The organism is Pseudochelatococcus sp. B33 (assembly GCF_053570585.1).
The window spans coordinates 1-57,671 of the sequence record NZ_JBSEFH010000002.1 but is presented as its reverse complement, the minus strand read 5'-3'; the positions used below and the strand labels follow the sequence as shown (position 1 = coordinate 57,671).

The window sequence follows — 57,671 nt, the reverse complement described above, 5'->3', positions numbered from 1 at the left end:
AAGACGAACTCGGCCGGCTACGGCAAGTACCGCGGCGGCTGCGGGTTCGAGAGCCTGCGCATGGTCTGGAACGCCAAGGACTGGACCATGTTCTTCATGGGCAACGGCCACATCACCTCCGACTGGGGGCTGATGGGCGGGTATCCGTCGGCCTCCGGCTACCGCTTCGCCGCGCACAAGACGAACATCAAGAGCCTCATCGACGAAGGCAAGCCGCTGCCGCTCGGCGGCGATACCGACCCGGAAAATCCGGAATGGGACGGCCTGCTGCCCGCGGCCGGGATCAAGCGCGACAAGCAGGCCATCACCACCGAGGAGATGTTCGCCGACTACGACCTCTACCTCAACTACCTGCGCGGCGGCCCCGGCTTCGGCGATCCGCTCGACCGCGAGACGCGGCGCATCCAGGAAGACCTCGACGGCGGCTACCTGCTGCCCCGCTTCGCCGAGCGCGTCTACGGCGTGGTGTTGACGGACGAGAACGGCCGCAAGGTCATCGACGAGGCGGCGACGGAAACCCGGCGCCAGGCAATCCGCAAGGAGCGCATCGCCAAGTCCGAGCCGGTGTCCGACTGGCTCGCCCGCGAGCGCGAGAAGATCGTCGCCAAGCAGGCCGAGGTGCAGGTGCAGCAGATGTTCGCGGCCTCCTTCAAGCTGAGCCCCCGGTTCCTCGGCGACTTCAAGTCGTTCTGGAAGCTGCCGGAGGACTGGGACCTGCGCGAGGAAGACCTCGACATCCCGAGCTACGGCGCGAACTACTCGATGGACGTCTCCGAACTGCCGGACGTGACCACGGTCAGGTTCGTCGACGAATGAGGCATCCGGGGCGGCGCGCGTCGCCGCCCCACCCCCGCACAAATCCCAGAAAACCCGGAGGAAACGACATGGCTTCCTACACCCGCACCAAGATCGCGGACCTGATCGACGGCACCATCGACCACGACACCCTGCACCAGATGCTCGCGACGCCCAAGGACCCCGACCGCTTCGTCACCTACATCGACATCCTGCAGGAGCGCGTGACGTGGGATGACCGCATCCTGCTGCCGCTCGGACCCAAGCTCTACATCGTCCAGCGCCGGGACACGAGGCAATGGGTGGTGCGCTGCGAATGCGGCCACGATTTCTGCGACGCGAGCGAGAACTGGAAGCTGCACGCGCGCGTGCGCGTGCGCGACACCCAGGCGGACCTCGAGGAAATCTATCCCAGGCTCATGGCCCCCACCGCCTCTTGGCAGGTGCTGCGCGAATATTACTGCCCGGACTGCGGCACGCTGCTCGACGTGGAGGCGCCGACGCCGTGGTACCCCGTCATCCACGATTTCGAGCCCGACATCGAAACCTTCTACCGCGACTGGCTGAACCTGCCGGTGCCCGAGCGCGCACCCGCCCCCGCATAACGGCGCCGCGCTCCCTCCCGTGCCCGACCGGGGAAGACGTCCGTGACGGTCTTCCCCGTTTTCGGGCCGCCTCATGCGCCCATTGACGCGCCGTCGGCGCCATCTCATACAGAGAGCCGGAACTGCCGGATTCAGCGCAGAACCGGAAGGGGTTGGGCGAGGTGAGGGCTTTGTCTTCCGATGTCACCGGAATCGTCGGATTTGTCTTCCTGCTGCTGATCTCCTGCGGCCAGATATTCTGCGGCCAGATATTCTGCGGCGAAGCCGCCGCGCAGGACGCGGCGACGCCGGACGGCCCGGCACGCACCGAGGCCGGCCAGCCGGCGCAAATGCAGCCGGCACAGGTGCGCCAGTTGCTCGACCTGCTCGCCGACCCCGCCGTACAGCAATGGCTGCAGCAGACGCGGGAACCGCCTGCCCCGGCGGCGGTCGATCTGCGCCACAGCACATCCGCGAGCCTCGCCCAGCGCATCATCCGCGCCCGCACGCACGTTCGGGATGTCATCGCCACATTGCCGCATCTGCCGGCCCGGATCGGCGAGGCCGGCGAGCGGCTGGTCCGCACCATCCGCGGCGACGGCACGACGTATGCGGGCGGGCTCGCCCTGGCGGCGTTCGCCCTCGGCGCGGCGGGGGCGTTCACGACGCGCCGATGGGGACGCGCAGCGACGCGCGAATGGCAGCAGGCCCATCCGGAGCCGCTCGGCAGGCTGCAGCGGCTCGGCCTGCGGCTGCTGATCGCCGCCCTGCCGGCCCTCGGTTTTCTGGCGGGCGTTCTGATCGCGCTCCTGCTGTTCGAATGGCCGCCGGTGCTGAAGAGCATCGCGGTCGCCTATGCGCTCGCGGTCATCGCCATTCTGCTCGCCCATTACGGGCTGCGGGTGCTTCTCGTCAATCCGGCGCCGGCCCGGCAGCCGGACAGCGACCCGGTGGAGGTGGCGGAGACGCAGGCCGAAGCGGAGGCATCCGGGCCGGACGCCGCCCCTTCCGCCGCCGACGCTCCCGCCGCCCCGCCGACCGAGCCGGCGAAAGCCGCCTTCTGGCACCGCCGGCTTGTTCTGTTCATCGGCTATTTCGCCCTCGCCGCCGCGACCATCGAAGCCCTGCGGGTGCTCGAAGCACCGCCGGTGTCAGTGCAGGCCTGCGCCTATCTGCTCGGCCTCGGCCAACTGGCGATCGGCCTCGTGTCCGTCTGGCAGCGTCCGGCCGGCGAGGTGGCGGGACGCAAGCATCTTGGAACCCGCGCGGTCAACATCCTCCTGACGGTGCTGGGCGTCGTTCTGTGGTGGCTGTGGGCGGCCGGGCTCACCGGGCTGTTCTGGCTGCTGGCGTTCGCCGTCACGCTGCCGGTCCTGGTCAGGGCTCTCGACTGGCGCGTCAGGCGTCTCCTGCGTCCGTCGAGCGGCGTCCATGCCGGCCACGCCAGCATGATCGAGGTCTGCATCACCCGCGGCGCGCGGCTGGCGCTGGTGATCGGCGCGGCATACTGGCTGTCCGAGGTTTGGGGCATCGACCTCATCGCCCTCACCAACGACGCCACCCCTCTGAAACGGCTGATGCGCGGCATTCTGAACGCGGTCATCACGCTCTTCTTCGCCGATTTCCTGTGGCAGCTCATCAAGGCCCTGATCGACGCGCGGCTGGCGCAGGCCGGTCCGCCCGGCGCGCATGGCGAGGAGGCACCGGCCACCTCCGGCTTCGGCCACGGCGACGATCCGGCGCGGCAGGCACGCCTGCGCACGCTGCTGCCGATCTTCCGCAATATCCTGCTGGTGGTGATCGCGGTGATCGCCATCATGATGGCGCTCTCGGGGCTCGGCGTCGAGATCGGGCCGCTGATCGCGGGCGCGGGCGTGGTGGGGGTTGCCGTGGGGTTCGGCTCCCAGACCCTGGTCCGGGACGTGATCAGCGGCATCTTCTACCTGCTCGACGACGCCTTCAGGGTCGGCGAATACATCCAGAGCGGCAATTACAAGGGAAGGGTCGAGTCGTTCTCGCTGCGCTCCGTCAAGCTGCGCCACCACCGTGGCCCGGTCTATACGGTGCCCTTCGGCCAGCTCGGCGCGGTGCAGAACATGAGCCGCGACTGGGTGATGGACAAGTTCACGTTCAACGTCGCCTACGACACCGATCTGGAGAAGGCGCGCAAGATCATCAAGACCATCGGCCAGCAGCTCGCGGAGGACCCCGCGCACGCGGCCAACATCCTGGAGCCGCTCAAGATGCAGGGCGTCGAGCAGTTCGGCGAATACGGCATCCAGATCAAGTGCAAGATGATGACGCGGCCGGGCGAGCAGTTCGTGCTCCGCCGCACGGCGCTGCGGCAGATCAAGCAGGCGTTCGACGAGGCCGGCATCAGCTTCGCCCTGCCGCGGGTCCATGTCGCGGGCAACGGCGACGCCGCGGCGGCGGCCAACCAGATCCGCGACAACATTGCCAGCGCGCGCGAGCAGGCGGGCTGAGGCGGCTCCTTCAGAGCGCTTTCCGGTCAAATGGAATCATTTGACCGACCGGAATTCGCTCAAAGCTAAAGAATCGCAGAGCATTTGCCGATCCAGTCAGATCGGCAAATGCTCTAGCGAGCCGCCGTGTCGGGCGCCACCGCCCGGTCCGTCAGCACGATGGGGAAGCCGCGCGAGCAGTGCTCCACCCTGCCCTCGATGCCGTAGGCGCGGCGCAGCAGCCCGGCGTCCATCACCGCGTCCGGCGCGCCCGCCGCCAGCACCCCGCCGCCGCCGAGCACCACGAGCTGGTCGCAGAAGCGCAGCGCCAGGTTGATGTCGTGGATCGCCATCAGGCAGATGGCGTTGTCCCCGCGGGTGATGGCGCGCACGGTCTCCAGCACGTTGAGCTGCCAGCGCAGGTCGAGCGCGCTCGTGGGCTCGTCGAGCAGCAGCAGCGGCGGCTTCCTCACCAGCACCTGGGCGAGCCCCACCATCTGCCGCTGGCCGCCCGACATCTCCGACAGCCGGCGCAGGGCAAGCGGACGCAGGTCGAGCGCCGTGAACACCGCATCGACCATCCGTTCGGCATCGAGCGACGACAGGTCGCCGCGCACGGCACGGAAGGCGCTCGTCACCGCCTCATAGGCCACGAGCGAGGTCGGCTGCGGCAGGGCCTGCGACAGATAGCCCACGAGCCGCACCCGGCGCGTCAGCGGCAGACGCGCGAGATCGGTATCCCCGAGCAGGATGCGCCCGCTCGCCGCCCGCAAGCCGGCGATGGCCTTGAGCAGCGTCGACTTGCCCACCGCGTTCGAGCCCACCACCGCGACGAGCGAACCGGCCGGCAGGGGGCCGATGTCGAGATGGTCGAGGACCGGCTTGCGGCCATAGCCGACGCTGACGTCCTCGAGGGTGAGCGCGCCGCTCATGCGCGCCTCCGCTGGCTGAGGATCAACCCCATGAACAGGGGAATGCCGACGAGCGACGTGACGATGCCGACCGGCAGGATGAGGCCGGGCACGATCAGCTTGCTCGCGATGGACGCGAGCGACAGCACCAGGGCGCCCGCGAGCGCGGCTCCCGGCAGATAGAACCGGTGATCCTCGCCGAGCGCGAGGCGCGCGATGTGCGGGCCGACGAGACCGATGAAGCCGATGGTGCCGACGAAACACACCGCCACCGCGGCGAGCAGGCTCACGCGCAGCATGACGACGAGCCGCAGCCTCTCCACCGGGATGCCGAAACTGCGCGCATGGTCCTCGCCGCCGCGCAGCGCCGTCATGGCCCACACCTGCGTCATCGACAGCGGCAGGCACAGGGCGAGCACCGCGGCGACGATGGCGATCTTGTCCCAGGTGGCGCGCGTCAGGCTGCCCATGTTCCAGAACACCACCTGCTGCAGCGCGTCGGTATCGGCGATGAACTGGATCAGCGCGGTGAGCGCGTTGAGCACGAACACCATGGCGATGCCGAACAGCACCACCGTGTCGACGGTGGCACCGTAAAGCCGCGACAGGGCCTGGATGAGCATGGTCGAGCCGACGGCGAAGACGAAGGCGCCGAGCGCCACCCCGTAGTTCTGGTCGAGCCAGGCAGGCAGGACGTTGAACACGATGACGACCGAGGCGCCCAGCATCGCCGCCGCCGAGACGCCGAGCGTGAACGGGCTCGCGAGCGCGTTGTTGAGCACGGTCTGCATCTCCGCCCCGGCAAGCCCGAGCGCCGCGCCGACGAGCACCGCCATCACCGCATAGGGCAGGCGCACGTCCCACAGGATCACCGCCTGCGAACGGGTAAGGGTGGAGGAATCCACAAGGCCGCGCAGGATGTCGGCGGCGGCGAGATTCGACGTGCCGGTGGCGACGTCCGCCAGGAACGAGAACCCGAGCGCCACGGCAAGACCCACGAGGAGCGCCACCCTCGCCGCGACGAAGCGGCGGTATTGCCGCGCCAGCCCCTCCGCCGCTCCGCCCGGATCGGCGGAGGGGCTGCGATTCCCTGATTTGAGCGAATTCTCGTCGATCGAACGATTCCGTTCGACCGGAAAGCGCTCTGGCCCGACAGCGGAGGTGTCCTCCACCGGCCGGGCAAGGGCGGCCTCATCGCGAGACACGGTCATCGACGCTTTCAATTCATCTCAAATGGAAACGGAGGGGCACGGTGATCGGTATGCGGTTGCCGGGAACCGAATCCGGAATCCGCGGGAACGGCGACGCACGCCTTATCCACGCATGCGCGTCCTCGTCAAGCAGCGGAAAACCGGTGCCGCTCAGGAGCCTGAACGACAGCACGTTGCCGTTGCGGTCGATCTCGAACCTCACGCGCGCCACGCCCTCCTCGCCACGCTGCCGCGCCGCCGGCGGATAGCGCTTGTGGCGGTTTATGTGCGCCATCAGGCTGCTGCGCCACGACGCCGGCGCCGCCGACAGGTTCGCGGCACCGCCGGAAGACGGGGCGGCCGAGCGGGGACCGGGCTGGCCGCGGGAACTCTGCGGCGCCGTGGTGCGCTGGGCCGGCGGACGCTCGACATTGCGTCGCGGCTGGGCCCTGGGCTTCTCCTGCTTCACGGGCCTGGGCCTCGCTTCCGCCTTCGGCTTGGGTTCCGGCTTGGGCTTCTCCGCGATCACGGGACGCGGCGGCGGAGGCGGCGGCAGCGTCACCGCCGGATCGGGCACCGGCGGCGTCTCGACGATCTCGGGCTCGATCGGCTCCGGCTCGGGCTCCGGCGGCAGCGGCTCCGGAATCGGCTCGGGCTCCGGAACCGGTTCCGGCACGACTTCGGGTTCCGGTTCCGGTTCCGGCTGGACGTCCTCGACGGGCGGCGCCTCCTCCATCTCGGGCAGATCCTCCATGGGCGGGGCTTCCTCGGCCTGCGGGCCGGGGTCGGCGTCCTCGGAGGCGATGTCCGGCGCACCGGCGGGCATGAGGTCGATCATCATCACCGGCGCCGGTTCCCCGGCAGGCGGCTCGGCCGTCTTCCAGGCATTGACCAGCGCCACCAGACCGCCATGGACCGCCACCACCAGAACGGCGGCCAGCACCCAGCGCAGCAAGGCGTTCGGATCTGGCCCGTCGTCATGGTGAAAGGTAACAATACTCATCCCGCCGCCACTCATATCAGCGCGGATACATCTGCCCGCGCAACGATGGTCCGCCCACACAATCGCGTGTGTCGCGCGTATGCCGCGCATCGGTTTCCGATCAAGGTCGGGCCAACAAGTAAACGGCGCGGGTCCAAGAATCAAGGAAAATTGACAAGTGATTTCAGCGCGTTAGAAGTTTAGAAGCGTGAAAGACTGCCGAAAAAGCGCCCTGTTCAAAGTCGGTTACAGAGCCAGCATTCTTCCGGCCACCGCATTTGCCGCGTCCGTCATGGTTGGATTGGCGGCGAATTCGCATTACAAGCGCGTGATCTCGCCGAACATGCTGCTTCCTCGGCCCGTCGATCGCTTGGCAGGCCGCGGCGCGGCTCGCCGCTTCCGGCGAGGGCCGAACGCACCAGGGACATGACGATGGCTTCATCCACTGCCGCATCCGCCGATGCCTTCCCCGTATTCGAGGGCGGCCGCATCGGCGTGCTGCTGCTCAATCTGGGCACGCCCGAGGCCACCGATTACTGGTCCATGCGCCGGTATCTGAAGGAGTTCCTGTCCGACCGGCGGGTGATCGAAACCTCGCGGCTGATCTGGTGGCCGGTGCTCAACCTGATCGTGCTCACCAAGCGGCCCGGCCCCAAGGGGCGCGACTACGACAGCATCTGGAACAGGGAGCGCGACGAGTCGCCGCTCAAGACGATCACCCGCGCCCAGGCAGAGAAACTCGGCCGGATCATCGACGCGACCGCGCCCGAGGCGGGCGCGCAGATCACCATAGACTGGGCCATGCGCTACGGCCTGCCCAGCATCAAGGACCGCCTGCAGGCGCTTCTCGACACGGGCTGCGACCGCATCCTGCTGGTGCCGCTCTATCCGCAATACGCGGCCGCGACCTCGGCCACCGCCTGCGACAAGGCGTTCGAGGCGCTGATGACGATGCGCTGGCAGCCGACGGTGCGGGTGAGCCCGCCCTATTACGACGACCCGGTCTACGTCGGCGCGCTGGCGGCGAATCTGCGCCGGGCGCTGGCGGGGCTCGACTTCGAGCCCGAGAGGATCCTCGCCTCGTTCCACGGCGTGCCCAAGAGCTACATCCTGAAAGGCGACCCCTACCGCAGCCAGTGCGAGCGCACGCACGCGCTGCTGTGCGAGGCCCTCGGGCTGTCGCCGGAACGGCTCATGCTCACGTTCCAGTCGCGCTTCGGCAACGAGGAATGGCTGACGCCCTATACCGACGAGACCGTCAGGGGACTTGCGGAAAGCGGCGTGAAGCGGCTTGCCGTCATCACCCCCGGGTTTTCGGCGGATTGCCTCGAGACATTGGAGGAAATCGCGGTGGAGAACCGCGACATCTTCCTGAAGCACGGCGGCGAACGGTTCGCGGCGATCCCCTGCCTCAACGATTCCCCCGAGGGCATGCAAGTCATCGCCCATATCGTGCGCCGCGAGCTTCGCGGCTGGATCGACATCTGAGCGTGGTGCGAGATTCGAGTGTTGTGCGAGATCCGAGACGGATGATTGCGGCGAAGCCTGAGCCGGGATACATATGCCGCCTTTGCAGGAGAAACACCCGATCATGCCGGCAGCCCGTCAAGCGCCTTTCGACGCCCTCTCCTCGGCGCTCGCGACCATCGACATCGAGCGCCGCGGCCTCGATGAGCTCACCCAGGCGCTGTCGAACGGGCTCGGCAACCCCTTCCGGGACGCGATCGCGCGCATCCGCGCCGCCTCGGGCCGCGTGATCGTCACCGGCATGGGCAAGTCCGGCCATGTCGCCCGCAAGATCGCCGCGACACTGTCCTCCACGGGCACGCCCGCCTATTTCGTCCATCCCTCCGAGGCGAGCCACGGCGATCTCGGCCAGATCCAGACCGACGACATCGTGCTCGCCCTGTCGTGGTCCGGCGACACGGCGGAGCTGTCTGCGATCCTCACCTATGCCAAGCGGTTCGACATCGCCGTCATCGCCATCACCTCCAACGGCGAATCGGAACTCGGCCGCGCCGCCGATGTCGGCCTGATCCTGCCCAAGGTGCAGGAAGCCTGCCCCAACGGCCTCGCGCCCACCACCTCCACCACCATGCAGCTCGTGATCGGCGATGCGCTCGCCATCGCGCTCATCGAGGCGCGCGGGTTCTCGGCCCAGGATTTCAAGGTGTTCCATCCCGGCGGCAGGCTCGGCGCGCAGCTGCGCTTCGTGCGCGATGTGATGCACACCGGCGACCGGCTGCCGCTCGTGGGCACGGGCGCGCCCATGGCGCAGGCGCTGGTCGAGATGAGCGCCAAGGGCTTCGGCTGCGTGGTGGTCGTCAACCCCGACGGAACGCTCGCCGGCATCGTCACCGACGGCGACCTGCGCCGCCACATGGCGAACGACCTGCCGGCGCGGCGCGTCGACGAGGTGATGACCCGCGCCCCCAAGGTGATCGCCCCCGACACGCTGGCGGGCGAGGCGCTGCAGATCATCGAGCGCACCAAGGTGGGCGCGCTGATCGTGGCGGACGAGGACGGCCACCCCCTCGGCATCGTCCACATCCTCGATCTCGTGCGCACGGGCACGGTGTAGGCTTCCGTCAGTCGCTGAGGCGGCGCTTGCGGCCCTTGCGCAGATCCTGACGGAAGAACTGGTTGATCTGCGAGAAGGGCACCGCGTCCCGCAGGGTGGAGAAGCTGCCCTGGCCCGCGACCTCGTCAGCGGCCCGGATGAAGCCGCTCCAGGCGGCGCGGCACATCCCCGAGCCGCTGCTGAGCCACCGCACGCCCAGATCGGCATAGTTCTTGACGCTCAGACCGCATTCCGGCTCCACCACGATGCTCACCGGACGCGGCGCCACGGCCTTGACCAGGGCAATGATCGCCTCCGGATCGATGACGCCCGGCGCGTGCACGGCCTCCGCCCCCGCCGCGACGTAGGCGGTAAGCCGGTCAATGATGCCCGACAGCGACTCCTCGTGATTGTTGGTCAGCCGCTCGACGCCGGCGATCAGCGTCACGCCGGCGGCGCTGGCGTCGATGGCGGCGCGCGCCGCCCTGATGCGCTCGACCGCAAGCTCCAGCGGATAGAACGGCCGCTGGTGATCCGGCGTCGTGTCCTCGATCATGATGCCGGCGACGCCCGTATCGATGCACAGGATGACGTTGCGCGCGACGTCCTCCGGCTCATGGGCATAGCCGGATTCGAAATCGGCGATCACCGGCAGGTCGGTGGCCTCCACGATCTCGCGGATATGCTTGAGCATGACCTCGCGCGGCACGGCCCAGTCCGTATCGGGAAAACCGTCGGCGAAGGCGATGCCGGCACTCGTCGTGGACAGCGCCTTGAAGCCGAGATGCTCCAGATAGCGCGCGCTGCCGACATTCCACGGATTGGGCAGGACATAGGTGCCGGACGATTCGTTCAGCTTGCGGAAGGCCCGACGACGTTCATGGATGGTGGTCACCACATGCCTCCATAAGCCAGAACCTGCGAAACCGGAACCTGCAGCCACCAGCGGGCGGCCACTCTTTTTCGACCCTTCATCCCAGCGCATCGATATTCTGCTGTGATCATCCTCACCTGTCCAAAGTCTCCCTCCTGCCAGCATGCGCGCTCCCGGAGGGGTTGCCCCATAACCTCACCGTTCCCAACCCTCGGGCCGGAAAAAACGAAGGGAGCGCAGCCTCATCGGCCCGCTCCCCGCTATGCAACCGTCGCCAGATACCGCAAGCGGCGCTCCGCACGGGCGCACGCCGCGCCCCACGCACAACGGCGCCAGGCACAGGCGCGGCAACCGCCGCCGGGCAGGTCGGATACTGGCGTCATCGGCGTCTTTCCGGGCGCTTGCATGCGCTCGTTATGGCGTTTCCATCCCTGACACAATCCCCGGAACGGGCTCCGAAATCAACAGGTAGAGAGTTGCGCACAACGCTGTTCACGGTTGCGCCGAGGGGAAACCCCGAGGGGGGATATGCCCCCCGGGAACGGCTCACGCGAAAGCCGCGAGAACGCGCGAACGCGCGAACGGTCAGGCGGCGTCCCGCTTGGCGGCGAGAGCGGCCGCGTCGATATGGGCGACGAGTTCCGGCGCCAGCGACAGCGCCTCGGCAAGCTCCGCCAGAAAGGCCTGCTCGTTCTCGGTGTCGGGCTCGATGGCGAGGCGCGCCGCCGCATAGATCTCCACGGCGAGCGCCTCGCTGGTCGCGGCGGACGCGAGCTGGGTGATCGAGGCCGGATTGGCGAACTCGCGATCGAGGAACTTCGCCGCCTCCGCCTGGAACCCGACCTTGGTCAGATTGCCGATGATCCGCCCGCGCTCCTCGGTGTCGATCTGCCCGTCGGACGCAGCGGCGGCGATGGTGGCGCGCAGGAGCACCAGAGCCGTATCCTGCGAGGCGGCTTCCGCGCCGAAGGCGGAGGCCGCGGGCGGCGGCGTGATCGGTTCGGCGGCCGCTGCCGGAGGCTGGTCGTTCTGCCAGGCCTGATAGGCCTTGTAAGCCAGCCCGCCGATGAGGGCGATGCCGCCCAGACTCGCGGCCGACGAGGTGATGGACCTGCCCGAGGCGCGCGAGCCGAGCAGCAGGCCCGCCAGCCCGCCCGCCACGGCGCTGGCGATATTGCGCCCCTGCGGCGTGTTCAGGTACTCGCGCGCCTGCGCGACGAGATCGGCGCCGGCCTCGGTGACCGAGCCCGGCTGGCCGTCCTGCTTGCCGGTCAGCTGTCCGACCACGCTGCCGAGCAGATCACCGACGCCATCGAAAGCGCCGGCCGAGGAAGCGTCTTCCGGGAGCGTGCCGGCCGAACCGGAAGGAGCGCGCGCGGAGGGTCCCGCTGCCGCCGAACCGATGAGCGCATCAAGTAGCTTCTTTGCATCAAGCATGAACAGCTCCTGTGGTTAATGACGTATTAACCTAAGAGGAGCGCGTCCATTTCACCAGTAATTTATTTTTCTGGACAGAACTATCTTGTCCACCGGACTTGCATGTCGTCACAATAATGTAAATCCGGGCCGGATAAGCTATTGTCCGACTTTCATATTTTGTCGGCTTCCCCAGTATCGTCGGTGAGCTGCAGGCGTTGCAGGCGCGCGTATATGCCGCCGTGCGCCACGAGCTCGTCGTGGGTGCCGCGCTCGACGATCCGCCCCCTGTCCATCACCAGAATGAGGTCCGCGCGGCGCACCGTCGACAGCCGGTGGGCGATGACCAGCGTCGTGCGCCCGGCCGAGAGGCGCGCCAGCGCATCCTGCACGAGGCGCTCGGCCTCGGCGTCGAGGGCGCTCGTCGCCTCGTCGAGCATCAGGACGGGAGCATCCTTCAGGATGGCGCGGGCCAGCGACACGCGCTGGCGCTCGCCGCCGGACAGGCGCGAGCCGGCCGTGCCCACACGCGTGTCGTAGCCTTCGGGCAAGGCGGCGATGAAGTCATGCGCGGCGGCGGCGCGCGCCGCCGCCGCGATTTCCTCCTGCGTCGCGCCGGGCTTGCCGAAGCCGATATTGGCGCGGATGGTATCGTCGAAAAGCACGACCTCCTGGGAAACCACGGCGATGTGGGCGCGCAGGCTGGCGAGCGTGACGTCGCGCACGTCCTGCCCGTCGATCAGCACCGCGCCCTCGGACACGTCGTAGAGACGCGGCACCAGCGCCATGAGGCTCGATTTGCCGGAGCCCGAGCGGCCGACGAGCGCCGTCATCCTGCCGGCCGGCAGGTCGATCGTGATACCGTCGAGAGCCGTCACGTCGTCGCGGTAGCCGAACCGCACGTCACGGAACGCGATGCTGCCGGGACCGGGCTTAAGAGGATGCGCGCCCGCGCGATCGACGATGGTCGGCGGCACGTCGAGGATGTCGTAGTAGCGGCGCAGCGCCGCCATGGCTTCTTGCACGATGGCGTTGAGATTGCCGATGGAGCGTACGGGCTGGGCGGCCATCAGGAGGGCGGTGATGAAGCCCGTGAACTCGCCGACCGTGCTGCGTCCCTCCACGATGCGCCAGCCGATCAGCACCAGCACAAGGGCCACGGCCACGCCGCTGCCGATCTCCAGCAGGGGGTCGAGCCGCCCGCGCGCGTTGGCGGCCTTGATCTTGAGGTCGCGCACCGTCGCGAACGCCCGTGCCGCGCGGCCCTTGAGGTAGCCTTCCAGCCCGAAGACCTTGGCGACCTTCGCGCCGGCCAGACTCTCCGACACCAGATTGGCCATGGCGCCGATCTCCTCCTGCGTCGAGGTGGCGACGCGGCGCAGTTTCCGGCCGAGCCGCGCCACCGGCTGGGTGACGAACGGGGCGACAAGCCCGGCGACGAGGGTCAGCGTCGGGTCGATCCAGAGCATGGCGGCGACGAGCGCCACCACGGTCGCGCCATCGCGCAGCAGCACCGTGAAAATCCGCGTCAGCGCCTCCTTGATATAGGCGAAATCCGTGGTGAAGCGCTGGGTGAGCGTCGCCGGGCTCTCTCGGCCGAGCTGCGCCAGGTCGGCGTCGATCAGGTGCGTGTAGAGCGCGGTCTGCATGTCGGCCTCGATGCGCGCGATCACCCGGTTGGTCAGCACGGTCTGGCCGAGAAGCGCGAAACCCTTGATGCTGGTGATGAGGATGACGAAGATCGGCGCCAGCATGACGGCGCTGGCGTCGCGCGCCGTGAACGCGTCGTAGGCTTCCTTGATCAGGATGGGATAGAGCGCGGTCGCGGCGGCGATGACCCCGATCAGGGCCAGCACCAGGCCGAGCGCCGCGCGGTGGGGGCGCGCCCACTCCCGCCACAGCCGGCGGATGGTCGGCACGGTATCGCCGCGCCTGAACGCCGGCGGCATCAGCCGCGCCAACAGCGGGTCGCGAACCGGCCGCATGCCGGATGAGCCATCCGGAGACGATTCGGGGCTTTCGGGGGACTTGTTCATCATCGCTCCGGCTTCACAGGCAATGCCACGCGGAAGCGAAGGGCCGCGGCGGCATTTCATTCGTCGACTTACTATCAGCTCTGCCCATCGTCCCGCCGCAGCGCCCAGACCTGGGCAACCTTGATTTCCGCATCTTCGAGTTCCCGCGTCACCGGCACCCTGTAGGTGGCGAGCGAGGTCAGCTTTTCACGCGGCAGATAGGCGCGGCCGGGGTCGCCGATGAGCACCAGCGCGCCGCGATCGTGCAGCCGCCCAAGCCACGCCATGACGTCAGCCGCAAGATCGCGCTCATAGCAGATATCGCCGGCCAGCACGACCTCCCACCCTTCATCGGCACCGAGGAGGTTGGCCTGCCGGGGTGTGACCATCACTTCATTAGCCGACGCATTGATGCCGATGGCCTCGATCGCGAACGGATCGATATCGACCGCCTCGACCTCTTCGGCTCCGGCTTTCGCGGCGGCGATGGCGACGAGGCCGGAGCCGGAGGCGAAATCGAGCACGCGCCTGCCCGCCACGGTCCGGGGATGATCGAGCAGATAGCGCGCCAGCGCCTGCCCGCCGGCCCACGCGAAGGCCCAGAACGGCGGCGGCAGGCCGATCTGCCCCAGCTCCTCCTCGGTCTTGCGCCATAGCGCCGTTGCCTCGTCGGCGACGTAAAGCGCGATTTCCGGCGCGTGCGGCGTCGCAATGAGCCGTGTGTGTTCCCGGATGAACGCCGCGCGGTCCGCGATCATGGCCGCCTCCCGTCGCCCCGGCCCTTGTCGAGCAGGCCGGTATAAAGCGCCTTGACCGTTTCCATGACATGGCGCTCGGTAAACCCCCCGATCACGCGCGCTCGCGCCGCCTCCCCCATTCGCTGCACGGCGCCGCGATCTTTCGCCAGCGAAATAAAGGCCTGCGCCAGCGCGTCGCCATCGCCCGGCGGCACGATGATTCCCTCGATGCCGTTGCGCACAAGGCGGCGGCATCCCGGCACGTCGGTCGTCACGATGGCGCGCCCGCTCGCGCCGGCTTCCAGCAGCGTGCGCGGCAGCCCCTCCCCTCCGCGCGACGGCAGACAGGCAACCTCATGGCTGCGCCAGACCGCCGCGACGTCCCGCGTCGGCCCGTGCCATGTCACGCCGGGCAGCGCATCCCACTGGCGCAGCGTCTCCTCCGGCACGGCGCGGGGGTTGGAAGGGTCCGGCGCGCCATAGAGCGACAGGCTGACCGCGGCACCGGCCGCCCTGGCGCGCGACAACGCCTCGACCGCGATATCGATCCCCTTGGACCAGAGCATGCGCGCGACCACGGCGATCCGCAAATCCCCGGCGGTCTCCACGGGAACGGCCGGAAACTGCGCGGGGTCGACTCCCGCGCCGCCCGCCAGCGCCACCCGGCTCCGGTCGCGCGGATCGAGCCCCAGCGCGACGGCGTCGTCCTCGTTCTCGAACAGATAGCGGGTGCGGGGCCCATCGAGAAAAATCCGCCGGAAGCCGCGCACGAACCACCGCGCCGTCCGTCCCACGTGGTCCTGCCGCGCCCCCAGAAAGCCTAGCCCGGTGAGTGCATACACGGCCGCCGCGCCGCGCGGCGCCGCAAAGCCGCCAAGGACGATCGAGCGCAGCGCGATGCAATGCACGATATCAGCACGTTCCTCACGCAATACCCCTCGCAGGGCGACCAACGCGCGAAACACCGCGAGCGGGTTGAGGCTGCGCCTTTCCGCGTCGAACGCGACGACGCGCGCACCGACCGCCTCGATGGCGGCCCGGTGATCGCGCACGCGCGCCACCACGGTCACCCGAAAGCCGAGCTCCCGCGCCGCCCGCGCCATGGGCAGAAAATGGGAGACGAAGAACCAGTCCTCCGTTACCAGAAAAACGATATGAGGCGGCAGATTCATCTCATTCCCGTTTCATGAGGCGGTCGACCAGAAGCCCGGACCAGAAGCCGGCGCGAAAGCGCGACTTTAATTTAACCGGCTCATAAACGGTCTCCACCCACGTCGGGAAATCGAGCCCCTTGGCCTCCCCCTCCTCCCGGTAGAGATCGAAAAACGCATCGAGAATGCCGGTCTTGGCGAAGCGGAAATGCCCGTAACGCAGCGACAGCTGCGCTGCGGCCTCATCGACGGATGCCCCCTCCTGGAGAACGAGATAGAGCGCCGACATGAATCCCGCCCGGTCGGCGCCGGACTTGCAATGCACGAGGACCGGATACTCGAGAGATTGAAAAAATTCTTTAGCCGACGCAATTGTTTCCTTTGCCGGCGCCTCGCGCGAGCGCACGACGAACTCCGTCAACACCAATCCGTGCGTGGCGCAGGCGTCCCGCTCCAGCGGCCAGGAGCCGTACTCCCGCCCTCCCCGCAGATTGACGATGGTGCGCACGCCGCTTTCGGCGATACGCCCGATATCCGCGGGGGACGGCTGGGCAGCACGCCAGAACTTGTCGCTGACCCGGTGCCGATTGAGATAGACGACCCGGAATATGCCGTGGTCGACGAACAGCATGTTCAGATACGCCCTGATCCGGTCCCAAGGACCGGTGATGGGCGCGTCCCAGCGCTTGATCCGCGCCATACGCCGGGCGAACCGGGCTTCAGGCTTCAGGAAACGGTTGAACACGTTGCTCCGGCATCCACGGTGGCACCCTCCGCTGCCAGAAGGGACTGCGGTAGCCTTGCCCGTCCGGCGCCGGCGGGCGCACAATTCCAAACACACTTCAGACGGACGCATGACCTGAACACGTGATTTGACCGCATGCATCCGATCGGCTCGTGGTCAACGGCATAGCAGGCCGGGCGCCGGTTCACAACTCGCATGAAATTTTATTCATGGACGGGTTGTTACCGGCTTTGCATCTTGTCGGGCGATGCGCGGCATTCTAGACTTCTCTCCATGAACGAGGTCGTTATCAGCATCCGTGCCGCGCGACCGTCAGACGCCTCGGCGCTGGCGGCGGTGCACGATGCGTCCTGGCGGGAAGCCTATCGCGGCATCGTCCCCGGCGTGGCGCTGGAGAGGATGATCGCCTATCGCGGTCCGCGCTGGTGGCGGCGCACGGCGGGACACACGCGCAGCCTGATCGTGCTCGATCTCGGCAATCGCATTGCGGGTTACGCCAGTTTCGGCCCAAGCCGCAGCATATCTCTTCCGCAACAGGGCGAGATCGACGAGCTTTATCTCGATCCGGTCTTCCAGGGGCTCGGGCTCGGCACACAGCTTTTCGCCACCGCCCGGCGCGAGCTCGCCGCCAGCGGCTGCAAGGGGCTACTGACATGGGCGCTGCAGGACAACGAAAGGGCCTGCCAGTTCTATGAACGGCTCGGCGGTCGCACGGCGGCGTTGGAGACGATACGCATAGGCGGAAAACCCCTCGCACGCGTGGCCTACGTCTTTCCCTGACCCTCACCGCGCGTCTCCGGCGGTCGGCATTCCATCCGCCCCCTTCTCCCAAAAGCCAACTTTACTTTCTGCATTCATGCTGTAGAAAGACGCGCCGTCGATTGTCAGAATTGTGCCGTCACAGTGCCCGCCCGGGCCTGTGCCTCGCGCTCCTGCTTCGACATTTGACCACGGTCCGCCGCGTCCTGCGCAGCCCGGGTGCGCGCAATGCGGCATCCTTCCATCCAGGAGTTCACATCATGCGTCTAGAGGCCATTCCGATCGGCAAGAATCCCCCTCACGAAGTCAATGTCGTCATCGAGGTGCCGATCGGCGGCGAGCCCATCAAATACGAACTGGACAAGGCATCCGGCACGCTGTTCGTCGACCGCTTCCTCTATACGCCGATGCGCTATCCGGGCAATTACGGCTTCATCCCGCACACGCTTTCCGGCGACGGCGACCCGGCGGACGTGCTCGTCGTCAACACCCGTGCCCTTCTGCCCGGTTCGGTGATATCCGTGCGCGTGGTCGGCGTGTTGCTGATGGAAGACGAGTCCGGCCAGGACGAGAAAATCATCGCCGTGCCGTCGAGCAAGCTCACCCGCCGCTACGACCGCGTCCATAACTATGCCGACCTGCCCGAGATCACACTGGAGCAGATCGAGCATTTCTTCGCCCATTACAAGGATCTCGAAAAGAACAAATGGGTCAAGATTGTGCGCTGGGGTAACGCCGAGGAGGCGCAGAAACTGATCGAGGAAGCCGTCGAACGCGCCGCAGCCGAGAAAACGGAAGGCTAAAGCAGTTTGCGTTTGATTTGATACTCAAATTAAACGCAAACTGCGGAAAACGATAGAAATGAGAGCGGGTTGCGCAACAGACCCTGATTCAGTAACGATGCAACCCGCTCTAAGACCTCGTTTAGGATAGGTCCGTCGGGCGATTCAGCGGGAATGACAGGGTATGCACGAGCGGGAGGCCTCTTTGAAGCGGCGTTCCGCTCATTCTTCTCGGATGCTTGCTTTTCGGATGTGTGTCCGTCAGATCATTCCATTTGATCCGAAAGTGCTTTAGCCGCGAAGCCGCCGGCAAAGGCCATCGAGTTGCTCGAGCGTCTTGTACCGCAGGCGGACTTCCCCGCCGTTGGACTTGTGGGCGATCGATACCGACAGGCCGAGCACCTCCTCCAGCGCCTGCTCCAGGGCGCGGGTGTCCGGATCCTTCTCCGGTCGTGCCCGCTGCGGCTCGGATGCCGTGCCCGCCCCGGCATTTGCCTCCTGCTGGGCGATTCTCTCGACATCCCGAACCGTCAGCCCCCGTTCGATGACCTGCCGTGCCACCGCCTCGGGATTGCTGACGGCAAGCAATGCCCGCGCGTGCCCGGCGGACAGCAGACCGTCGTTGACGAGCTGCTTGATCGCCTCCGGCAGCTTCACCAGCCGCAGGGTATTGGCGACGTGGCTGCGGCTTTTACCGATCGCCTGGGCCAGATCATTCTGCGAATAGTTGAACTCGGCGATGAGCTGTTCGTAGCCGGTGGCTTCTTCGAGGGGGTTGAGATCCGTGCGCTGTACGTTCTCGATGATGGCGATCTCGAGCGCCACGCGGTCGTCAGCCTCGACGACGACGATCGGCACCTGATGAAGATTGGCCCGCTGCGCCGCGCGCCACCGCCGTTCGCCGGCGATGATTTCGTAAACATCGGCAACGCCGCGCACGGAACGAACGACGATCGGCTGTATCAGCCCGCGCTCGCGGATCGAAGCCGCAAGATCGTCCAGGGAGTCGGTATCAAAGATCTTTCGCGGATTGCGAGGGTTGGCGCGCAGAAACTCGATCGGCACGCGCTGAAGCCCCGCGGTTGACGGCCGGCCGTTATCGCCGAACTCTCCGCCGATGTCGCCGATCAGGGCCGCCAGCCCGCGCCCCAGCCGAGAACGGTTCGTATCATCTGCCATATCGCTCTCCATAATAGGCGCGCGCCTATAGCGTTTTCAGGCGAAGTGGATACCGCTTCGCGTGAGGAAAACGCGTCAAACCAAACAACCAGAGCGTTTCAGCGTTTCCGTGAAACGACGAAACGCTCTGGAAACCGCGCGGCGACCTGTGCGTCATGCCGCGCGCAGCACCCGTTCCCGCTGAATGATCTCGGAAGCAAGCTTCAGATAGGCTTGAGACCCCGCGCATTTCAGATCGTAGAGAAGCACGGGCTTGCCATGGGAGGGTGCCTCCGACACGCGAACATTGCGCGGGATGATGGTGTCGTAAACCTTGGCGCCCATGAACTGCCGCACGTCGGCGACGACCTGATTGGCCAGATTGTTGCGCGGATCAAACATCGTCAGCACGATTCCGTGAATGCCGAGACCGGGATTGAGCGAAGCGCGCACCTGATCGACCGTCTTCAGCAACTGGCTCAACCCCTCCAGCGCGAAAAACTCGCACTGCAAGGGCACCAGCACAGCATTGGCCGCCGTCAGGGCGTTGATGGTCAGCAGGTTGAGCGAAGGTGGGCAATCGATGAGGACATAAGTGAAACCGTTCGGCTGGATATCCCGGCCGAGCTTGTCGATGGCATTGCTGAGACGGCGCACGCGATCCCGGCTCGACGCAATTTCCAGTTCGACGCCGAGCAGATCGAGCGTCGACGGCGCGACCGCAAGCCCGGGCACCGACGTTTCCAGCAGTGCCTCTTCCAGCGTCGCAGTCCCGACCATGACATCGTAGGTCGAGATCTTGCGGCTCTGCCGATCGACCCCCAGACCCGTGGACGCATTGCCCTGCGGGTCGAGATCGATGATGAGCACGCGCTCGCCTATCGCGGCAAGCGCGGTGCCGAGATTGATGGCTGTCGTGGTCTTGCCCACGCCCCCCTTCTGGTTCGCCAGCGCCAGTACGCGAATGTGGCCGGCGGCATGCTTGTCGCTATTCTCCAAAAGGTTGTCCACATCAGTCATGATTGGCATCGCCCTCGTGAAACTCCCGAACGACCAGAATCCGGCTGCGCGATTCAATCTTGCTCGGGTAGGTATCCAGCGTGATTCTCCAGGATTTGGGCACTTGGGTCAATTCGATCTCCCAGTCCTGTCCTTTGGGAAACACCCCGATAGCCCCAATTCTCAACAGGTCTTTTGACATCGTCAGCAAGTCGGCGAGAGGAGCCAGCGCTCGCGCCGTCACCACCTCGATCTTCTCCGTCACCAACAACGGGATGACGTCTTCAATGCGCCTTTCGTGAACGACCGCACGGGCGCCCGTGGCCCGAATGGCGTGACGCAGAAAGGCACATTTGCGGCCGTTGCTCTCGACGAGATCGATCCGTCCATGCCCGCGCTCCGCCAGCAATATGCCCAGAACGATCCCCGGAAAGCCTGCACCCGAGCCCAGGTCCAGCCAACGCCGGGCATCTGGTGCCACATCGAACAATTGCAGTGAATCCGCCACGTGACGGGTCCAGACATCGTTCAACGTGGATGGTCCCACCAAATTCTTGACTTTTTGCCAACGGCGCAGCTCCTGGACCAGAATTGCAAGCCGATCGCATGTTTCACGTGAAACAGAATATGTCTGCGCCAGCGTCTCAAGGATCGCTTGCGGCTCCTCATTGCCGGTCGACATCACGCGGACAACATTCCGTCTCGCGAGGCCTTGTCCTGACCGGCTGCCCGCCGCCGGCCGCCGGCGTAGGCAGCAAGAATTGCCAGAGCCGCCGGAGTAATGCCCTCGATTCGAGCCGCCTGCCCGAGAGTCGCGGGCCGTACCGCGGCCAGCTTGTGCCGTAGCTCGCCGGACAGTCCCGGCATGGCGTCGAAGGCAAGATCCGTTGGCAATGTCACAGTCTCATCGCGCCGATAGGCTTCGATATCTTCCACCTGCCGGTTGAGATACACGGCGTAGGCGGCGTCCGTTTCGAGCCGCCCACGCAACCATGCCGGCATCAGCGCAATCTCGGGCCACACCGTCGCCAGCTTTTCGGTGGAGATCCCGGGATAGGAGAGCAGCTGGAACGCCGTGCGCCTCTGGCCGTCCTGATTGAGCGCAAGTCCATGCCTTGCCGCCTCGCGCGGGGTCAGGCTCCAATCGGTGAGCTGCGCGCGCCATTCCGCCAGAAGCCTCTGCCGCTGTTCATGCACGGCGGCACGACGGCCGCCCACGCAGCCCCAGGCGATGCCTTTGCCAGTCAAACGATCGTCGGCGTTATCGACCCGCAGACTGAGCCGGTATTCCGACCGCGATGTGAACATGCGGTAGGGCTCGCTGACACCATGGGTGATCAGGTCATCGATCATCACGCCGATATAACCGTCGGCACGATCGGGGCTGACGCCGTCCTGGCCACCTGCGCGCCGGGCCGCATTCAGCCCGGCAATCACGCCCTGAGCCCCGGCTTCCTCGTAGCCGGTTGTCCCGTTGATCTGACCGGCCAGAAACAGGCCCGATATCGTCCGGGTTTCAAGCGTCGCATGAAGATGGCGGGGATCGACGAAATCATACTCGATCGCATACCCGGGCCGCAGAATAGCGGCCTTTTCCAGCCCCGGCATCGAGCGGATGAAAGCCTCCTGCACGTCTTCGGGCAATGATGTAGATATGCCATTGGGGTAGACCGTGTGGTCGTCGAGACCTTCGGGCTCCAGAAAGATCTGATGGCTGTCGCGATCAGCGAACCGTACAACCTTGTCCTCGATCGACGGACAGTAGCGCGGTCCCCGGCTTTCGATCACGCCGCCATAGAGCGGCGAGCGATGAATATTATTGCGGATGATGGCATGCGTCTTCGCTGTCGTACGTGTGATGCCGCAGGCAATCTGGGGATTGGGCAGGGTTTCTGTCAGCAGCGAGAACGGCTCGGGTTGATCGTCCCCCGGCTGCATATGGAGCGAGGCCCAATCGATCGTCCGCCCATCAAGCCGCGCCGGCGTTCCCGTCTTGAGGCGTCCGAGCGTCAGACCATGCCGCAGCAATGTCGCCGACAGGTGGTCCGCCGGCGCTTCGCCGATACGACCGGCCCGGATCTGCTTGTCGCCGATGTGGATCAGCCCCCGCAGAAAGGTACCGGTCGTCAGAACGACAGTGCCCGTGGCAAGGGTTCGGCCGTCGGTCAACATGACGGCCGCGATCCGGTCGCCGTCGACAACGAGATCGGCCGCCTCCCCTTCGATGATGCTGAGATTGTCCGTATCCCGAATCGCCTGCTGGACGGCCTTGGCGTAAAGCTTGCGGTCCGCCTGCGCCCGCGGCCCCCTTACCGCAGGCCCCTTGCGCCGATTCAGCACCCGAAACTGGATACCGCCGAGATCGGCCGCCCGCGCCATGACACCATCCAGCGCGTCGATCTCACGCACGAGATGGCCCTTGCCCAGACCGCCAATGGCCGGGTTGCACGACATCGCGCCTATGGTCGCGAATTGATGGGTGACCAGCGCCACCGCCGCGCCACATCGCGCCGCCGCCGTCGCGGCTTCCGTGCCTGCATGGCCTCCACCAATGACGATGACGTCATAGTGGGCTTCGTGATGATTCATCGTTCCAGGATTCGCTTGAATTGGGGATTCGTTCTAACAGATAGCCGCTCGCTAACAGATAGCCGCTCGGCTTCATATATATGATTGCACGCGCCAAAGGAATGATTATTGGGACATGCTGCTTGAGGAACAGCACTTCTGCACCCGATCCCGCGCAATGGTTTCACGTGAAACACCAGCGCGTCCACGCATTCGGCTCCGATCATTTACCGATGCAGAAGCCCGAAAACAGCCGGTCGAGGATATCCTCGACATCCACCCCGCCGGTGATGCGCCCCAATGCGCGCAGCGCAAGTCGCATGTCCTCGGCGACGAGTTCCGGGTCCGCATCGACGGATGATGCCCGCACGGCGCGGTCCAGATGTTCGGCCGTATCCATGAACGCCCTTCGGTGTCTCTCGCGTGTGATCAGCGGCGCCTGAGGCGCGCTGGCAGCGACACGCTGCTTCACCGCTGCCAGCAAATCGTCGATCCCCTCACCGGTGACGGCTGAAATGGCGATAACGTTGTCTTCCGCCGTACGATCCGGCTCGAGATCGGACTTCGTTCGTACCGCGAGCATATCCACGCCGGCGGCCCATTCGGAATCCGATTCGAAGCTGGCTCCCGATCGATCGTCCGTCGCCCGGAGCCGCAATACCAGATCGGCCGCCGCCGCGCGCTTCCTGGCGCGCTCCACTCCTTCCCGCTCGATCGGATCGTCCGTGTCGCGCAGGCCCGCTGTATCGACGAAGACGACCGGCGTGCCCGCGAGATCGCAGCGCACCTCGATGGCATCCCGTGTCGTACCGGCAAGCGGCGAAACAATGGCGACGTCACGCCCGGCAATCCGGTTGAGCAATGTCGACTTGCCGGCATTCGGCGGCCCGACGATGGCAACCGTGAATCCATCGCGCAGTCGCTCTCCGGCCCTGCCGTCGTCGAGGGCGGCGGCGATCTCCGCACGAATGGCGGCGGCCGTGGCGACACCCTGTTCGATCAGGCCGTCCGGCACGTCTCCCTCGTCCGAGAAATCGAGCGAGGCCTCGACCAGCGCCATCGCCTCGAGCAGTCGCTCGCGCCAGTCTTCCACCGCCGCCGACAACACGCCCTCGAGCTGACGCATCGCCTGGCGGCGCTGCGCTTCGGTCTCGGCGTCAATGAGATCGGCTATTCCCTCGGCCGCCGTCAGATCGAGCTTGCCGTTGAGGAAAGCCCGTCGCGAAAACTCGCCCGCCTCGGCCAGCCGGCACAGCCCGGTATCGAGCAGTCCGCGCAGAACCGCGCTGACCACGGCCTGCCCGCCGTGCAGGTGGAGCTCGGCGACATCCTCGCCGGTGAAGCTTGCGGGCGCGGCGAAAAACAGCACGAGGCCATGGTCGAGAACATGGCCTTGGCCATCACGGATCGCACGCAGGCTGGCGTATCGCGGGCGGGGCAGGGCGCCGCATGTTCTGGTCACGATGTCACGCGTCGCAGGGCCGGACAGGCGAACCACCGCTATCGCCGATCTTCCCGCCGCCGTCGCCGGCGCAACGATGGTATCGCTGTTGTGCGCCACTCGCATCTCCCGTCAGGCCGTCGATCGATGCTCGATAGCCCAATATGCCAAAGGCCCTTCGCTTCAGCGAAAGGCCCCGGGCAATTATCCGCTCCATCTCCCGTGCCGCCGCTAGTTCGCGGTCATCGGGTATTCCAGATCAGGTATTCCAGATCAGGTATTCATGGAGTCGAAGAAATCGGCATTGCGGCGTGTCTGGCGCAGCTTGTCGAGCAGGAACTCCATGGCGTCGACGGTACCCATGGGGTTGAGAATACGCCGCAGCACGTAGGTCTTCTTGAGGATGTCGGCCGGAACCAGCAGTTCCTCCTTGCGCGTGCCGGAACGCGTGATGTCGAGCGCCGGGAACACGCGCTTGTCCGACACCTTGCGATCGAGAATGATCTCGGAGTTGCCGGTGCCCTTGAATTCCTCGAAGATCACCTCGTCCATGCGGCTGCCGGTGTCGATCAGCGCGGTCGCGATGATGGTCAGCGATCCACCTTCCTCGATGTTGCGGGCCGCGCCGAAGAAGCGCTTCGGACGCTGCAGCGCGTTGGCGTCGACACCGCCGGTCAGCACCTTGCCGGAGGAGGGGACGACCGTGTTGTAGGCGCGCCCCAGACGGGTGATCGAATCGAGCAGGATGACGACGTCGCGCCCGTGCTCGACAAGGCGCTTGGCCTTTTCGATGACCATCTCGGCCACCTGCACGTGCCGGGTCGCCGGCTCATCGAAGGTCGAGGAAATGACCTCGCCCTTCACCGAGCGCTGCATGTCGGTGACTTCCTCCGGCCGCTCGTCGATGAGCAGCACGATCAGGTAGCACTCGGGATGGTTGGTGGTGATCGACTGCGCCACGTTCTGCAGCAGCACGGTCTTGCCGGTGCGCGGCGGGGCGACGATCAGCGCGCGCTGGCCCTTGCCGATCGGCGAGACGATGTCGATGACGCGGGCCGAATAATCCTTCTTCGCCGGCTCTTCCGTCTCCAGCCGCAGGCGCTCGTTGGGGTAGAGCGGCGTCAGGTTGTCGAAATGGACCTTGTGGCGGATCTTTTCGGGATCCTCGAAATTGATCGTGTTGACCTTCAGCAGCGCGAAATAGCGCTCGCCGTCCTTGGGGCCGCGGATGGTGCCCTCGACGGTGTCACCGGTGCGCAGGCCGAAACGGCGGATCTGCGACGGCGAGACGTAGATATCATCCGGCCCGGCGAGGTAGTTGGAATCGGACGATCTCAGAAAACCGAAACCGTCCTGCAACACTTCCACGACGCCTTCACCGATGATCTCGGTTTCGCTCGCGGCCAGTTGCTTGAGAATGGCGAACATCAGCTCCTGCTTGCGCATGATGCTGGCGTTTTCGACCGACAGCTCTTCGGCGAAAGCCAGAAGCTCGGTCGGCGTCTTGGACTTGAGGTCCTGAAGCTTAATCTCCCGCATCGGGGAAAACTCTCAGTCTGAATGGGCTGACGGGCAGCCCGGGGTAGGTGTGATGAAGCGCAGGAACTGTGTCGGTCACGATATGGAAAGCATGACGACCACATGCAGCGGGGTTGTCAGCACATGGCAACACGCCCGCCAGCCTGCTATCAGGAAGGCGGGCAACAGGTAACGGCTTTCGACGCCGATTTCAAGCCCAATCGGCGGAAAATATGCGGCTCCGGCTCAGAAAGGCTTCAGAACGGCCAGAAGGACGATAACGATCATCAACAGCGTCGGCACCTCGTTGATGATACGATAGAAGCGCGGCGAGCGCGTGCTTTTGTCTGCGGCAAGACGGCGCAGCTCGGCGCCGAGGAAACCGTGAAATCCGGAAAGGATGATGACAAACAACAGCTTGGCGTGAAGCCATCCGGATGTGAACCAGCCTCCGTCATAGGCCGTCAGCAGGCCGAAGACCCAGGCGGCGATCATCGCCGGCGTCATGATGGCCCTGTAGAGACGCCGCTCCATCACCTTGAAGGCCGCGATGCGATCGGATCCGGGCGCGGCCTCGGCATGGTAGACGTAGAGGCGCGGCAGGTAAAGCAGCGCCGCCATCCACGCGATGACCGAGATGATGTGAAGTGCCTTGAGCCAGTCATAGAGCATGGTGCGCCTCGAATCATGCGGCCGCCATCCGACGGGCGGGAATCGGCCCCGCCCTGTCGGTGCCTGACGCACTCTTTCAGACACACGGACCCGTCCGCAAGAGCCAAGGCTGTAGCTTTTCGATTTTTTTGAATTTCCTTTTTATTTTCAGAATGATAACGTGATCTTGACGCTGTTCTAGCCGCGAACGTGCCGGATCATCTGCTCGACATGCCCGATCGGCGTCTGCGGCAGGATGCCGTGCCCCAGGTTGAACACATGCGGGCCGTTGCCCAGCGCGGCGCGGATATCATCCACCGCCCGCGCAAGTGCATCGCCGCCGGCGAGCAGCGCCAGGGGATCGAGATTGCCCTGTACGGGCCGAAACCTCTGGATCGTCTCGCGCGCCCGCCAGGGATCGATGGTCCAGTCAAGGCCGACCGCGTCCGCAATGCCCGAAGCCGCGAGTTCCTCCACCCCCGCGCCGGCGCCGCGCGCGAAGACGATGACGGGAACACCCGGGCAGCGGGCACGCACGGTCTCGACGATGCGGCCGACGGGTTCCAGAGACAGCTTCCTGAACAGCGCCGGCGGCAGGGCGCCGGCGAAGCTCTCGAAAATCTGCACCGCCTGGGCGCCGGCATCGATCTGATGGATGAGATGGGCGACCGTGGCCGCCACCAGGCGATCGATCAACTCGCCGAAAAGGTCGGGATGCTGATAGGCGAACAGCCGGGCAGGGGCCTGATCCGGCGTGCTCTTGCCGGCGATCATGTAGCTCGCCACGGTCCAGGGAGCGCCGCTGAAGCCGATCAGCGCCACGCTGCGGTCAAGCGCCGCGCGCACGGCCGCGACCGTCTGGTAGACCGGCGCAAGGCGTTCGGTGTCGAGCTCCGGGGCGAGGGCGGACAGACCCGTTTCCGGCGTCAGCGGCGCGAGGCGCGGGCCTTCGCCTTCCGCAAAGCTCACCTTCTGGCCGAGCGCATCCGGCACCACCAGGATGTCGCTGAACAGGATCGCAGCGTCGAAACCGAAGCGGCGAACGGGCTGCAGCGTGACCTCGGAAGCCTTTTCGGGGTCGTAGCACAGATCGAGGAATGACCCGGCCTGCTCGCGCAGGGCGCGATACTCGGGCAGGTAGCGCCCGGCCTGGCGCATCATCCAGAGGGGAGGCGTCGGCAAGGTCTCGCCCGCAAGCACGCGCAGCAGAGCGGGCTCATCCGGGGATGGGGTACTGCGAAAAGTTCCGTCGCCGATGCCGTTGCCCTTCGCCGGGTCTGCAACCACGATCGCTCACTCCTGTCTTAAATTCAAATATTTTCTTTTATGGACTCTGTTGCTCTTGTTGGCCAGCGGATTGGGCCTCTCCAGCGGCATCCACATGCCATCCCCAGATTCGCCTGGCCGGGGAGCGGGAGAACGGCGGCTTTCGGAATCGTTAAAGGGGCGGTAGTTCGTTAACGATCCGTTAACCTTTACCATCCGTTAACCGATGGGCACGAGGGGTGCGAGCGGCAATTGTCCACCTCCATGAATCCGATGGGGCGGAATCCGGCCACACCCGGAGACCTGTTGAGAAGATTCAGGCTCTCCCACAGGGTCATCCGGAGGCGGCGCGTTAACGATCCGTTATCCACACCGGTCGACTCCCCCCTGCTGATTCTGTGGAGGCGATGCTAATGACCCTTCCATGTTTCACGTGAATCCGTCATGCGCACGTGAGAATCACGGATGATATGAATGGTGCCGCGGCTTCCGGCTTTGCCGGGCCCTGGCGCTTGCCCCTTCGCGCTTGCTCCTGCTGGTGCTACATCGCAATATGACGAACGGGTTTGGGGGATGACGTGAACCGCAGCTACTTCCATCTGCATCTGGTATCGGATTCCACGGGCGAGACGCTGCTGGCGGTGAGCCGGGCGGTTGCAGCCCAGTACGAAGGCATTTCGGCCATCGAGCACATCTATCCGCTGGTCCGCTCCTCGGCCCAGCTCGAGCGGGCGCTGGCGGCGATCATGGCGGAGCCGGGCATCGTGCTCTATACGCTCGTCAACGGCGAGCTCGCCGGCGAGCTGGCGCGCGCCTGCGCGGCCGAGAGCATACCGGTGCTGTCGGTGCTCGATCCCGTGGTCAATCTGTTCCAGTCCTATCTCGGCACCGAGACCACCGCCCGGCCCGGCGCGCAGCACACGCTCAACGCCGAGTACTTCAAGCGCATCGACGCGATGAACTACACGCTGGCCCATGACGACGGCCAGACGGGCTCGGATCTGGATGCGGCCGATGTCATTCTCGTGGGCGTGAGCCGGACGTCGAAGACGCCGACGGCGATCTATCTGGCCAACCGCGGCATCAAGACGGCCAACGTCCCGCTCGTGCCCGGCGTGCCGCTGCCGGATTTGCTGACGGGCGTCCGCAATCCGCTCGTCGTCGGGCTTGTGGCGAGTCCCGACAGGATCGTGCAGATCCGGCAGAACCGGTTGCTGAGCCTCAATGCGAAGGACGATACAGCCTATGTGGATCGGGACGCGGTGGCGGCCGAGATCGCCGAATCACGAAAATTGTGCGCGCGCCACGGATGGCCGGTAATCGACGTCACCCGGCGCTCGATCGAGGAGACGGCGGCCGCGATCATGGAACTTCTGGGAACCCATCGCCTGAAGTTCGTCGACATATAAAACATGAACAAGCCGCAATGAACAAGCGGGAGGAACGCCGATGACGGAACCGAAACCGCCGCCGCTCTGGATCGCCGGGCAGCCACTCATTCTGGCCTCGACGAGCACAACGCGACGCGCGCTTGTCGAGGCGGCGGGCATTTTTGCCGAAACGCGCCATCCGGGGGTGAACGAGCGCGAGATCGAGGCGCAGTTTCGTACCTCCGGCGCGCCGATCGAGGACCTGGCGCTGCTTCTCGCGCGCGAGAAGGCGCTGGCGGTGAGCGGGCGCGAGCCCGGCCGGCTGGTGCTCGGCGCCGATCAGACGCTCGAGTGCGAGGGAGAACAGTTCCACAAGCCCGCCGATCTGGAGAGCGCGAAGGCGCAGATCGCGGCGCTCGCGGGACGCACGCACCATCTGCATGCCGCGGCGGCCTTGGCGATCGACGGCGCCATCGTGTTCGACACCGTCGAGACCGCCAATCTGACCGTCCGGCCTCTCGACGAGGCGTTCATCGAGCGCTATGTCGAGGCGGTGGGCGATGCGGTGCTGGCGAGCGTTGGCGGTTATCAGATAGAGGGTGTCGGGATTCAGCTTTTCTCGCGCATCTCCGGCGATCATTTCACCATTCTGGGCCTGCCGCTGCTGCCCGTGCTCGCTTTCCTGCGGGCGGAAAACTACCTCGCGGGATAGGAAGCCGATGCCGCACACGACCGTCCTGCCGGGACCGGCAGCCTGCATCATCGGCTATCCGGTGAAGCACAGCCGCTCGCCGCTGATTCACCGTTTCTGGCTGCGGGAATACGGCCTGCCCGGCCGTTACGAATTCGCCGAGACGACGCCGGAGGATCTGCCGGCCTTCATCCGCGCACTGCGCGACAACGGCTTTGCCGGCGGCAACGTCACCATTCCCCACAAGGAGGCGGCCTTCCGGCTCGCAGAGCGCCTGACCCTGACCGCGCGCGCGCTGGAGGCCGCCAACACGCTCTGGTTCGAGGACGGGACGCTGTGCGGCGACAATACCGATGTCGAGGGTTTTCTGGCAAACCTCGACTTTGGCGCGCCGGAATGGGATGCGCGCGCCGGTGTGGCCGTCGTGCTCGGTGCGGGTGGCGCGGCGCGGGCCATTGTATATGGCCTTCTGCGCCGCGGCGTGGAACGCGTCGTCGTCGTCAACCGCACGCCCGAGCGCGTCGAGGCGCTGGCGCATCATTTCGGACGGGAGTTCGGACCGGGGCGGATCGCCGCCGCCGGGTGGGCCGATGCACAGGCGCACCTGCCGGAAAGCGGTCTCGTCGTGAACACCACGTCGCTCGGCATGCACGGTCAGCCGCCGCTTGAGATCGATCTCGGCGCGCTGCCGGAGACGGCGGTGGTGACGGATGCCGTCTATGTGCCGCTGGTGACACCGCTTATCGCGGCGGCGGCGGCGCGGGGCCTGCGCACGGTCGATGGCCTCGGCATGCTGCTCTATCAGGCCGTGCCCGGTTTCGAGCACTGGTTCGGCCGGCGGCCGGTGGTGACGCAGGCGCTGCGCGCCCATATCGAGGCGGATATCCTGCACGCCCATCCGGAGGCGGAGCGATGACCTTCGTGCTCGGCCTGACCGGTTCCATCGGCATGGGCAAATCCACCACGGCGGATTTTTTCCGCAAGCAGGGGGTGCCGGTGCACGATTCCGATGCCGCCGTTCACGGCCTCTATGCGGGCCGCGCCGCGCCGTTGGTCGAGGCGGCGTTTCCCGGCGTCGTGGTCGACGGCGTGGTCGACCGCAAGCGCCTCGGCGAGCGCGTGCTCGACGACCCGCAGGCGCTGAGGCGGCTCGAGGCGATCGTCCATCCGCTGGTACGGGAGGAGGAGCAGGCGTTCCTCGACAGCGCGCGGCGCGAGGGCGCGCCGCTCGTCGTGCTCGACATTCCGCTGCTGTTCGAGACCGGCGCCGAGGGGCGCTGCGACGCGGTGGTCGTCGTCTCTGCGCCGCCCGAGGTGCAGCGCGCGCGCGTGCTCGCCCGTCCCGGCATGACGGAGGAGCAGTTCGAGCGGATTCACGTGAAACAGATGCCCGACGCCGAAAAGCGCCGCCGGGCCGATTTTGTCGTGGACAGTTCGCGCGGACTCGATGAGGCCGAGGCGCAAGTGCGCGATATTATCAGCGCCATTGCCGGCCGCGTCCCCGATACGGCGCGGTGACGGCGCTTCGTTCAGGTACTGATAGGATCTCCTCCGTTCCATGTCCCGTCCCAATACCCGCGAGATCGTCTTCGACACGGAAACGACCGGTGTCGACCCCGCCACCGGCGACCGGGTGGTCGAGATCGGTTGCGTCGAACTGATCAACACCGTGCCGACCGGCCGCACCTTCCACGCCTACATCAACCCGCAGCGGCCGATGAGCGATGGGGCGTTCCGGGTGCACGGCCTCTCCGACGCCTTTCTGGCCGACAAGCCGATGTTCGCGCAGGTCGCGGACGAATTCCGAGCCTTCATCGCCGACGCGCCGCTCGTCGCCCACAACGTCAGCTTCGACGCGATGTTCATCAACGCCGAGTTCAAGCGCCTGGAGGTTCCGCCCCTGTCGCCGGACAGGCTCGTCGATACGCTGCTGCTGGCGCGGCGCAAGCATCCCGGCGCACCCAACAGCCTCGACGCCCTTTGCGCCCGCTACGACATCGACAATGCGAAGCGCACCAAGCACGGGGCGCTGCTCGACGCGGAAATTCTGGCGGAAGTCTATATCGAGCTGCTCGGCGGCCGGCAGGCGGATCTGGGTCTGAGCATTGCCCCGGCGGATGTCGTCAACGAACGGGGAGAGCGGGTTGCGGCCCTGCCGCGGCCGATACCGCTTGCGCCGCGGCTGACCGAGGCGGAACGGACCGCCCATGCGGCGCTCGTGGAAAGCCTCGGCGCCAACAGTGTCTGGCAGGCGCTTCTGTCGAGACATCAGGGGTAGTGCCGGGTCATACCCCCGTAATCCCCCTGTAATCCCTTATGAAACCCTCATGATCCCGTGAGATTACCCGTGGATGGCCGGGAGCGGCCGGAACGGGCCGGCTCCCGGCGGGTCATTCCATCACGAAACCGGGGCGTTGGCCTGTTCCGCCTGCAGCTCGGCGATCTTCTGGCGATAGAGGGCGGTGAAATCGATCGGATCGATGAACAGCGGCGGGAATCCGCCGTTGCGCACTGCATCGGCGATGATCTGGCGCGCGAAGGGGAACAGCAGGCGCGGGAACTCGATCATCACCGTGGGGTGGATGTGCTCCTGCGGCACGTTGCGCAGGCGGAAGACGCCGCCGTAGACCAGTTCGAACGCGAACAGGACCTCGCTCTCGATCGTGGCCTTGCCCTCCAGCGTCAGGTCGACGACATAGTCTTCCTCGCCGATCTGGTTGCCGCCGACATTGACCTGGATCGAGATCTCGGGAGATTTCTCCTGCGGGGCGAGGGAACGCGGCGCATTGGGGTTCTCGAAGGAGAAGTCCTTGATGTACTGGGCCAATGCGTTGAGCACCGGCCCCTCGTTGGTCGGATTGTTGGCTGCTGCGTCGGTCATTCAGATTGCTCCGCTGGTCGCTTTGGAAATAGGCATCCGGAAGGCCGGGCGCCGTTCAATAGACGTGTGGACTGTAACGGTGCGGAAGGCAAGCAGCATATGGCGTTGGCGCGTTGCAATTTCCGGCCGGCACGGCGCGTTTTCCCCGGTTTCCGCGCTGCTGGCGGGCTTGTCCCGCGGATGGCTCTCATCCGATCGATCAGAATTCGCCCGGGACGGGGGATCGCGGAGCATCGTCCGTGATCCGGACCGGGCCGTGCGCTGCGTCCGTTGTTCGGGCGGAAACCGAAAAACCGTGCTAGGATTGCTCATGGTCCTGTGGGAAGTACCCGTCACGGGCCGGGGCCGCAACTTTCAACGGAAGATGAGATAGCGCATTCTTGTTCAAACGGAATGTGGATGTTACCAGCACAAGTCACCATATAACCTTCCAGTCCTGATAGCACGGTATTGAATCGGCGCGGGCGGAGAACGAGCGAACGGGAAAGGCGCGCCGCCGGATCCGTTCCCCGAAAGCCAAGTCAAGGAAGAGACGACAGAGACATGCAGGACAGTTTCGATATTGTGACCATCGTGTTTCTCTGCCTTGCAGTGTTCGTGATCTGGCGCCTGCGGTCGGTGCTCGGTCAGCGCACCGGCAACGAGCGCCCGCCTTTCGACCCCTTCACCAGACGCGAGCGTGACGGAAAGGCCAACGATACCCCGAGCGCTTCCGCCGGCGCGGGGCAGAACGGCCAGCCCGTGGCCCCGAACGGCGACCGGGCGGCCAGCGACAACGTCGTGCGCCTGCCGGGACCGGCCAACGATACGCACGCGCCCGACCGCAGCGATCCCGACCGCTGGAAGGGTTTTGCCGAGCCCGGATCCCCCGTCGCGCGCGGCCTCGACGCCATCGTCGCCGCCGAGCCGTCCTTCGACGCCAAGGCGTTCCGCGAGGGCGCCAAGGCCGCCTACGAGTTCATTGTCACCGCCTTCGCCCAGGGCGACCGCAAGACGCTGAAGGGCCTGCTGTCGCGGGAGGTTTTCGAGGGCTTCGAGCGGGCGATCACCGAGCGCGAGCAGCGCGGTGAAGTGGTCAACACCACGTTCGTTTCCGTCGACAGCGCCGATTTCCTCGTGGTCGATCTGCAAGGCCTCGTCGCGCAGATCACCGTGCGTTTCACGTCGAAGCTGATCACTGCGACGTATGACGTCGACGGCAAGGTCATCGACGGCGCCCCCGACGCCGTAGCGGACGTCATCGATACATGGACGTTCTCGCGCACCCTGCGCAGCCGCGACCCGAACTGGCTGCTCATCGCCACCGAATCCGGCAGTTGACCGTCATGTCGGGGGGGAATGCGAAAGCATATGCACCCCGCCGATATGTCCGGCGGTGGCGGGGATCGTTCCTCCCCTGTCTCATCGTGCTGTTCATGCAGACACCCCTCTCTCCCCCTTCCGCCCGGGCAGAGCCGCGCGAGATCGAGGGCGCGGTGCTGGAGCCCATGCCCTTTTCGGCCTTGGACCGGTGGGCGGCCGACGACCACGCGGCTGCCTTCGCCGCGTTCCGCCGCACCTGCGCCGGCGTGGCCTCGGGAGGGGAGGGCCTGCGCCGTGCCGCCGTGCCGCCTCCCGCGCTCGGTGCCGTGTGCCGCCTGGCGCTGGAAGCGCCGCCGGACCCGACGGCCGGACAAGCGCGTCGCTTTTTCGAACGGCACTTCCGCCCCCATCGCGTCAGGCCGCATGACGGCGCCGGGTTCCTGACCGGCTATTACGAGCCCGAGTTCGCTGGCAGCCTGGTGCCCACGGGCCGCTACGACGCGCCCCTCCTGGCGCGGCCGGACGATCTCGTGACGGTTGCCGAGGGCAAGACCTTGCCCGGCGTCGACCCCTCCCTGCGCAGCGCGCGGCGGGTCGAGACGCCCGCGGGCACGCGCTTCGAACCCTATGCGGACCGCGCCGCCATCGAGGACGGCGCGCTCGGCGGCGCGGCGCGCACGCTCGTCTATCTGGAGAGGGTCGACGCCTTCATGGCGCATGTGCAGGGATCGGTGCGCGTGCGCATCGGCGAGGGGCCGGAGCGGGGTGCGGTGCGCCGCTTCGCCTATGCCGGACGCAACGGCCATGCCTATACCTCCGTGGCGCGCCTCGTCGTCGCCGAGACCGGGCTTGCGCCCGCCGCGCTGACAGCGCCGCGGCTCGTCGAATGGCTGCGCGCCAATCCCGATGCCGCGCGGCGGCTGATGCGCCGGAACCGTTCCTACATCTTCTTTCGCGAGGCGGACGAGCTGCTACCGCATCACGGCCCCGTCGGCGGTGCCTCGGTTCAGCTGACGCCGGGCCGGTCGCTGGCGATCGACCGCAGGATCTGGCCCTACGGCCTCCCGGTCTGGATCGAGGCGGACTTGCCGCAGACGCGGGACGGCCGGACACAGCCGTGGCGGCGGCTGATGATCGCGCAGGACACGGGGTCGGCCATCGTCGGCCCGGCGCGGGCCGATCTGTTCTTCGGCTCGGGCGAGGCGGCGGGCGAACGGGCGGGCATTGTTCGCCATGCGCCGGAAAAATTCGTCGTGCTGTTGCCCGTGCAACGGGAGCGCGGCGCATGAAACGGCGGCGTGGCAGGTCGTTGTTGCCGGAAGAGGTCGCGCTGTGGCGTTTCGTCACCCGCAGCGTCAGGCCGCTGCCGGGGCATGATGCGCCGCCGGAACCCGCGCCGCCGGCGCCATCCGCCCAGGAAGCCGGTCAGGAGACGAGCGGGACCGCCAAGCCCGGCCGCGCCGCCGGGCCGGCGCCGCGCAAGGTGGAGAAGCGTCCGCCGGCGCCACCGCCGCTCGCGCCGCTGGAGCGGCGTCAACTGCGCGACCTGCGGCGCGGCATCCGGCAGATCGACGCGCGCATCGACCTGCACGGCATGCGCCAGGCCGAGGCGCATCACGCGCTCACCGCCTTCCTTCGGCACGCCCAGGCGCAGGGCGCGCGCATCGTGCTCGTCGTTACCGGCAAGGGCGATGCGTCCGCGGGCGATACGTCGGCGCATGCCGACCTCTTCTCGGAGCGCGGCGTGCTGCGGCGGCTGACGCCGCACTGGCTGGACCAGCCCGACCTGCGGCCGGTGGTGATCGGCTATTCGCGGGCGAGCCGCGAACACGGCGGCGACGGCGCGCTCTATGTCAGGCTGCGCCGGCCTGTCTCCGGGAGAGGGCGATGACGCCCTTCGGCCTCCATATGCGCAAGCTCAGGCGGGAGCGTGGCGTGACGCAAAAGGAGATGGCGCAGGCGCTACGCGTATCGAGCGCCTATCTCTCGGCGCTGGAGCACGGCCGGCGCGGCCGGCCGACGTGGGCGATGATCCAGTCGATTCTGCACTACTTCAACCTGATCTGGGACGACGCCGACGCCCTGGTGCGGCTCGCCGACATGTCGGACCCGCGCGTCATCGTCGACACCGCCGGATTGAGCCCCAAGGCGACGTTGCTCGCCAACCGCCTCGCGGAGGAGATCGCCCGGCTCGACGAAGCCCGGCTCGACGCCATGCTGACCCTGCTCGACCGGAAGATGGCCGGGTGAACGGGGAGGCCGGAAACGGTCTCGCACCTCTTTCCCACCACTGACGCTGATTGCGCAGCAGCAGAAACGAAGTGTCGGCGAAATCATTTCGGAGCTGGCGCGGCGCCCGCTGCCCCGGCCGCGCAGAAGGGGGGAGCGTAACGGCATACCCCTGCTGTCGCCTCTCCCCGACGCGCCGCAGGTCACGCTCGAGACTGTCAATGCCTTGCGGGATGAATGGCCGTGACTTTCTGCCCGACGTCAACGTGCCGATCGACCCCGGCATGTGGCGCATGTTTTGACCGCAAGCTGTCCGCGGCTACCGTCGAAGGCGGAAAGTCCACCCTCCATCTCATCTGATACCGATCACCCCAGCGCCTGCCGGATGCGGTGCGTCACGATCAGGCCCGCCAGCATGGCGACAGCGAAAATCCAGCCCGAGGCGGCGCCGGCCATGATGCCGGACAGCAGCGTGCCGATCGAGCAGCCCAGCGCCACCATCGCCCCCCAGCCGAGCAGGAAGCCCCCGGTGAGGCCGCGCACGATCTGCGAGATGGTCGGAAGCGTCGGCCGGAACTGCCCCGCGATCAGGCTCGCTGCGAGGGCCGAGACGATCATGCCGGCGACGAACAGCCCGTTGGGCGACAGCAGCGCCTCCTGCGCGATCGCCGCGCAGCCGCGCAACCTGTCGAGGCCGTTGAGGTGGCCGGGCACGAGGCCGAGATACTCGCCCAACTGCCGCCCCCGCCCGCCGAGATCGGCGGTGACGCCCAGCGGCGCGACACGCAGATAGCTCGCCGTGCCGATCGCCGCCACCGCGATGCCGCCGATCCATCCCGGCCAGCGCTCCAGAAAGATGGCGCGGAATGGCTGCGGTCGCTTACCGGCCGCCATGGGGGGCGGCGCCGAGCGGTGCAGCAGCCAGAACGCCAGCGCGCCGAGCGCCAGCAACGCCGCGGCCAGCGACCCCGCATAACCCAGGTGGTTGGGCAGCCAGATCACCGGCGCATCGGCGACGGCAAGCGTGTAGAGATCGTTCCAGGTCGCATAGCCCGCGGTGAAGCCGAGTACCGTTCCGATGAGCGCGAACGGCGCTGTCGGCGAGCCCTCGCCGAGACGATAGAGATGGGCGCTGATGCAGGAACCGGAAACCGCCATGCCGGCCCCGAACGCGAGCCCGCCTGCGGCCAGCACCCAGCTCACGGGACCGATGAAGGCGTCCGGCGCGAGCCGCCCTGTCGAGGGGTCAGGCAACCAGGAGCCGAAAACGACGGTATAGCCCGCGACCCCGGCCGCCAGCGCGGCGAGGATGCCGAGCACCCCGTCGGCCTTCCGCTCGTCGATGTAGTCGCGGATGGCGCAGAAGAAGCAGAAGCGCGAGCGCTGCAGCACGAAGCCGAACAGCGCGCCGAGAATGAGCGAGGTGGTCAGAGGATCGGTGCCCGGTCCGCCGCCGGCAAGCGCATGCGCCGCGAAGGCCAGCGCGCCGAACAGCAAGCCGCCCATGGTGGTCTCGACCCGCCTTGTCCCGGAATAGGAAAGACGGCGGCCCTCCGCCGCCGTCCCCTCGTTCGATTGAGATGCCATCGCAGCCCGCTGTCTGTCAGGCCGGCCCGACGGGTTGCGTCGGGACGAGCCGTCGCTTACTGCACGCCCCAGACCGTGCCGGCGGAGTTGACGATCGGCAGGCCGACCGTGTTGCCGTATTCGGTCCAGGAACCGTCGTAGTTGCGGACATCATAGCCCAGGATCTTGGTCAGCAGGAACCAGGTATGGCTGGAACGCTCGCCGATGCGGCAATAGACGATGATCGGCTTGGAGCCGTCGATCCCCGCGTCGCTGTAGAGCTTCTTCAGCTCCTCGGCGCTCTTGAAGGTGCCGTCCTCGGCAACAGCCCTGCTCCAGGTCACGTTGATTGCGCCGGGCACGTGGCCGGCCCGCACGGCGAGCTCGGCGGAGCCGGGGGCCGAGAACAGCTTGCCGGAATATTCGTCGGCCGAACGGATGTCGACCAGCACGGCGTCGTTCTTGCCTTCCACGACCTCGAGCACGTCGGCGAGGCGTGCACGGATCTTGGTGTTGGCTTCCGGCAGCTCGATGCTGCTGGCGTCGACGGTGGTCGCGCGGGTGGACAGCGGCCGCTTCTCAGCCTCCCACTTCTTGCGGCCGCCGTCGAGCAGCTTCACGTCGATGCCGTAGGTGTCGAACACCCACGCGCCCCAGGCGGCGAACCAGTTGTTGTTGTCACCGTACAGGATGACGGTCTTGTCCTTGTCGATGCCGAGCTTGCGGACAAGCTCCTGGAACTGCTCGCGCGTGGCGATGTCGCGGCGCACGGTGTCCACGAGATCGGTATGCCAGACGACGTTCTGCGCGCCCTCGATGTGGCCGCGTTCGAAAAGACCCGGCTCCACGCTCACCTCGACGAGGCGCAGGTTCGGATTCTCGATGTTATTCTCAAGCCATTCGGTCGATACCAGCGGCCCTTCCGGAATCTCGGCTTTCGCCGGAAGCACGGCGGCCGCTGCCGTCAGCAGAAGCGCGAACGCTCCGGACGAGACCAGAGAAACGACAGATTTCATACCACCCTCCATAGCCCATGCGCGCCATGATGAACGGCGCGCAGCCCGTAAATGTCAGCAAAATAAAATTATGCGCATAATTATGGGTAATCATCACTTATTCAACATAGTATGTCAAATAATCATAATTACGCGATAAAAATGTAGAATAGAGGGTCGTAACGAATGAAACTATATTTAATAATATGATATAAAAAGGTTTCTTTGAATCCTGCCCATCGAGATCACGATGATGTGTCCGGCGCGGTCGCATGGGGCGGCGCGCAGATGGCAGGGTATCGCGACAATCGGAAGCCGCGCCAAAGCGTCGCGGCCGCGGATGCGGCGGTCAGAGGGCGTTGAGGCGCGACTTCAGCTTGTCGAGCAGGCGGTAGAGCGTCACCTCCTCGTCGAGGCTGAATTCGTCCAGTGCCTCGGCGTAGAAGATCGAAATGGCGACCTGCATCTCGGTCCAGACCGCGTCCCCGGTGGCCGTGAGCGCAACGCGGCGGCTGCGCGCGTCTTCGGTGTCCTTCACGCGTTCGATCCAGCCGCGCTTTTCGAGGCGGTCGAGCACGGGGGTCAGGTTCTGCCGGCTTACGAGCAGGAAGGTGATAAGTTCCTTGACCGTCATGCCGCGCTGCTTCGGGTTCGGCCGCGCCAGTGCGCCCAGGACGGCCCATTGCTGGGTGGTGCTATTGAAATCGTCGATGAAGCGGGCGCCCACCTTGTGCATGAGATTGGCGCACTGATAGAGGCGAAAAAAGACGCGGTGGGCGACATCGAGCCGGGCGAGCTGTTCCCCCTTCGGCTCGGCAGAAAACGAGGTCGTTTCTCTGAGAGGACTGTCTACCATGAAATTCCCCTGCCCCATATATCAATATATTGCCTTTCCTGGGGGTAAGGCATGCCATTGTTGTATCATATGTTTGACGAAAGTGGTAATGAGGTGCGAATCGCCAAAGAGTCCCCGCAACGGCGGAACCGGGCGCCTTGCGAAAACGGCAGGCGCAGGGGGCGAAACGATTGCGCTTCCGCCCGCCGTTATCGTGAGCGAATTCTGGCGGACAAACTATACCCTAAAGCAGTTTGCGTTTGATTTGATGCTCAAATTAAACGCAAACTGCGAAAAACGATAGAAATGAGAGGGGTTGCGCAACAGACCCTGATTCACCAGTGATGCAACCCGCTCTAGTCCCAGAAATCCGGCGTCGCCGCGGCGAGGTGCGGGCCGATGCGCACCGGCGCGACCCGCAGCGCGAGGCCGGTGGAGTCGTCGGTCTCCACCGCGAGGCCGGCAAGCGTGCCGGTGCCCTCGGCCGCCTCCAGCCGCTGGCCGGGGGTCTTTTCGAGGAACCGGCGCACCGGTTCCTCGGGCTGCATGCCGAGGACGGAGTCGTAGTCGCCGCACATGCCGGCATCGCTCTGATAGGCGGTGCCGCCGGCGAGAATCCGCTCGTCGGCGGTCGGCACATGGGTGTGGGTGCCGACGACGAGGCTCACCCGTCCGTCGAGGAAACGCGCCGCTGCCTGCTTCTCGCTCGTCGCCTCGGCGTGGAAGTCGACGATGGCGGCATCCACGACCTGCCGCAGCGGACATTCCGCCACGGCGCGGTCGATGGCGGCGAAGGGGTCGTCGAGCGCGTCCATGAAGATGCGGCCCATGGCGTTCACGACCAGCACGCGGCCGCCGTTGGCCGTCTGCACCACGGTCGCGCCCCGGCCCGGCGTGCCGGGCGGATAGTTGATCGGGCGCAGCAGGCGCGGCTGACGCTCGATGAACACCAGCGCCTCGCGCTGGTCGAACGCGTGGTTGCCGAGCGTCACGGCATCGGCCCCCGCATTCAGCAGGTCGTTGCAGATCGCCTCGGTGATGCCGAAGCCGCCGGCGGCGTTCTCACCATTGACGACGACGACATCGAGTTTCCAGCGACTGCGGAGGCCGGGCAGGTGTTCGACGACGGCCGCGCGGCCCGGCCGGCCCACGACATCGCCCAGAAACAGCAGACGCATCGTTCCTCCTAGAGCGCGTCCCGATCAAATGGAATCATTTGATCGGTAAGAATTCGCTCCAAATCAAAGAGTTGGATCATTTCACGGGAATGCTGAAATGATCCAACGGGTGACCGTATCAGGCGATACGGCGGAAATTGTTGATGACGATCGATTGCATTGGCGTGACGATCGCGTCAAGCGGCTGGTCGTGCGGTTCCGCGGGAATGGAGTCGACCAGTTGCACGTCATAGCCGAGGCCGACGGTGAACGGCCGGTGGCGGCCGGGGCCGGCAAGCCGGGCAATGGCGGCATCGTAATAGCCCCGCCCGTAGCCGAGCCGGTTGCCGGCGGGATCGGCGGCAGCGAGCGGCACCAGCAGGATATCCGGCGACAGGTCCGGCTTGTCCGGGGAAGGCCCGAGCGTGCCGAATCCGGCGTCGATCAGCTCGTCCGCCTCCAGCCAACGGCGGAACATCAGGCCGTCCGCGGTAATGACGGGCAAGGCGAGATCGACGCCACGGGCGGCGAGCGTGCGCATCAGGGGGCGGGGATCAAGCTCGCTGCGGATCGGCCAGTAGCCGGCGACGATGCCGCCGCCCGACACGCCGGCCAGCGTCGCATCGGCCAGCGCCCGTTCCGAGACGGCCGCTGCCGCCGCCGCGGCAGCCCCGGCAGGCGCGGCCGCGCGGTCGCGCGCCGCCAGGAGCGTGCGGCGCAACGAAGCTTTCCGGGCCGCGGGCGACAGCCCCATTGTCGTCATGTCGTTGCTCGTGGTCGGGAAGGGTGCGGGTCCGCGATGGCCGTTGGAGAATGATCCCGGGAACCTACAACGTAGGTGGGCGCCATGTGCCCGGGTCCACGGACCTGGGTAGGGACAGCTCCCAAGGGATCAATAAGGCCCCGGGGAATGCGACTCCTGACGAGCCTCGCAGAGCCCGCAGGCCGAATTTAGGGCTTCGCCGGTTAAATATCCAGAGCTCGTTGCGTCCCCGACCAAGATTTCTCTGCCCGGTCCCGCGACCGGAGGCGCCGGTCACCGGCGCCTCCGTCAACGCGCCCGCCGAGGGCCGTCACGACAGCTTCACCGCCTTGAACATGTTGTCCATGGCGTCGATGCTGGCGTCGTAGAAGGCCTGATAGCGGCGCCGGCTCGTCTGCGCCAGTGCGTTGAGCGCCTCGGGATTGGCGGTGAGATCGAACAGGCTCGCGGCCAGCGCATCGAGGTCCGCATGGTCGTGCATCGGATCGCCGGTCTCGATGCCCTTGCCGCCCCAGCGCGTGGTCAGCAGCGGCATGCCGTAGGCCATGGCCTGCACGGTCTTCACGTTGATGCCCGTGCCCATGGTGACGGGCGAGACGATGACATCGACCGTGGAATAGAACTGGCCGATGTCCGGCACGAATCCGTGCAGCCGCACCCACCGGCGGCCGAACAGCGCCGCATCGGCGGGCGACAGGTTCTGGATCATGTCGCGCACCTGGCCGGCGATGTGCAGGGTGAAGGGGCACGGATCAGCACCGATGCGCCGCTCGATGGCCTGCAGGAACTGGAGGGTGATCGTCAGGTTGATCTGGTTGGCGCTGGCGACCATGCCGACGTCCGTCAGCTTGGTGAAGCGGCGGTCGAGGAAGCGCGCCTCCTCGACATGCGGAATGACGATGGCCGTATCCCTGCCGGTGACGGAGTTGAAATAGGTCGCCTCCTCGGCCCGTCGGGCGACGACGATGTCCGCGCGGCGCAGATAGGCGCCTTCCTCCTCCGGCGTGCAGGAGAAGAACTCGAGCGGCTGGCCGTTCCGGCGCAGCATCTCGTAGCGGTTGCCCATCTTGTCGTGGGTATCGATCACCTTGAGGATATGGGCGGGCACATAGTCGAGCATCTTCGACTGGAAGACGTAGGAGCAGAACACGACGTCGATGTCGTGGCGGTCGCAGAGCAGCCGGATGCGCTCGCTGAGACTGTTGTCGTACCAGCCGTCGAAGGGAATTTCCTGGCCGTTCGAACCCAGAGAGCAGTTATGTGGCAGGATGGTGACGCTGTCCCATGCCGCCTGCATCCGGGCGAGGCTGCCGGCGTCGTACATATGGCTTTCCAGCAGGGCGAAGTGCACCTTGTGGCCCATGGCGCGGAACCGGCGGCCGAAGGCTTGGATTGTCGCCTGGTTGCCGTGGTTGTCCGGGTGGGACGGGAACGGGCTGAAATAGAGCACGTTCAGGTGTCCCGACTTGCGGCGCTCCACGGCGGAGAGCGGCGGCTGCCGCTCGGCGTGGGCCGCGGCGACATCCGGCGGGGTGCCCGGCGGCAGGTGGTCCCGCGCCAGCACTTTCTGCCATTTGTCGAGCAGCTTGGCGTTGTTGCGCTCCGCGAGCGCCGTCGGCGTGGCGGTGCTCTGCTCGGCGAAGGTCCCGTGCTCGAAATGGACGGCCACCGACTGCGCGACGCAGATGACGCGGTAGTTGCGCGCCCGCGCTTCCATCGCCAGATCCGAATCCTCGCAATAGGCCGGCACGAAGCGCTCGTCGAAGCCGCCGACTTCCTTCCAGAACGATCCGCGCACCAGCATGGAGGCGCCGGTGGCGTAGTCGATCTCGCGCGTCAGGGAATAGAGGCGCGCACGGCGCTCCCGGCCACGGCCGAGATTGGCCACCCGACCGTCCGAATAGACGATGGCGCCCGATTCCTGGATCGTGCCGTCCGGATAGAGCAGTTTCGAGCCGGCGATGGCGACGCGCGGGTCCTCGTCCATGGCGCGCACCAGCGGTTCGAGCCAGCCGGGCATGACGATCGTGTCGTTGTTGAGGAACAGCAGGTGCCGACCGCGCGCCGGCGCGGCGGCGTTCTTGCAGTTGAGCAGGAAATTGAGATTGGCCTTGGTACCGACCACCCGCAGTCCCGGGAACAGATCGGCCGCCCGCGTCGTGTCATCGGTTGAGCCGTCGTCCGCCAGGATCACCTCGTAGCGCAGGCCGGTCGCCTGGCCGGCGATTAGGATGGAGTTCAGGCAGGCGCGGGTCAGATCCCACCTGTTGTAGGCCGGCACGATGATCGACACGTCGATCGTCTGGCTGTCATCGTGGATGGGGAATGCTGCGGGTTCGGCCCGCTGGCATGCATCGATGTAGAGGTCGAGCGGCAGCACGCCGGCATTGTCGAGCACCCGCAGGAAGGCGGACCGGTTGGCGCGTTCGCTGAAGTTCTCCTCGACCAGGCTGCGGCCGTTCGCGGCGATGCGCGTCCACAACGCCTCGTCCCGGTAGAGGTCGATGACCGCCTCGGCGAAGGGCTGCGGCTCGTTGCGGATCAGCGCGTGGACGTCGTCGACGATCCCCATGCCCTCCGCCGCGATCGTGGTGCATACCGAAGGCACGCCCGCGCCGAGACTGGCCCCGAGCTTGCCCTTGATGCCCGCGCCGTAGAGCAGCGGCGCCACGCTCAGGCGATACCGGTCGAGCACCGGATCGAGATCGGGCACATAGCCGACATGCTTCACCCCCGGCACCGATTCGAGCGCCACCACCTCGGGCGGGGCTTCCGCGCCGACGATATGGAACTCGGCATCGGGCAGGGCGGCGTGGACACGCGGCCAGACGTGGGCCACGAACCACAGCACGGCATCGACATTGGGCAGATGCTTGAAGCCGCCGAGGAAGAAAATGTTCCGGCGTGCCTGGTAGCCGGGCGGGTTCTCGCGCACCGGGCTGTAGAGCGCGGGGAAGACGGAGATCTTCGCGCGATCCAGGAACGTTTCGAGGAACGGCACCTCGGCCGGGCTGACGAGAACGACGTGATCGCAGGCGTGCATCATCGCCAGTTCCCGATCCCGGGTTTCGTCGGCGCGCACACGCGCGGCCGGGTCGCTGCTGAGATCGGCGGCGCGTCCCTCGCGCAGGAAATAGAGGTCGGGCGCGTGGAACACGAACCGCGCATCGGGTGCAACTTCCCGCGCCGTCGGCAGCAGCGCCTCGGCCACGTCGAAGCGGATCAGATAGAAGGTGCCGAACCTGCCGCCCTCGGCCCGCACGTAGTCCGATGCGTGACGATAGCCGTCGGCTGCGGTGATGACGGTCGCGCCGAGCGCCTCGAGCTGCTGGCGATAGCGGAGGGCGTCGACCATGTCGGTGGGGCAGAAGACGACTTCGAATCCCGCCTGGCACAGATCGGCGATCAGACCGACGGTCGCCCGTTCACCGGCGGAGACATCGGCGCGCGGCAGCCGGTAGTCGGCGACGAGGATGCGGTGCAGGCGCGCCGGATCGGCCACGGCGACCGGGGCCTCCTCGGTGTCCGCCGAAGACAGAACCACGGCCGGCGGCCCGGCGGTTGCCTGCCGCATCTGCGCCCGATGGTGCCGCCACAGCATGAAGCGATAGCCGATCTGCAGCGTCACGGTCCACCAGACGAGTTTGATCGTCCGCCTGATGAAGCGTGCCAGCGTCGGGAACCGGCGGCCCAGCCGGCGGAAGGGCCCGAGCAGCCGCCAGGAGGTGCTCGACCAGACGATCTGCAGGGCGTTGTTGGCCTGGTGCAGCTCTCCGCGTGCGATCTGGAGCTGGCGCCGCGCCTCGTCGCGCTCGTAAGCGAGCGCCGCAGCCCGCGCATTGGCCTGATTGAGCACGTCCTCGCGCTGCGTGCGTTCGCTTGCCAGATCGGCTTCCAGTGCCTGAACACGGCTTGTCGCTTCTTCGTTCTGCGCGCGTTCGGACTTCAGAAGCGCCGCCAGCGCCCCGATCCGCTGTTCGGCCGCCTGCTCGATCTCGCGCCGGGCTTTGTCGTAGTCGCGTGCGAGCTGTTCGCGCAGGTTGTCGGTGCTGGCCCGCACCCGTGCGAGCTCGTCCGACCGGCGCATCATGCCGGCGAGCGCCGACATCAGGGCGGCTCTCAGCTGCGCGCTGTCGTCGCTCGCCGGTTCCCTCGTTCCTTCGATCTCGGTCATGAGCTGTGCAACGTCCTGCTCGTTTGTAATCTTCTCTGCCCCGGCGCGTTCGGCCATTTGCGCCTCGAGGCGATCGCGGTCGTCCAGCAGGCGCTGGCTGGTGTCGCCGAGTTCGTTGACGGCGGAAACGACGCCCTCGGTGGTGCCGGTGTACTTTTCGAATGCACCCCGCATCTTGTCGATGGACGTGTAACTCTTGCCCCGTCCCATCAGCACGATCGGGATTGTCCCGACGCGAGCGGCGGCGAGCGACAGATGCATCCTGCCGGTGACCAGCAGGTCGACGGCATCGAGAATGGCGATGTTGCCCTGATAGCCGAGAGCGGCATCCGCCTTGACGGCGCGGTGCTCGCCGAGGTGTTCGCGGATCCACGACAGGGCGAGGTCCTGATAGTCGTCGTCGGAGGGGTGATTGTCCCAGCGCCGTTCGTCATTGGACAGCAGGGCATAGAAGGCAGCGGGATGCGCCGCGTTCAGCTGCTGCAGAACGTCGCCCACGAATCGGGTGCGGCTGTCCTCGCCGTGCAGGTCATGGAACGAGCGGAAGGAGTGCTCCGCAAAGTTCAGGCCGATGACAGGCCGCCATTCCTTCGCCGCGGCGATCACTTGCCGGATCGTCTCTGTGGCATCGTTCCGTGTGCCGGGGCAGAAGAACGACAGGTCCTGGAATGCGCGTCCCTTCAGCCCCGTCTGGCGCTGGAAGTTCCGGTGCGAATGCGCGTCGCGCAGCAGGAAGACCGCACCCGGCAGCAGGCGCAGCTGCTCAAGGATCTCGGGCGCGACATCCGAGCGGAAGGAACAGGACACATAGATCTGCAGCCCATAGGCCAGCGCATGGGTCATGAGCTCGATCCGGTCGAGGCTGGGCGCAAGGCCGCAGGTGCCGTCGACGACATCGGCGCCGAGAACAAACAGGATATCGTCCGGCAGCAGGTGGGCGGCGAATTCCGGGATCGGTCCGGATACCTCGCAGACACGCGCCGCATCCGTGTCGTCAAGCTGCAGCCTGTCGAGCCAGAGGCATTCCGGGGACGGGTTCAATATGACGACCGGATGATCCTTCAGGAGTTCCAGCGCGCCACGGACCATCCCCTCGTCGCCCTTGCTGCCCGGCGCGGCGGGAGGAACCACGATGATACGGCGTTTACTCATATAGATCCCTTGTTTGCAGCGACAGCCGTACAGTGGCGCACTGAGCTTGCGTCAAAATGCAGAACATGGTGCGTGATGAGGGGGCCCCGAACGTGACGGGCAAGGGCGTCATAAGCCGGTTGCCGCGGCAATTCCAGACGAAAATGTCGCGGCCGACATGTCATTTGTTACAAGAGTCACCATGCTGTTTCCGTCTCGTTCTCATGCGGGAGCGTGCCTGCGAGGAGCCTGGCACCATCCGGCGACGCGCTGGCGCAGACGTATCTGTCAGATTTGGAGCCTCTTTAACATGCGGACCGGACCCGTCAATCGCCGAATTGCCGGCGTTGGTGCGGCCTGCCGTCCCGCCACGGGCGTGCGACACCGGGACGCCCCCTTTCGCAGGCTGGACGGTTGGACCAAATTCATCATTCTATTGATGGCGGTTATGCTCTAAACAGCTGGTTTGCGAACTTTCGGATTCCGGCCGGGCCTGCCCCTATCGCTCACCATGTCCGCGGTACTGTCGTCGTCCGGGTCCGGCCTTAACGTCGCCCCAAAGGTGAACTAAATGGCACGGTTCCCGTTCGGACCGGTTCGGTCGTGTCGGGCAGGGCTATGGAGGCGGCCGTGGAACTCGCGCATCTGGAGCCAATCGATATCACTATCGCGAAGCTGAGCGACTGGCTGCTCAGGGATGCGCGCATGAAAACCGATATCCGGCATGCCATTGCCGGTCTCGGCGCCCGCCTGAACGCGGCCGGAGTGCCGGTCGACAGGCTCACCTTCGCCGCCCAGGCCCTGCATGCCGAGCACGTCGCGTTCTCCAGCACCTGGATCAGGGGCGAGGAGAACCTGCAGCAATTGCAGGCCTATGGCTGGGAGGCGATCGCCGGATACCAGAACAGCACCGTTCGCGCCGTGCATGAATCCCGCGAGCCGCTGTTCCTGTGGCTGCCGGATACGCCCGACGGCCTCTACACGCTGATCCCCGATCTCAAGCAGGACGGGTACAGCCATTATCTCTGCTTTCCGATGTTCTTCGCCAACGGCCACAGCAACGCCATCAGCCTCGCCACGCGTGATCCGAACGGCTTCTCGTCGCGCGCCATCGCGCTGATGGAGGCCCTGATGCCCACGCTGGTGGCCGTGCTGGAAATTCTCAGCAGCTACAAGGCGATGGACGAGGTGCTGCGCATCTATGTCGGCAACGAGCCGCATCAGGCCATTCTGGCCGGCCGCATCGGCCGCGGGCAGGTCAGCCGCATCCGGTCCGCCATCCTGTTCGCCGACATGCGCAGCTATACCCGGATCACCTCGGCCATGGAACCGGAGGCGGCGGTGGCGCTGCTCAACCGCTATTTCGACTGCCTCGTGCCGCCCATCGAGGCAGAGGGCGGTGAAGTGCTGAAATACATGGGCGACGGCCTGCTCGCCATCTTTCGCGACCGCTGCGACGACACCGGCGCGGCTGCACAGGCCGCGCTGACGGCCGCGACCGAGGCACTGGCGCGCATCGACCGCATCGACGCCATCGCCTTCCATGCGCCCATCCGCGCCGGCATCGCCCTGCACCACGGCGAGGCGGCATACGGCAATGTCGGTTCAGGCGCGCGGCTCGACTTCACGGTGGTGGGCCGCGACGTCAATCTCACCAGCCGGCTGGCGCAGCTCAACAAGGTGCTGGGCGAGCCGCTGCTGATGTCCCGCAAGTTCAGCGAGCATCTGTGGGCGGATACGCATCACCTCGGCTCGTTCCGCCTCGACGGATTCGACGACGAGATCGACGTCTATCGTCCGGTATAGCGCAGCGTCGACAAAGCTGCGCCAATTCAGAACGTCCGGCGCTCCATAACTTCGGCGTGATCCTGTCGTGCGGCCGGGCAAGGAGCTTGCCCGGACGATCACCACAGGCCCGAAAGACCCGGCGTCTCGGGGCGGGAAGGGGGCTGCGGCGGCGTGGGTGTCTGCACGGTGTCGGCAGGCGCGACCGGGGCGGGCGCAGCCAGGGCCGGCGCGGCGGCGGGCGACGGCGTCGACGCGGTGACGATCGCATCCGCGGCCGGGGCCTGCTCATTCGCCTTCGGCCACAGGCCGGAGAACGACATGACGCGGTTGAACACCGACGGAGAGGCGGCGACGGCGACCGGCTGGGCGGGCGCGCTGGCCGGGCGGACCACCGGGAAGGGCGCCGCATTCGTGCTCGCCGGCGCAACAGCTGGCGCGGCGGCTACGGCTACGTTCGCGGTGGCGGGTGTCTCGGCCGCAGCGGGAGTGGCCGGGGCAGGCACCGCCGGAGCGGGTGCGGCCGCGACCTGCGTCACGGGCTGCTGCGCTGCCGGCGTGCGGCCGTCGTGCAGGACGATCTCGCGCGGACCTTCCGCCAGGGCGTCCGGACGGCTGACGTTGTTGGCGTCGAACCGCGGCGCCCGGCGTGAGAACGCCAGCATGCTCGAGCCCTCCGGGTGACGGCCGCCGCGATAGACCGGGTGCTGGCCACCGTCGCTGTAGACGAGGCGGATCGCGGGCGTGCCCTTGGACAGCAGGTCGGCGATCTTCGCCTCGTCAGCCTGCTGCTTGGCGGCGACCGCCTGCCTGATGCCGGGATCGATATCGAGCGTGGGGCAGGCGCCGGCGGGGCTGAGGTTGCTGCCGTTGCGGGCGTTGAACACATAGCGCTTGCCGCACACCGCCACCTGCGGCTCAAGGCGCGTGGCCTCGAAATGATCCCAGCCTTCCTTGAGATTGCGCCAGAACGCGATATTGGGGTCGAGCCGGTGCTTGGCCATGTTCTCGGGCGTCATGCGGAACGGATAGGCCTGATACTGGAATTTGCGCTGGCCGCCGTTGAAGGCCTCGCGGCCGATGGCGTAGATCTCCGCAATCTGCTCGTCCGTCATCGAATAGCACCCGGCGGACGAGCAGGCGCCGTGCACCATCAGATGGCTGCCGGTGCGCCCGTACGCGCGGTCGAAGGCGTTCGGATAGCCCATATCGAACGACAGGTAGTAGGACGAATTCGGATTCATCGACGCTTGCGTGATGGTGTAGAAGCCCTCGGGCGCCTGCCGGTCGCCCTCCTTCTTCTTCGGCCCGAGCTGGCCGGACCAGCGGCAGATCGGATAGGTCTTCAGCAGGGCGTAGCGTCCGTCCGCGCCCCTCTTCCAGATCTCGAACTCCGCTTCCTTCTTGAACGAGCGGATCAGGATCGGCGCCGATGGCTGCATTCCCTTCTCGCGCATCAGGGCGAGGGTCTCGGACGGAATGGGCGCCCGCGCCTTGGCGTTGCTGGCATACCTGCCGCCGTCCTGACACCCGGCGAGCGCAAGCCCCACTCCCGCAAACAAGACTAGCTGCTTGAACATACAGACACCCGACCCTTGTGCCGATGCAGATGCATCCGATTGAACGAGACTAGCGTCGTACCCTTACCGAAAACTTACCCCGTATGGTTGCCGCGAGCATCTTTGCGGATCACCCGGCACGCGGCCCCTCTCTCGCGCACCGGCGATTGTGACAGGTCGTGAACTCCTGACAATACCCCGTCACGGTCAAAATGCGCCCAAATTCACAAATCCGGCATCGCAAGTCCGGCCCTCCGCTGCGGCGGGCCCTCGCCGTCACAGCAGCCGGTTGCCCCGGTTCAGGCGCGATATGCCCTCACGCGCGACCCGGTTGCGGTCGTCGATCCCCTGCGCCCGTTGAAATGATTCAAGCGCCTCGCGGGTTCTGCCCTGCCGCTCCAGCGCAACGCCGCGCGCCGCCCAGGCGTCGGCATTGCGGTTGTCGACGTTGAGCGAGGCGTTGAAATCCTCCACGGCCTTGTCGTAACGGCCGACCTCGATCAGGCTCTGGCCGCGTGCCGTATAGGGCGCCGCCACGAACGGGTTGCGGTCGATGGCCGCATCGAAATCGCGGATCGCGTCCTCATGGTTGCCGAGCCGCTGGTGCACGAGGCCGCGCGCGTGGAATGCCTCGGCAGCTTCCGGGTTGATGGCGATGGCGCGGGACAGGTCAGCCAGCGCCTGCGTCGTATCGCCGCGCGCCCGCAGCAGGTTGGCCCGTCCGACATAGGCCGCGGCATAATTGCCGTCGGCGTTGATGGCCTGGGTGAAGTCGCCGAGCGCCGCGTCGTCCCGCCCGGTCTGGCGATAGGCCAGCGCCCGGTTGGTGTAGGCGGCGGCATAGCCGGGGTCGAGGGTGATGGCCTGGGTGAAGTCGCGGATCGCGTCCGAGTACTGCCCCTGCCGCGCATAGGCCGCGCCGCGCGTGTTGTAGGCCACCGGATCGTTCGGATTGGCGCGGATGACGCTGGTGAGCGAATCGATGTTGGCGCGGGAGTCGGGATTGGCCTGATCGACAACCGCGACGTTCGTCGTCGGCCCGAGGGAGCCGACCGTTCCGCAGGCGGCGAGAAGCGCGCCGAGCCCGACGGCCAGCGCAAGCGACGCCACCCGTCCGGCGGCGGGCAGGGCCTGTGTTGCCGTCGATGGAAAGGGCAGCGGACGCAACGAGAAAACGCGCCGGGTCATTTGCCGGCCATGCGCAAAGCGATTGCTCAACGTCGTCACGTCCATTCTGTTGACGCCTGTCCGCAAAACACCGCCCCTCCGGCCTCCTCATCATCGGGAAACCGAAACGCGCGGTGTCTCAGAATCTATGTCCGGCTGGCAAATCATGCCATCGGGCGAGAGCACTATCGCAGTTTGCGTTCAATGTGATCATCCAAATTGAACGCAAGTCGCGGAAAACGATAAAAATTAGAGCGGGTTGCAGAACGAGCCCTGATTCAAAACCGCTCTATATTCGAACGCAATACGCTTCCCCGCCAGTCGAACACCGGCGAGCAAAGGAGGCGACGATCAGCGCGCGGCGGTCGCGCGAGGCTTCGACGGCAGCAGCCCCTCGCGCTGCAGGCGCTTGCGCTGCAGCTTGCGCGCGCGGCGCACAGCCTCGGCCTTCTCGCGAGCCTTCTTCTCGGAAGGCTTCTCGTAGTGGCCGCGAAGCTTCATTTCGCGGAAGATGCCTTCACGCTGCATCTTCTTCTTGAGGGCCCGGAGCGCCTGATCGACATTGTTATCGCGAACGAGAACCTGCACGCTTTATCTTCCCGTGTTCTTTAAAAATGGAAGGGGCTTGCCACCCCCGGCACGACGATCGCGCCTGCTGTCACCTAGAGCATGTCATCGTTTTCGTGAAACGATGACATGCTCTCAATTTTTGATTTTGAGCGAATTCTGATCGACCGGACGATTCCGTCTGATCGGAACGCGCTCTTGGATATGGCGCGCCAGCCGCGCCGGAAACCGCCCGGAACGTGGGTCGCACGCCGGGAAATGAAGTACTGCGGATAGCAGATCGCGCGGCACTTGTCCACAACCAGCGTGCCGCTTGCGGCTTGCCCGCTCGGGCCCTGCCTCATAGGGGTTTGCCGCGGCGGCGTGTCACGGGCGCGGCGTGACGCGGGTGACGTGACCCATCTTGCGCCCCGGCCGCGGCGCGCCCTTGCCGTAGAGATGCAGGTGCGCGCCCGGCTCTGCCGCGATCGCAGGCCAGTTGTCGACGTCGCCGCCGATGAGGTTGGTCATGGTCGCGGCCACTCCCGTCAGGGCCGCCGCGCCGAGCGGCCAGCCACATATCGCCCGCACATGCTGGGCGAACTGCGACGTCTGCGCCCCCTCGATGGTCCAGTGCCCGGAATTGTGAACCCGCGGCGCGATTTCGTTGACGAGCACCGTCTCGCCGCCGGCGCCGTCATCGACCACGAACAGCTCGACGGCCAGCACGCCCACGTAGCCGAGCGAATCGGCGATGATTCGCGCCGCCTCCACGGCCTGCCGCGCGGCGCCGGCCGAGACGCCGGCCGGCGCGCGCGTGATATCGAGGATGTGATGACGATGCGTGTTCTCGCACAGATCATAGGCAACGAACGACCCGTCGATCGCCCGGGCCGCCACCACGGACACCTCGCGGGTGAAGGACACGAAACCTTCCAGAATGGCCGGCGCGTCGTTGAGGCTCGCGAGCACGGCGGCAGGATCGTCCTGCGGGCCGATGATCGCCTGTCCCTTGCCGTCATAGCCGCAGCGGCGCGTTTTCAGCACCGCCGGCCGCCCCAGCGCGGCCAGCGCCGCCTCGAGATCCTTGATGCCGTCCACCCTGCGGTAGGGCGCGGTGCCGATGCCGAGCGACGTGACGAAATCCTTTTCCGCCAGCCGGTCCTGGGTGATGGCGAGCGCCCGCGCGCCGGGCCGCAGCGGCGCCAGTCCCGCGATGAGTTCGGCCGTTTGCGCAGGGATGTTTTCGAACTCGTAGGTGACCACATCCACTGCCCGCGCGAGGGCGGACAGCGCGGCCGCATCGTCGTATCGCGCGACCGTATGCCGGCCGGCGACCTCGAACGCCGGGCTGTCGGCGTCGGGCGCGAACACGTGGACCCTGATGCCGAGCTCGGCCGCCGCGAGGGCGATCATGCGGCCGAGCTGGCCGCCGCCGAGGATGCCGATGCACGAGCCGGGAGGCAGCATGATCAGCCCTCGTCCGCCGGAAAGTCCGCCACTGCGGCGGTGCGTGCCGCACGCCACGCGTCGAGCCGGGCGGCAAGGCCGGGGTCGGAGAGCGCCAGCACGGCCGCCGCCAGCAGCGCCGCGTTGACCGCCCCCGCGCGGCCGATGGCGAGCGTGCCGACCGGAATGCCCGCCGGCATCTGCACGATGGACAGCAGGCTGTCCTGACCGGCCAGCGCCTTCGTCTCGACGGGCACGCCGAACACCGGCAGGCTGGTGATGGCAGCGGTCATGCCGGGCAGATGCGCCGCGCCGCCGGCGCCGGCGATGATCACCCTGAAACCCCGCTCGCGCGCCGACCGCGCGAATTCATAGAGCCGCTCGGGCGTGCGGTGAGCGGAGACGATGCGCGCCTCGTGGGCGATGCCGAGTTCGTCGAGGGTCTCGACGGCATGGCGCATGGTGGCCCAGTCCGACTGGCTGCCCATGATGACGGCGACCGACGCCGGTGCGACGCGATCCTGTGCGGCGTGCGTTCCGTCCGCACCGGGACGCTGCCCGTGCGCCGGCGGAAACGGCACGATCGGGCCATCGTCACTGGTGTCTTCGTTCATACCGGTACACCCTCTACATCGGTCACGCCCGCGAGCGTAGCGCGATAACCCTGAATCGACCGTGCGGCGGATATCCTGCGGCGCTGCCGACGCTCTCCGTCCCGAGCCGAACCCCTGATAAAGATAAAGAGGAGTCCGTATATCTCATCGCGCCTCCGGCGCAAGCGAATCATGAAGCGAATCATGGGCGGAAGGTGAAAATTCGTGCCGCAGTCAGGGTCCGGGTCAGCCCCATTCCATTCGGCCGGCGAGGGGGCGCCGGTGTTCCGGTTCGCGCCGAGTCCCAACGGCCTGCTGCATCGCGGCCACGGTTTCTCGGCGCTTCTCAATCAGGAATTGGCGCGCCGATGGGGCGGGCGTCTGCTGCTGCGCATCGAGGATATCGACCTTGCCCGCTGCAGCGAGGCGAATGTCGACGCCATTCACGAAGACCTCATGTGGCTCGGCGTGCGCTGGGACGGCCCGGTGCGCCGCCAGTCCCGCCATTTCGCCGATTACACGGCAGCGTCGAAGAAACTGCTGGCGCGGGGGTTGCTCTACCGCTGCTACGCCTCGCGCGCGGAGATCGGCCGGGGCGAAGAACCCGGCGCCGGCCGCGATCCCGACGGCGCGCTGCTGCGCTGGCGCGCGCGGCCGGTGCTCGACGCGCGCGAGGAGGAGCGGCGCCGGCTGGCCGGGGAGCCCTTCGCGCTGCGCCTCGACATGCGCCAAGCGCTCGATGCGCTTGCCCGCGCGGGCGCACGCCTCGACTATCCGGTGTTTTCCCCCTCCGGGGAGGTCGCCCGCGAGGTGGCCGATCCGGCGCGGTGGGGCGACGTGATTCTGGTGCGCAAGGACACGCCGACGAGCTACCATCTGTCGGTGGCGGTGGACGATGCGCTGCAGGGCGTCACCCACGTGGTGCGCGGGCGCGATCTGGAGGCCGCGACCCACGTTCACCGGCTGTTGCAGGCCCTGCTCGACCTGCCCGTCCCGGCCTATCACCACCACGACCTCGTCCTCGACGCGGATGGCGAGAAGCTGGCGAAGTCGCGTGGCTCGCGTTCCCTGCGTGCGCTGCGCGAGGCCGGCATCAGCCGGGACGTGGTGTTGTCCGGGCTCGGCTTCGGGCCGCCTCCGGCATGAGAGAGCAAAATGCATTAAATCTGAGTCGCTATTTTTGCTCTATCCCTTTGTTTGTGCATCAAATCTATCCAAAAAAGGGTTCCATTTTTGATTTGATGCAACAGGATGCCAACTCCGCTGACGAGGGGGCCGGTCCGGCCGGTTCAGGGGATCGCGGCGGCTACGCTGCCGGGTTGCGATCTGGCGAGCAGCTCCTTCACCTGGTCGCGCTGGTGCGCGAATTCGGCGAGGTCGGCCCCGGCGAGTTCGTCGCTGCGCGGCAGCTTGATCTTCATCGGATCGACGAACCGGCCGTTGACCATCACTTCATAATGCAGGTGTGGACCGGTGGACAGGCCGGTGTTGCCCAGATAGCCGATCACCTGCCCCTGGCGCACGCGCACGCCGGCTTCGATCCCGCGTGCGAAGCGCGACTGGTGCGAATAGGTGGTCACATAGCCGTTGGCGTGCTGGATCTCGATACGCCGCCCGTAGCCGGAAGCCCATCCCGCCTTGATGACGACGCCGTCGCCCGCGGCCAGGATCGGCGTGCCGATCCGATCCGCCCAGTCCACGCCGGTGTGCAGCTTGGAGTAGCTCAGGACGGGGTGGTAGCGCATGCCGAAGCCGGAGGTCATGCGGCCCTCGGTGATCGGCTTGCGGATCAGGAACTTCTGCAGGGAGCGTCCGTCGGCGTCATAGAAGCTGATGGTGCCGTCGCCGGGCGGCTGGAAGCGGTAGAGGCGCTTCATTTCGCCATCCGTCGAAAGCGCGGCGTAGAGCAGTTCCGGGTCGCCGTCCTCGTCGTCGGTGTAGAGCAGTTCGAGCGATTCGCCCGCCGCCACCCGGCGCTGGAAATCGGTATCGGCCGCGAACAGGGGGATGATTTCCTTCACCAGCGAAGCGGGCACGTTGTAGCGCGCCGCGGTCTCGTACACGCTCTCGTACAGCGGCGCGCCGGGCCCGCTTTCGCTCGCGACGGCGGTGTTGCCGGGGTGCGGATCGCCGCTGGCCGGATCCTCCTCCGGCAGCACGACGGGCACGTAACGGCCGTCGTCCGTCAGGGCGGCGATGGCCTTGATCGCGCCTTCGTCATGTAGAATCACGCGGCCGATGGCTGTCGTCTCGCTGGCCGCTCCGTCGCCCGCTTCCACCGCAGCGGTGTCGAGCGTCGGCAGGATCGCCAGGCTTTGTCCTTCGCGCAGCCTGTCCTTCTCGCCGAGGTCGAGCGCGGTGAGGATGGCGCGGGCGTCGTCGCGCGAGGCGCCCTCATCGATCAGGATCTTGAGCACGACGTCCCCGGACGCGCCCGCGAGGCGCTCTTCCATGCTCCGGTCGTCTTCAGCCGGCGTCGCGAGCTTCGGCAGCAGCGTGACGTTTTCGGGCACGACGCGTACGTCGATTTCGCTGAACGGCATTTCCGCCAGGCTGGCATAGGACATCGGCCCGGCAGTGGGCTGATCCTGCCGCAGGGAGCGGAACAGCATCATGCGGCCCGCCTGCGGCAGGATGGAGCGGCCGCTGAAGTCGCTCATCAGCCGTTCCTCGGCGATCACCTGCGCCAGCGCCTCGTCGGCGTTGAGGGCAGGGGCAGCGGGGAAGAAGAACTGGCCGGCGAGGTCGCGCTTGACGATGGATACGTCCGCGTCCGCCGCCGTCTCCCGCGTAGTCGCGTTTGCGATTTCGTTGTCGGCAAACAGATTGAGCGGATTGAACGGAGGGATCGCGCGCGCATAGGTGCCCGCGGTAAGCGACAACGGCGCGCTGATGCGCACGAAGCCGCGTGTCCGGATCACCTCCCGGTCGCCGGTGCGAACGGTGATCGGCGCCTTGAACTCCTGCCGGGCGAGGTTGCCGGCCACCTCTCGCCGCACCAGCCGGTCCGCCCTGCGGGCGGCGGACTTCGGTCCCTCGCCCTTGCCCGCGACGGCAAGAGCGCGTTGCGGGCGCTCGACCTGGACGATCTCGCCCTGAAGCGCGATGACGATCGCGCCGCCGATGAGCGTTGCGCCGCTCAGCGCCGTCAGCACGCTGCCGATGAGCCATCTCAGGCTGACGCGCCGCCGGTTCTGGTTGATCACGGCGATGCCGTTCGGGTCGAGCGGCGGCGACACGTCCACACCGCCCAAGCCGGACCTGCGATGACGCATCCACGCTTCGGGGCGGGGTGCGGCCGCCTCCGTCCGAATCGTCACCGGTGCCCGCTGCAGCATCGATCCTCCAAAAGCTCCTCGCCGTTGTCTGCTCCGGCCTGGCCCGAAAACCCGCCCCGCCGGCGCTCGGCGCTGCGGCCGGTTGCGTCCGATCCGCCGCACGGGCGTAAACCGCGTGGGCGATCGGCAGGGTTGCCGCAGGGCCGGACGATATCGGCGTGTCATGCTTATACACCGCAAGCGCGTCTTTGCTCAACATGCGGCCGATTTCGGCTTCGCCCCAATCGGCGCGCGATGGCCGCTTTATCGAAAACCCATTGCCGGCAATATGGTATCCACCGCTGGCAGCGCCGGCCGCAAAAAACGTCAAAAAAATTTCATGAGGCCGTTGACAGCCGAAGCGGCCCTGACCTATATAGCACCCACACCGGCGCTGCGGCGAGCTTCTGGCGGGTTCCGCGGTGGTCGGCGCAACTTCCGATAACCGGATTGGGACGACAGCCCGACTTAAACAAGTGGGGGCGGTCGCCTGTTTGCCGGTTGTTGTTTTGCCCGGCAGGGTATGCGCTTCGGCGCATCGTTCTTTGACATTGTGTGGATATGGAAGAGAAGCGTAGGCGGCGTTTTTTTCTGCGA

General features: G+C 66.5%; 49 protein-coding genes and 1 other RNA gene (1 of these 50 running past the window's edge). 19 read left to right on the top strand and 31 right to left on the bottom strand.

Features of this window, described 5'->3' with window-relative positions; all coding sequences use genetic code 11:
• The 3 genes from ACUSIJ_RS02200 to ACUSIJ_RS02190 all read left to right on the top strand — a co-directional run.
• Nucleotides 1-816 carry the end of a hydantoinase B/oxoprolinase family protein gene (locus ACUSIJ_RS02200; RefSeq protein WP_449306723.1) on the top strand. Its footprint begins 1,512 nt before the window's first position, so only the last 816 of its 2,328 coding nucleotides appear in the window; its start codon lies off the left edge, out of view; its stop codon occupies nt 814-816.
• Between the two features lie 68 nt (nt 817-884).
• Nucleotides 885-1,400 carry an acetone carboxylase subunit gamma gene (locus ACUSIJ_RS02195; RefSeq protein ID WP_449306722.1) on the top strand — a complete coding sequence of 172 codons (516 nt, stop codon included), beginning with the start codon at nt 885-887 and terminating at the stop codon, nt 1,398-1,400.
• Nucleotides 1,401-1,570: 170 nt separating this feature from the next.
• Nucleotides 1,571-3,862, top strand: a complete 2,292-nt coding sequence (locus ACUSIJ_RS02190) for a mechanosensitive ion channel family protein (protein WP_449306721.1) — start codon at nt 1,571-1,573, stop codon at nt 3,860-3,862.
• A gap of 113 nt (nt 3,863-3,975) precedes the next feature.
• On the opposite strand, the gene ACUSIJ_RS02185 is transcribed toward ACUSIJ_RS02190, so the two are convergent.
• From ACUSIJ_RS02185 to ACUSIJ_RS02175, 3 genes are read right to left on the bottom strand one after another with little or no spacing between them, the layout of a single operon-like run.
• Nucleotides 3,976-4,773: an ABC transporter ATP-binding protein gene (locus ACUSIJ_RS02185; protein WP_449306720.1), complete on the bottom strand. Its 798-nt coding sequence runs from the start codon at nt 4,771-4,773 to the stop codon at nt 3,976-3,978.
• Nucleotides 4,770-5,963 carry a FecCD family ABC transporter permease gene (locus tag ACUSIJ_RS02180; RefSeq protein WP_449306719.1) on the bottom strand — a complete coding sequence of 398 codons (1,194 nt, stop codon included), beginning with the start codon at nt 5,961-5,963 and terminating at the stop codon, nt 4,770-4,772. Before ACUSIJ_RS02180 ends, ACUSIJ_RS02185 begins: the two co-directional genes overlap by 4 nt.
• 13 nt (nt 5,964-5,976) lie before the next feature.
• The gene (locus ACUSIJ_RS02175; RefSeq protein WP_449306717.1) at nt 5,977-6,945 is read right to left on the bottom strand and encodes an energy transducer TonB; all 969 of its coding nucleotides are present in this window, start codon (nt 6,943-6,945) and stop codon (nt 5,977-5,979) included.
• Nucleotides 6,946-7,350: 405 nt separating this feature from the next.
• Here ACUSIJ_RS02175 and hemH point away from each other — a divergent pair, with 405 nt between their 5' ends.
• The gene (hemH, locus tag ACUSIJ_RS02170; RefSeq protein ID WP_449306716.1) at nt 7,351-8,412 is read left to right on the top strand and encodes a ferrochelatase; all 1,062 of its coding nucleotides are present in this window, start codon (nt 7,351-7,353) and stop codon (nt 8,410-8,412) included.
• A 103-nt stretch (nt 8,413-8,515) separates the two neighbouring features.
• A complete protein-coding gene (locus ACUSIJ_RS02165) occupies nt 8,516-9,505 on the top strand; it encodes a KpsF/GutQ family sugar-phosphate isomerase (RefSeq protein WP_449306715.1) in 990 nt (329 codons plus the stop codon).
• A gap of 7 nt (nt 9,506-9,512) precedes the next feature.
• Here the strand turns inward: ACUSIJ_RS02165 and ACUSIJ_RS02160 are convergent, their stop codons facing one another.
• The 6 genes from ACUSIJ_RS02160 to ACUSIJ_RS02135 form a co-directional block, all read right to left on the bottom strand.
• Nucleotides 9,513-10,379 (bottom strand): isocitrate lyase/PEP mutase family protein, encoded by an 867-nt coding sequence (locus ACUSIJ_RS02160; RefSeq protein ID WP_449306714.1) that lies wholly within the window; start codon nt 10,377-10,379, stop codon nt 9,513-9,515.
• Between the two features lie 564 nt (nt 10,380-10,943).
• Entirely contained in the window at nt 10,944-11,795 is an 852-nt protein-coding gene (locus ACUSIJ_RS02155; protein WP_449306713.1) for a tellurite resistance TerB family protein, read from the bottom strand.
• Nucleotides 11,796-11,947: 152 nt separating this feature from the next.
• Entirely contained in the window at nt 11,948-13,723 is a 1,776-nt protein-coding gene (locus ACUSIJ_RS02150; RefSeq protein ID WP_449306983.1) for an ABC transporter ATP-binding protein, read from the bottom strand.
• 161 nt (nt 13,724-13,884) lie between these two features.
• Nucleotides 13,885-14,547, bottom strand: coding sequence for a class I SAM-dependent methyltransferase (locus ACUSIJ_RS02145; protein WP_449306712.1), 663 nt, complete (start codon nt 14,545-14,547; stop codon nt 13,885-13,887).
• Nucleotides 14,544-15,698: a glycosyltransferase family 4 protein gene (locus ACUSIJ_RS02140; protein WP_449306711.1), complete on the bottom strand. Its 1,155-nt coding sequence runs from the start codon at nt 15,696-15,698 to the stop codon at nt 14,544-14,546. Before ACUSIJ_RS02140 ends, ACUSIJ_RS02145 begins: the two co-directional genes overlap by 4 nt.
• A 1-nt stretch (nt 15,699) precedes the next feature.
• Nucleotides 15,700-16,422 (bottom strand): fused DSP-PTPase phosphatase/NAD kinase-like protein, encoded by a 723-nt coding sequence (locus ACUSIJ_RS02135; RefSeq protein ID WP_449306982.1) that lies wholly within the window; start codon nt 16,420-16,422, stop codon nt 15,700-15,702.
• Between the two features lie 273 nt (nt 16,423-16,695).
• On the opposite strand from ACUSIJ_RS02135, the gene ACUSIJ_RS02130 reads away from it, so the two are divergent.
• Together ACUSIJ_RS02130 and ppa are read left to right on the top strand one after the other, a co-directional pair.
• The gene (locus ACUSIJ_RS02130) at nt 16,696-17,202 is read left to right on the top strand and encodes an N-acetyltransferase family protein (protein ID WP_449306710.1); all 507 of its coding nucleotides are present in this window, start codon (nt 16,696-16,698) and stop codon (nt 17,200-17,202) included.
• Between the two features lie 239 nt (nt 17,203-17,441).
• On the top strand, nt 17,442-17,984 hold the full coding sequence (gene ppa, locus ACUSIJ_RS02125; protein ID WP_449306709.1) for an inorganic diphosphatase: 543 nt from the start codon (nt 17,442-17,444) through the stop codon (nt 17,982-17,984).
• 270 nt (nt 17,985-18,254) lie between these two features.
• Here the strand turns inward: ppa and ACUSIJ_RS02120 are convergent, their stop codons facing one another.
• The 8 genes from ACUSIJ_RS02120 to hemE form a co-directional block, all read right to left on the bottom strand.
• Complete coding sequence (locus tag ACUSIJ_RS02120; protein WP_449306708.1) at nt 18,255-19,142, bottom strand: ParB/RepB/Spo0J family partition protein; 888 nt, start codon at nt 19,140-19,142, stop codon at nt 18,255-18,257.
• A 153-nt stretch (nt 19,143-19,295) separates the two neighbouring features.
• Nucleotides 19,296-20,141 (bottom strand): ParA family protein, encoded by an 846-nt coding sequence (locus ACUSIJ_RS02115; RefSeq protein WP_449306707.1) that lies wholly within the window; start codon nt 20,139-20,141, stop codon nt 19,296-19,298.
• Nucleotides 20,134-20,802, bottom strand: a complete 669-nt coding sequence (gene rsmG / locus ACUSIJ_RS02110) for a 16S rRNA (guanine(527)-N(7))-methyltransferase RsmG (RefSeq protein ID WP_449306981.1) — start codon at nt 20,800-20,802, stop codon at nt 20,134-20,136. The genes ACUSIJ_RS02115 and rsmG overlap by 8 nt, the downstream gene beginning before the upstream one ends.
• Entirely contained in the window at nt 20,802-22,709 is a 1,908-nt protein-coding gene (gene mnmG, locus ACUSIJ_RS02105; RefSeq protein WP_449306706.1) for a tRNA uridine-5-carboxymethylaminomethyl(34) synthesis enzyme MnmG, read from the bottom strand. The genes rsmG and mnmG overlap by 1 nt, the downstream gene beginning before the upstream one ends.
• Nucleotides 22,710-22,911: 202 nt before the next feature.
• A complete protein-coding gene (mnmE, locus tag ACUSIJ_RS02100; RefSeq protein WP_449306705.1) occupies nt 22,912-24,255 on the bottom strand; it encodes a tRNA uridine-5-carboxymethylaminomethyl(34) synthesis GTPase MnmE in 1,344 nt (447 codons plus the stop codon).
• A 147-nt stretch (nt 24,256-24,402) separates the two neighbouring features.
• Nucleotides 24,403-25,668: a transcription termination factor Rho gene (rho, locus tag ACUSIJ_RS02095; RefSeq protein ID WP_449306704.1), complete on the bottom strand. Its 1,266-nt coding sequence runs from the start codon at nt 25,666-25,668 to the stop codon at nt 24,403-24,405.
• A 225-nt stretch (nt 25,669-25,893) separates the two neighbouring features.
• Entirely contained in the window at nt 25,894-26,319 is a 426-nt protein-coding gene (hemJ, locus tag ACUSIJ_RS02090; protein WP_449306703.1) for a protoporphyrinogen oxidase HemJ, read from the bottom strand.
• Nucleotides 26,320-26,496: 177 nt separating this feature from the next.
• Nucleotides 26,497-27,498, bottom strand: a complete 1,002-nt coding sequence (gene hemE / locus ACUSIJ_RS02085) for a uroporphyrinogen decarboxylase (protein ID WP_449306980.1) — start codon at nt 27,496-27,498, stop codon at nt 26,497-26,499.
• A gap of 644 nt (nt 27,499-28,142) precedes the next feature.
• Between hemE and ACUSIJ_RS02080 the strand changes: the two genes are divergently transcribed.
• From ACUSIJ_RS02080 to dnaQ, 5 genes are read left to right on the top strand one after another with little or no spacing between them, the layout of a single operon-like run.
• Nucleotides 28,143-28,973 carry a pyruvate, water dikinase regulatory protein gene (locus ACUSIJ_RS02080; protein ID WP_449306702.1) on the top strand — a complete coding sequence of 277 codons (831 nt, stop codon included), beginning with the start codon at nt 28,143-28,145 and terminating at the stop codon, nt 28,971-28,973.
• Between the two features lie 40 nt (nt 28,974-29,013).
• Nucleotides 29,014-29,646, top strand: coding sequence for a Maf family protein (locus tag ACUSIJ_RS02075; RefSeq protein WP_449306701.1), 633 nt, complete (start codon nt 29,014-29,016; stop codon nt 29,644-29,646).
• Nucleotides 29,647-29,653: 7 nt separating this feature from the next.
• The gene (locus tag ACUSIJ_RS02070; protein ID WP_449306700.1) at nt 29,654-30,541 is read left to right on the top strand and encodes a shikimate dehydrogenase; all 888 of its coding nucleotides are present in this window, start codon (nt 29,654-29,656) and stop codon (nt 30,539-30,541) included.
• Nucleotides 30,538-31,143, top strand: a complete 606-nt coding sequence (gene coaE / locus ACUSIJ_RS02065) for a dephospho-CoA kinase (RefSeq protein WP_449306699.1) — start codon at nt 30,538-30,540, stop codon at nt 31,141-31,143. Before ACUSIJ_RS02070 ends, coaE begins: the two co-directional genes overlap by 4 nt.
• A gap of 40 nt (nt 31,144-31,183) precedes the next feature.
• Nucleotides 31,184-31,903: a DNA polymerase III subunit epsilon gene (gene dnaQ, locus ACUSIJ_RS02060; protein ID WP_449306698.1), complete on the top strand. Its 720-nt coding sequence runs from the start codon at nt 31,184-31,186 to the stop codon at nt 31,901-31,903.
• Nucleotides 31,904-32,023: 120 nt separating this feature from the next.
• Here the strand turns inward: dnaQ and secB are convergent, their stop codons facing one another.
• Nucleotides 32,024-32,506, bottom strand: coding sequence for a protein-export chaperone SecB (gene secB / locus ACUSIJ_RS02055; RefSeq protein ID WP_449306697.1), 483 nt, complete (start codon nt 32,504-32,506; stop codon nt 32,024-32,026).
• A 543-nt stretch (nt 32,507-33,049) separates the two neighbouring features.
• Here secB and ACUSIJ_RS02050 point away from each other — a divergent pair.
• The 5 genes from ACUSIJ_RS02050 (at nt 33,050) to ACUSIJ_RS02030 (ending at nt 36,284) form a co-directional block, all read left to right on the top strand.
• Nucleotides 33,050-33,826 carry a Tim44/TimA family putative adaptor protein gene (locus ACUSIJ_RS02050; protein ID WP_449306696.1) on the top strand — a complete coding sequence of 259 codons (777 nt, stop codon included), beginning with the start codon at nt 33,050-33,052 and terminating at the stop codon, nt 33,824-33,826.
• 95 nt (nt 33,827-33,921) lie between these two features.
• Nucleotides 33,922-35,097, top strand: coding sequence for a murein transglycosylase A (gene mltA / locus ACUSIJ_RS02045; protein WP_449306695.1), 1,176 nt, complete (start codon nt 33,922-33,924; stop codon nt 35,095-35,097).
• A complete protein-coding gene (locus ACUSIJ_RS02040; protein ID WP_449306694.1) occupies nt 35,094-35,699 on the top strand; it encodes a Smr/MutS family protein in 606 nt (201 codons plus the stop codon). The genes mltA and ACUSIJ_RS02040 overlap by 4 nt, the downstream gene beginning before the upstream one ends.
• Nucleotides 35,696-36,058: a helix-turn-helix domain-containing protein gene (locus ACUSIJ_RS02035; RefSeq protein WP_449306693.1), complete on the top strand. Its 363-nt coding sequence runs from the start codon at nt 35,696-35,698 to the stop codon at nt 36,056-36,058. The genes ACUSIJ_RS02040 and ACUSIJ_RS02035 overlap by 4 nt, the downstream gene beginning before the upstream one ends.
• A gap of 40 nt (nt 36,059-36,098) precedes the next feature.
• The gene (locus ACUSIJ_RS02030) at nt 36,099-36,284 is read left to right on the top strand and encodes a CopG family transcriptional regulator (protein WP_449306979.1); all 186 of its coding nucleotides are present in this window, start codon (nt 36,099-36,101) and stop codon (nt 36,282-36,284) included.
• 119 nt (nt 36,285-36,403) lie between these two features.
• Here ACUSIJ_RS02030 and ACUSIJ_RS02025 read toward each other — a convergent pair whose 3' ends face one another.
• The 7 genes from ACUSIJ_RS02025 to ACUSIJ_RS01995 all read right to left on the bottom strand — a co-directional run bounded on the left by ACUSIJ_RS02025 (nt 36,404) and on the right by ACUSIJ_RS01995 (nt 46,679).
• Nucleotides 36,404-37,624 (bottom strand): YeeE/YedE family protein, encoded by a 1,221-nt coding sequence (locus ACUSIJ_RS02025; RefSeq protein WP_449306692.1) that lies wholly within the window; start codon nt 37,622-37,624, stop codon nt 36,404-36,406.
• Between the two features lie 56 nt (nt 37,625-37,680).
• On the bottom strand, nt 37,681-38,619 hold the full coding sequence (locus ACUSIJ_RS02020) for a sulfurtransferase (RefSeq protein WP_449306691.1): 939 nt from the start codon (nt 38,617-38,619) through the stop codon (nt 37,681-37,683).
• Nucleotides 38,620-38,947: 328 nt separating this feature from the next.
• A complete protein-coding gene (locus ACUSIJ_RS02015) occupies nt 38,948-39,454 on the bottom strand; it encodes a MarR family winged helix-turn-helix transcriptional regulator (protein ID WP_449306690.1) in 507 nt (168 codons plus the stop codon).
• A gap of 335 nt (nt 39,455-39,789) precedes the next feature.
• Nucleotides 39,790-40,611 (bottom strand): TIGR00282 family metallophosphoesterase, encoded by an 822-nt coding sequence (locus ACUSIJ_RS02010; protein ID WP_449306689.1) that lies wholly within the window; start codon nt 40,609-40,611, stop codon nt 39,790-39,792.
• A 118-nt stretch (nt 40,612-40,729) separates the two neighbouring features.
• Nucleotides 40,730-41,353, bottom strand: a complete 624-nt coding sequence (locus ACUSIJ_RS02005) for a 5-formyltetrahydrofolate cyclo-ligase (RefSeq protein ID WP_449306688.1) — start codon at nt 41,351-41,353, stop codon at nt 40,730-40,732.
• 24 nt (nt 41,354-41,377) lie between these two features.
• A non-coding RNA gene (gene ssrS, locus ACUSIJ_RS02000) (6S RNA) lies at nt 41,378-41,531 on the bottom strand.
• 132 nt (nt 41,532-41,663) lie between these two features.
• Entirely contained in the window at nt 41,664-46,679 is a 5,016-nt protein-coding gene (locus ACUSIJ_RS01995) for a glycosyltransferase (protein WP_449306687.1), read from the bottom strand.
• 609 nt (nt 46,680-47,288) lie between these two features.
• Between ACUSIJ_RS01995 and ACUSIJ_RS01990 the strand changes: the two genes are divergently transcribed.
• Nucleotides 47,289-48,464: an adenylate/guanylate cyclase domain-containing protein gene (locus ACUSIJ_RS01990; RefSeq protein WP_449306686.1), complete on the top strand. Its 1,176-nt coding sequence runs from the start codon at nt 47,289-47,291 to the stop codon at nt 48,462-48,464.
• Nucleotides 48,465-48,562: 98 nt separating this feature from the next.
• Here the strand turns inward: ACUSIJ_RS01990 and ACUSIJ_RS01985 are convergent, their stop codons facing one another.
• The 5 genes from ACUSIJ_RS01985 to purE all read right to left on the bottom strand — a co-directional run bounded on the left by ACUSIJ_RS01985 (nt 48,563) and on the right by purE (nt 53,652).
• Entirely contained in the window at nt 48,563-50,023 is a 1,461-nt protein-coding gene (locus ACUSIJ_RS01985; RefSeq protein ID WP_449306685.1) for a L,D-transpeptidase family protein, read from the bottom strand.
• Between the two features lie 255 nt (nt 50,024-50,278).
• The gene (locus ACUSIJ_RS01980) at nt 50,279-51,190 is read right to left on the bottom strand and encodes a tetratricopeptide repeat protein (RefSeq protein WP_449306684.1); all 912 of its coding nucleotides are present in this window, start codon (nt 51,188-51,190) and stop codon (nt 50,279-50,281) included.
• A gap of 330 nt (nt 51,191-51,520) precedes the next feature.
• The gene (gene rpsU, locus ACUSIJ_RS01975) at nt 51,521-51,757 is read right to left on the bottom strand and encodes a 30S ribosomal protein S21 (protein ID WP_449306683.1); all 237 of its coding nucleotides are present in this window, start codon (nt 51,755-51,757) and stop codon (nt 51,521-51,523) included.
• Between the two features lie 345 nt (nt 51,758-52,102).
• Nucleotides 52,103-53,185, bottom strand: a complete 1,083-nt coding sequence (locus tag ACUSIJ_RS01970) for a 5-(carboxyamino)imidazole ribonucleotide synthase (RefSeq protein WP_449306682.1) — start codon at nt 53,183-53,185, stop codon at nt 52,103-52,105.
• A gap of 2 nt (nt 53,186-53,187) precedes the next feature.
• On the bottom strand, nt 53,188-53,652 hold the full coding sequence (gene purE, locus ACUSIJ_RS01965) for a 5-(carboxyamino)imidazole ribonucleotide mutase (protein WP_449306978.1): 465 nt from the start codon (nt 53,650-53,652) through the stop codon (nt 53,188-53,190).
• A 387-nt stretch (nt 53,653-54,039) separates the two neighbouring features.
• Between purE and gluQRS the strand changes: the two genes are divergently transcribed.
• Nucleotides 54,040-54,903 (top strand): tRNA glutamyl-Q(34) synthetase GluQRS, encoded by an 864-nt coding sequence (gluQRS, locus tag ACUSIJ_RS01960; RefSeq protein ID WP_449306681.1) that lies wholly within the window; start codon nt 54,040-54,042, stop codon nt 54,901-54,903.
• Nucleotides 54,904-55,046: 143 nt separating this feature from the next.
• Here the strand turns inward: gluQRS and ACUSIJ_RS01955 are convergent, their stop codons facing one another.
• A complete protein-coding gene (locus ACUSIJ_RS01955) occupies nt 55,047-57,095 on the bottom strand; it encodes a M23 family metallopeptidase (protein WP_449306680.1) in 2,049 nt (682 codons plus the stop codon).
• Between the last annotated feature and the right edge of the window lie 576 nt (nt 57,096-57,671).

Coding starts and splice junctions, on each gene's coding strand:
- ACUSIJ_RS02195 (WP_449306722.1), top strand. CDS start 885: ATGGCTTCCTACACCCGCACCAAGATCGCGGACCTGATCGACGGCACC.
- ACUSIJ_RS02185 (WP_449306720.1), bottom strand. CDS start 4,773: ATGAGCGGCGCGCTCACCCTCGAGGACGTCAGCGTCGGCTATGGCCGC.
- ACUSIJ_RS02180 (WP_449306719.1), bottom strand. CDS start 5,963: ATGACCGTGTCTCGCGATGAGGCCGCCCTTGCCCGGCCGGTGGAGGAC.
- ACUSIJ_RS02175 (WP_449306717.1), bottom strand. CDS start 6,945: ATGAGTATTGTTACCTTTCACCATGACGACGGGCCAGATCCGAACGCC.
- hemH (WP_449306716.1), top strand. CDS start 7,351: ATGACGATGGCTTCATCCACTGCCGCATCCGCCGATGCCTTCCCCGTA.
- ACUSIJ_RS02165 (WP_449306715.1), top strand. CDS start 8,516: ATGCCGGCAGCCCGTCAAGCGCCTTTCGACGCCCTCTCCTCGGCGCTC.
- ACUSIJ_RS02155 (WP_449306713.1), bottom strand. CDS start 11,795: ATGCTTGATGCAAAGAAGCTACTTGATGCGCTCATCGGTTCGGCGGCA.
- ACUSIJ_RS02150 (WP_449306983.1), bottom strand. CDS start 13,723: ATGCCGCCGGCGTTCAGGCGCGGCGATACCGTGCCGACCATCCGCCGG.
- ACUSIJ_RS02145 (WP_449306712.1), bottom strand. CDS start 14,547: ATGATCGCGGACCGCGCGGCGTTCATCCGGGAACACACACGGCTCATT.
- ACUSIJ_RS02140 (WP_449306711.1), bottom strand. CDS start 15,698: ATGAATCTGCCGCCTCATATCGTTTTTCTGGTAACGGAGGACTGGTTC.
- ACUSIJ_RS02130 (WP_449306710.1), top strand. CDS start 16,696: ATGAACGAGGTCGTTATCAGCATCCGTGCCGCGCGACCGTCAGACGCC.
- ppa (WP_449306709.1), top strand. CDS start 17,442: ATGCGTCTAGAGGCCATTCCGATCGGCAAGAATCCCCCTCACGAAGTC.
- ACUSIJ_RS02120 (WP_449306708.1), bottom strand. CDS start 19,142: ATGGCAGATGATACGAACCGTTCTCGGCTGGGGCGCGGGCTGGCGGCC.
- ACUSIJ_RS02115 (WP_449306707.1), bottom strand. CDS start 20,141: ATGACTGATGTGGACAACCTTTTGGAGAATAGCGACAAGCATGCCGCC.
- rsmG (WP_449306981.1), bottom strand. CDS start 20,802: ATGTCGACCGGCAATGAGGAGCCGCAAGCGATCCTTGAGACGCTGGCG.
- mnmG (WP_449306706.1), bottom strand. CDS start 22,709: ATGAATCATCACGAAGCCCACTATGACGTCATCGTCATTGGTGGAGGC.
- mnmE (WP_449306705.1), bottom strand. CDS start 24,255: ATGCGAGTGGCGCACAACAGCGATACCATCGTTGCGCCGGCGACGGCG.
- rho (WP_449306704.1), bottom strand. CDS start 25,668: ATGCGGGAGATTAAGCTTCAGGACCTCAAGTCCAAGACGCCGACCGAG.
- hemJ (WP_449306703.1), bottom strand. CDS start 26,319: ATGCTCTATGACTGGCTCAAGGCACTTCACATCATCTCGGTCATCGCG.
- ACUSIJ_RS02075 (WP_449306701.1), top strand. CDS start 29,014: ATGACGGAACCGAAACCGCCGCCGCTCTGGATCGCCGGGCAGCCACTC.
- ACUSIJ_RS02070 (WP_449306700.1), top strand. CDS start 29,654: ATGCCGCACACGACCGTCCTGCCGGGACCGGCAGCCTGCATCATCGGC.
- coaE (WP_449306699.1), top strand. CDS start 30,538: ATGACCTTCGTGCTCGGCCTGACCGGTTCCATCGGCATGGGCAAATCC.
- dnaQ (WP_449306698.1), top strand. CDS start 31,184: ATGTCCCGTCCCAATACCCGCGAGATCGTCTTCGACACGGAAACGACC.
- secB (WP_449306697.1), bottom strand. CDS start 32,506: ATGACCGACGCAGCAGCCAACAATCCGACCAACGAGGGGCCGGTGCTC.
- ACUSIJ_RS02050 (WP_449306696.1), top strand. CDS start 33,050: ATGCAGGACAGTTTCGATATTGTGACCATCGTGTTTCTCTGCCTTGCA.
- mltA (WP_449306695.1), top strand. CDS start 33,922: ATGCAGACACCCCTCTCTCCCCCTTCCGCCCGGGCAGAGCCGCGCGAG.
- ACUSIJ_RS02040 (WP_449306694.1), top strand. CDS start 35,094: ATGAAACGGCGGCGTGGCAGGTCGTTGTTGCCGGAAGAGGTCGCGCTG.
- ACUSIJ_RS02035 (WP_449306693.1), top strand. CDS start 35,696: ATGACGCCCTTCGGCCTCCATATGCGCAAGCTCAGGCGGGAGCGTGGC.
- ACUSIJ_RS02025 (WP_449306692.1), bottom strand. CDS start 37,624: ATGGCATCTCAATCGAACGAGGGGACGGCGGCGGAGGGCCGCCGTCTT.
- ACUSIJ_RS02020 (WP_449306691.1), bottom strand. CDS start 38,619: ATGAAATCTGTCGTTTCTCTGGTCTCGTCCGGAGCGTTCGCGCTTCTG.
- ACUSIJ_RS02015 (WP_449306690.1), bottom strand. CDS start 39,454: ATGGTAGACAGTCCTCTCAGAGAAACGACCTCGTTTTCTGCCGAGCCG.
- ACUSIJ_RS02010 (WP_449306689.1), bottom strand. CDS start 40,611: ATGCGTCTGCTGTTTCTGGGCGATGTCGTGGGCCGGCCGGGCCGCGCG.
- ACUSIJ_RS02005 (WP_449306688.1), bottom strand. CDS start 41,353: ATGACGACAATGGGGCTGTCGCCCGCGGCCCGGAAAGCTTCGTTGCGC.
- ACUSIJ_RS01995 (WP_449306687.1), bottom strand. CDS start 46,679: ATGAGTAAACGCCGTATCATCGTGGTTCCTCCCGCCGCGCCGGGCAGC.
- ACUSIJ_RS01985 (WP_449306685.1), bottom strand. CDS start 50,023: ATGTTCAAGCAGCTAGTCTTGTTTGCGGGAGTGGGGCTTGCGCTCGCC.
- ACUSIJ_RS01980 (WP_449306684.1), bottom strand. CDS start 51,190: ATGACCCGGCGCGTTTTCTCGTTGCGTCCGCTGCCCTTTCCATCGACG.
- ACUSIJ_RS01970 (WP_449306682.1), bottom strand. CDS start 53,185: ATGCTGCCTCCCGGCTCGTGCATCGGCATCCTCGGCGGCGGCCAGCTC.
- purE (WP_449306978.1), bottom strand. CDS start 53,652: ATGGGCAGCCAGTCGGACTGGGCCACCATGCGCCATGCCGTCGAGACC.
- ACUSIJ_RS01955 (WP_449306680.1), bottom strand. CDS start 57,095: ATGCTGCAGCGGGCACCGGTGACGATTCGGACGGAGGCGGCCGCACCC.